We start from the raw sequence: 57,671 nt of genomic DNA, 5'->3' as shown, positions 1-57,671 counted from the left end.
TGTGAGCGGCGTCACATTTCCACGAGTCGCACGCCGCAGGATCTCGGGGGAAGGTCGGGTGGTGCACGTGACTAGGCGATCGAAGAAGACGCGCAGTGGAATAGGGCTGGCTGCCGCCGCAACCCTCATGGCGACACTGGCTGCCTGTGGCGGCGGTGACGAGGGCGGCGTCCCGACCATCAACCTGTTCGGCGGCGCATCCGCCACGGGATTCCAGGACCTCATCGACGGCTGCAACGAGCAGGCCGAGGGCAAGTGGAAGATCGAGGGCAACCTCGTTCCCAGCGACGCGGATGGTCAGCGCGAGCAGATGGTCCGGCGCCTCGCCGCCGGCGACACCGGCATGGACCTGATCGGCATGGACGTCGTCTGGACCGCCGAGTTCGCCGAGGCCGGCTGGATCCTCCCGCTGACCGACGCGCAGCGCGCCGAGGCGTCCGAGGGCACGCTCGCCGTGCCGCTCGAGACGGCGACGTGGAAGGACAAGCTCTACGCGATTCCGAAGCACACCAACGCCCAGCTGATGTGGTACCGCAAGTCGCTCGTCGACAAGGTGGGCAACGGCGAGCCGCCGAAGACGTGGGACGAGATGTTCGACATGGCCGAGAAGCTCAAGGCCGAGGGCGACCCGTACGAGATCGGCTTCACCGGAGCGCGCTACGAGGGCCTGGTCGTCGGGTTCAACACGATCCTCTCCTCCTTCGGCGGCACGATCGTCAACGAGGACAGCACCGAGACCACGATCGACGACAAGACCGTGCAGGCGCTGGACCTGCTGAACAAGCTCGCGACGTCGGGCCTGGCGAACGCGTCGCTCTCGAACTCGCAGGAGCCCGAGGTCTTCGCCCAGCTCCAGAACGGCGCCTCCGCCTTCAGCCTCAACTGGCCGTACGTCCTCAGTGCCATGCGCGAGGCCAGCCCCAAGATCGCCGAGGACCTCGCGTTCGCGCCGTTCCCGGCCACGGTCGAGGGCCAGCCGTCCAAGGTCACGGTCGGCGGCATGAACTTCGCCATCAGCAAGTTCAGCGAGCACCCGGAGGAGTCGTTCGAGGCGGCCATGTGCCTGCGCTCGCCCGAGAACCAGCTCAAGCACTCGCTGACGGCCGGTGAGCCGCCCGTCATCGAGTCGGTGTTCGAGGAGGCGGAGTTCAAGGAGGCCTACCCGCAGGGCCAGGTGCTCCTGGACTCGCTCGAGGCGGCCAGCTCGCGTCCGATCTCGCCGGTCTACCAGAACATCTCGACGATCATCTCCTCCACACTCTCGCCCCCGTCGAGCATCGACGGTGAGAACACGGCCGAGGAGCTCGACACGGCGATCAACGACGCCATTGTGGGGAAGGGGATCCTGCCATGACCACGACCGCACCGGTCGAGTCCCGCACGGACGACGAGAGCGCCGAGATCGCCCGACAGCGCTACAGCGAGGGCAAGAAGGCCGAGCGCCGGCTGGGCCTGATGCTCGTGGCGCCCGCCGTGTTCCTCATGGTGGCCGTCACGGCGTACCCGATCGGGTACGCCATCTGGCTGTCGCTGTTCCGCGCCGACCTGCGCACCCCTGACGACAACGAGTTCGTCGGTCTGGACAACTACGTCACGGTCCTCACCAGCGACATCTGGTGGAGCGCCTTCGGCTTCACCCTGCTGCTGACCGTGGTGAGCGTCGTCTTCGAGCTGATCCTCGGCATGGGACTGGCCATCGTGATGCACCGGACGATCGTCGGACGCGGACTCATCCGCACCTCGGCGCTGGTCCCGTACGCGATCGTCACGGTCGTCGCGGCGTTCAGCTGGCGGTTCGCCTGGAGCCAGGACATCGGCTGGCTGGCCGGGGACAACGCACCCCTGACCGGCCACTGGTCCTCGTTCTGGATCATCGTGCTGGCCGAGGTCTGGAAGACCATCCCCTTCATGGCCCTGCTGCTGATGGCCGGCCTGGCGCTCGTGCCCGAGGACCTGCTCAAGGCGGCCTCGATCGACGGCGCCTCCCCGTGGCAGCGCTTCTGGAAGGTGACGGTGCCGCTCATCAAGCCGTCGATCCTGGTCGCGGTGCTGTTCCGCACGCTGGACGCCTTCCGCGTCTTCGACAACATCTACGTGCTGACCAGCGGCGCGAACGACACCTCCAGCGTGTCGATCGTGGCGTACAACAACCTCATCCGAGGGCTCAACCTGGGCATCGGCTCCACGATGTCGGTGCTGATCTTCATCACGATCGCGATCATCGCGTTCATCTTCGTGAAGCTGTTCGGCGCCGCGGCGCCGGGCTCCGATGAAGGGAGGCGGTGACCATGAGCGAGCGCCAGCGAGCGAACGTCCAAGCACCGAATGACGGCGCCGCCGTACTGTGCCTTTCCACGGAGGTGGCGTCATGAGTACCGCGGTCGAGACACCGAAGCGCAAGGCAATCTGGTGGGGCGTCAACGCGATCGTCCTCATCTACGCGTTCATCCCGGTCCTGTGGATCATCTCGCTGTCGGTCAAGCCCGACGCGATCCTCAACGACGGCAGCTTCTTCCCGAGCCAGTACACCGGGGAGCACTACGAGGCGATCTTCCAGAACGACAGCTTCACCCGAGCCCTGATCAACTCGATCGGCATCTGCCTCATCTCGACGTTCATCGCGATCGTCGTGGGCACGATGGCGGCCTACGCCGTGGCTCGCCTGGACTTCCCGGGCAAGAAGTTCGTCGTGGGCGCGTCGCTGATGATCGCGATGTTCCCCCAGATCGCGCTGGTCACGCCGCTGTTCAAGATCCTGACGGGCATCGGGCTGTTCGACACCTGGCTCGGCCTGATCATCCCCTACATCACGTTCGCCCTGCCGCTGGCGATCTACACCCTGAGCGCCTTCTTCCGCGAGATCCCCTGGGAGCTGGAGAAGGCGGCCAAGATGGACGGCGCCACGCCCTACCAGGCGTTCCGCAAGGTGATCGCACCGCTGGCGATGCCCGGCGTCTTCACCACGGCCATCCTGGTCTTCATCTCCTGCTGGAACGACTTCCTGTTCGCCATCTCGCTGACCTCCAGTGAGCGCTCGCGCACCGTGCCGGCGGCCCTGAGCTACTTCACCGGCGCCACGACGTTCGAGAAGCCCACCCAGGCGATCGCCGCAGCTGCGGTGGTCATCACCATCCCGATCGTCATCTTCGTCCTCTTCTTCCAGCGCCGGATCGTTGCCGGCCTCACCAGCGGCGCCGTCAAGGGCTGAAAGGAATCATCATGGCTGAAATCGTCCTGGACCACGTGGTCAAGCGGTACCCCGACGGAGCCCTCGCGGTGGAGGACTTCAACCTCGAGATCGCCGACGGCGAGTTCATCATCCTGGTGGGCCCGTCCGGCTGCGGTAAGTCCACCACCCTGAACATGATCGCGGGGCTGGAGGACATCACCACCGGCGACCTCAAGATCGACGGCACGGTCGTCAACGACAAGGCGCCGAAGGACCGCGACATCGCGATGGTGTTCCAGTCCTACGCGCTGTACCCGCACATGACCGTCTACGAGAACATGGCGTTCCCGCTGACCCTCGCCGGCGTGGACAAGTCCACGATCAAGGAGAAGGTCGCCGAGGCCGCGAAGATGCTCGAGCTGGAGCAGCACCTGGACCGCAAGCCGTCCAACCTGTCGGGCGGCCAGCGCCAACGCGTCGCCATGGGCCGCGCCATCGTGCGGAGCCCGAAGGCCTTCCTCATGGACGAGCCGCTGTCGAACCTCGACGCCAAGCTGCGCGTGCAGATGCGCACCCAGGTCGCGCGGATCCAGAAGACCCTGGGCACCACCACGGTCTACGTCACGCACGACCAGACCGAGGCCATGACGCTGGGTGACCGGGTCGTGGTCATGCGCGCCGGCAAGATCCAGCAGGTGGGCTCGCCGACCGACCTCTACGACAACCCGAACAACCTGTTCGTCGCGGGCTTCATCGGCAGCCCGTCGATGAACTTCCTGCCGGCCACGATCGAGGGCGAGTCGCTGTCGACCTCCATCGGCGACCTGCCGGTCCCCGACGCCTACCGCGAGGCTCTGCGGTCGGGCAGCGCGAGCCGTGACGTCATCGTGGGCATCCGGCCCGAGCACTTCGAGGACGCCTCGCTGGTGTCCTCCGACGTGCCCGGCGCGCGGGTGGAGGTGAACGTCGACCTCGTGGAGCAGATGGGATCGGACGTCTACGCCTACTTCACGGTGCAGGGCGGGGCGGCGAACGCCGACCTCGACGACCTGGCCAAGGACACCGGCCAGGACATGGCGGGCGACGGCACGCAGGTCAACGCCCGGCTCAGCGCCGAGTCGAAGGTCGCGGGCGGCCAGAGCGCCGAGCTGTACGTCGACTCCAGCAAGATCCAGGTGTTCGATGCCCAGTCCGGCGAGAACATCGCCCACTGAGACCCGGGGCGGGCGCGGCGCAGGTCAGCGAGACTTGCGCCGCCGCCGCTTGCCCGCGGCGACCTGCTTCATGATCTCGCGGTCCCACGCGTGCTCGCGGATCAGCCGGTATCGCTCCCCCGAGACGCGCATGTAGGCGTCGCCCTCGGTCTCGTCCTCGCCCTTGAGGCCGGCCTCGTCGACCAGCTCGAGCACCGGCAGGAACTCCTCGTCCATCCAGCGCTGCGCCATGGTCTTCTTGTCCATCAGCTGGGCCTCGGCCTGCATCGTGCGAGCGGCCCACGCCTCGACCATCTCGGCCAGCACGCCGTAGCCGTGCGGCTTGGTCACGCGGACCTTGTCGCGCACTCCCGGGGGCAGCGGGACGCGCTGCAGGAAGACCTTGCGCCAGTGCTTCAGCTCGAGGTCCTCACGACGGCCGATGTCGCGCGGCTCCAGCAGGGTCTGCACCTCGGTGACCTCGGCCTCGATGAGACGCAGCCGCAGGGCGCGAGCCACCGACACGCGGTGGTGGCCGTCGCGCACGAAGTAGTAGTCGCCCAGCTTGTAGACGTCGATCGGCGGGATCTCCTCGCCGATCCGGCTGGCGCGCGCGATCCGCTCCCAGCGCGCCCGGCTCTTGTCCGAGGTGGGCCGGAACCGCCGGTCGAAGTCGCGCACCTTGTCGACCGAGCCGATGATCGCGTCGAGCGGGATCAGGTGCAGCCCGATCTTGCGCTCGCCGCGGCGGCCGAGCGCGTCGACCACCTCGTCGAAGGAGAGCGCACGGGTGCCCTCGCCGCCCTCGCCGCGCAGGCGAGCGGCCAGGGCGGAGAGCGTCTGCAGGCGCCGAGCCCGCATGAAGTCGCTCTCGGCGTCGATCCGGTGAGAGCCGGACTCAGCCATGACCGCCCACCGGGTCGAGCGCCGACTCGATCTCGAGCAGCTTGTAGGGCACGACGTTGCGGATCGTGGTGCCGCCCACGACCCGGTCGGGCTGGGGCTGGCCGAACGGGTGGATGTGACCGTGCAGGTGCCACGTGGGCCGCAGGGTCTCGATCACCTCGTGGAGCGCCTCGAAGCCGTGGTGGGGCGGGTCGTCGCCGTCACCGAGGCCGCGCGGCGGCGAGTGGGTGAGCAGCACGTCGACCCCTCCCCCACGTTTGGCGGCGATCTTCATGAGGCGCTTGGCGCGCTTGGCGAACTCGTCCTGGGTGTACTGGTTCGGGCCGTCGTTGTAGCGGATGCTGCCGCCGAGGCCCGCGATGCGCAGTCCGGCCACGTCGACCACCGACTCGTCGGCGTTCACGCCGCCGAGGGGGCGCGGATCCTCCTGGGGCAGACCGTTGCTGGTCAGCCAGCCGCGGAAGCCCGAGAGAGGCGCCTCCACCGCGGGGTCGTGGTTGCCCGGGACGAAGACCACCGGCACGTCGAGCATCGAGGACAGGAACTCCAGGTAGTCCCACGGCAGGTCGCCCGCGCCGAGCACGACGTCCGGGCGCAGCCGACGGACGCCGGCGTCGTGGATCACCGGCGAGATCTCGTCAGCGACCACGAGCACGCGCACCATGCCTCAACCGTACCGGGGAACATGGTGAGCCACGTCACATCGCGGGACTCTTCCTACTCCTCCGCGGCGGCCCAGCGGGCCTTGTCGGCCGCGATCTTGCGGCCGAGGAAGAACGCACCCAGCCACAGGGCGGCGAACATCAGCCCGATGAAGAACATGATCGGCACCAGGAACCCCGTGAGGATCGTGGCCACCTGGATCCCGTGGCCGACCCAGTAGGCCCACGGGTGCCGCAGCAGACCTGCCACGACGACGCACAGCACGGCCAGCCCGCCGCCGATCAGCGACGCCAGCGGCGCCGAGACGTCCTCGACCGCGATCATCACCGGGATGGACAGGCCCAGGATGATCGCCTGGAGCGACAGCATCGCCGCGCACATGTGCCTCACTGCGACTCACCGCCACGCAGCAGCGTCCGGGCCTCGCCCACGGTGACGACCGAGCCCGTGACGATCACGCCGCCGGAGCCGATCGAGTCGCCGAAGTCCTCGCCGGACGCGTCGGCGAGCCCGATGGCCCGCTCGAGCGCGTCGTCGAGCCGGGGCACGACGGTGATCCGCTCGGGGCCGAAGACCCCGCTCGCGACCTCGGCGAGGTCGGCGGCGGCGAGCGACCGCTCGGTGCTGTTCTGCGTGCAGACGAGGTGGGCCACGACGGGCTCGAGCTCGCGCAGGATCTCCTCGGCGTCCTTGTCGGCCATGACGCCGACGACGCCGATGAGCGGGCTGAACGCGAACTCCTCGCTGATCGACTCGACCATCGCCCGCACCCCGTGCGGGTTGTGCGCGGCGTCCAGCACGACGGTGGGACTGCGGCGCACGACCTCGAGCCGTCCCGGGGAGGTGACGGCGCCGAAGCCCGCCCGGATCAGGTCGGGATCGAGCTCGGCGTCACCGGTGAAGACCTCGACGGCGGCCACCGCCAGAGCGGCGTTGCGGGCCTGGAACGCGCCGTGCAGCGGCAGCAGGATGTCCTCGTACCGGCCCTTGACGCCCTGGATCGTGAGCACCTGGCCACCGACCGCGGCCGTGCGGGACTCGACGCCGAAGTCGGCACCCTCGAGCACGAGCATCGAGCCGACCTCGTTCGCGCGGCCCATGATGACCTCGAGGACCTCCTCGGGCTGCGAGGCGAGCACGGTGCGCGAGCCGGGCTTGATGATCCCCGCCTTCTCCACCGCGATGTCGGCGGGCGTGTCGCCCAGGAAGGACGCGTGGTCGACGTCGATCGGCGTGATCACGGCGACCGAGGCGTCGGCGACGCTGGTGGCGTCCCACGCGCCGCCCATGCCGACTTCAACGACGGCGACGTCGACGGGGGCGTCGGCGAACGCCGCGTAGCCCATCGCCACGAGCATCTCGAAGAAGCTCAAGGGGTGCGGCTGGCCCTGGTCGACGAGGTCGGCGTAGATCGCCACGTCGGCGTACGCGTCGACGAAGAGCTCGTCCGAGAGCGGCTCGCCGTCGACGCAGATCCGCTCGTTCATGCGCTGCAGGTGCGGGCTCGTGAAGCGACCCGTGCGCAGGTCGAGGGCGCGCAGCAGGGCGTCGATCATGCGGCTCGTCGAGGTCTTGCCGTTGGTCCCGGTCAGCTGGATCACCGGCTGGGCGCGCTGCGGGTCACCCATCAGCTCGCAGATGGCGCGGATCCGGTCGAGCGACGGCTCGAGCCGCGTCTCGGGCCAGCGGGACAGCAGGGCGAGCTCGACATCGGGGTAGGTGGGCCTCATCGTCCCCAGTATCCCAGCCCGGGCATCGCGCGGCGTCACAGGCGTTTGTCGCGTCACGCCTGGGGCTGGAGCGCCCGCTGTGGCGGGTGGGCGGAACCGATTCGAGAATCGGGGTCTTCACCCATGGTCAGGGGCCACAGCACGGTCACAGACTGAACGCATGAACCGTCAGATCGCGGGCTGGATCACTCATCGCTGGGTCAAGTGGGTCGTGCTGGTCGTCATGCTCGTCATCCTCGGCGGCCTCGGCTCGTTCGGCGCCAAGCTCACGAGCGTGCAGGACAACGACATCGCCTCGTGGCTGCCCGACGAGGCCGAGTCGACGCAGGTGATCCAGCAAGCGGGCTCGTTCTACGACGAGAACATGGCGCCCGCGATCGTGCTGCTGACGTCGGAGGAGCCGCTGACGCCGGCCGACCTGGCCGCCGCCCAGGAGGCCGCCACCGCGATCGGCGCCCTCGAGGACGTGCCGGTCGGCGAGGTCGCGGGGCCGATCCCCAGCGAGGACGGCGTGGCCGCGCAGCTCATCGTGCCCATCACCCTCGACGAGGAGGGCTGGGAGGAACTGCCCGACTGGATCGACGACGTGACCGAGGCCGCCGAGGACGCGGTCGAGGGCACCGACCTGCGCGTCGACGTGGGCGGTCCGGCCGCGCTCGGCGCCGACCAGGCCGAGGCGTTCGCCGGCATCGACGGCATCCTGCTCGCGGCCGCCGTGGGCGTCGTCGTCGTGATGCTGCTGCTGACCTACCGCAGCCCGATCCTGTGGCTGATCCCGCTGTTCTGCGGCCTGATGAGCGTCTTCGCCTCCCAGGGCCTGGTCTACCTGCTGGCCAAGTACGGCGGGCTGACGGTGAACGGCCAGAGCGCCGGCATCCTCAGCGTCCTCGTGCTCGGCGCGGGCATCGACTACGCGCTGCTGATCGTGGCGCGGTACCGCGAGGAGCTGCGTCGCTACGAGGACCGCCACGAGGCGATGGCGCACGCCCTTCACCGGGCCGCGCCCGCCGTGCTCGCCAGCGGCAGCACCGTGATCATCGGCCTGCTGTGCCTGCTCTTCGCGCAGATGAACTCCACCGCGGGCCTCGGCCCGGTGGGCGCCGCCGGCATCGCGGTGGCCCTGCTCGCGATGCTGGTGCTGCTGCCCGCCCTGTTGGTGATCTTCGGCCGCTGGGTGTTCTGGCCGTTCGTCCCCCACTTCGGTGACCCCGAGCGCACCGACACCGGTTTCTGGGCGAAGGTCGGCACGCGGATCGCCCGGGCGCCCCGCGCGGTCTGGGTCGTCACCAGCCTGATCCTCGTGGCCCTGTCGTTCGGCATCGTGAAGCTCGACGCCACGGGCCTGAGCAACGCCGAGGCGTTCACCACCACCCAGCCCTCGGTGGTCGCCGAGGAGCGCATCGCCGAGCACTTCCCGGCAGGTGCGGGCGATCCGCTCCAGATCATCACGAACGCCGACCAGGCCGCGGAGGTCCGCGAGGTCGTGGCCGGGGTGGAGAACGTCGATCCCGCCACGGTCACCGAGCCGCAGGTCCAGGACGACATCGCGTACTTCGAGGCGACCCTGAGCGTCCCGAGCGACTCCGACGAGGCCAAGACCGCCGTGGAGGACACGCGCACGGCGCTCGACGACGTGGAGGGTGCTGACGCGCTCGTCGGCGGCAACACCGCCCTCAACCTCGACGTCCAGGAGGCGTCGTCGGCCGACAACCGGCTGATCATCCCGATCATCCTGCTCGTCGTGCTGCTGGTCCTCATGCTCCTGCTGAGGTCCATCGCCGCGCCGTTGATCCTGCTGCTGACGGTCGTGCTGTCGTTCGCGGCGGCCATGGGCATCAGCGCACTGGTGTTCCACTACGTGTTCGACTTCGCCGGCGCCGACTCCTCGTTCCCGCTCTTCGCGTTCGTGTTCCTCGTGGCGCTGGGCATCGACTACAACATCTTCCTGATGACCCGCGTCCGCGAGGAGGCGCTGCTGCACGGCACGCGCCGAGGCGCCTTGATCGGGCTGGCGGCCACCGGCGGCGTGATCACCTCGGCGGGCTTCGTGCTGGCCGGCACGTTCGCCGCCCTGGCGACGCTGCCGATCGTGTTCCTGGCCGAGCTCGGCTTCGCGGTCGCGATCGGCGTCCTGCTTGACACGATCATCGTCCGGTCGGTGCTGGTCACGGCGCTGAACCTCGACATCGGCAAGTCGATCTGGTGGCCCAGCCGGCTCGGCCGCACCGACGGCTCCGCACCGCCGGAGCCTCAGGTCGAGGAGAAGTCGCCCGCGAGCATCGCGTAGACGCCGGTGTCGGCCCAGGCGCCCTTGAACCACATGTCCTGACGGAAGAACGCCTCCTCGCGCATGCCCAGGCGGCGACACAGGGCCACTGAGGCGTCGTTGCGTGGGTCGAGCTCGGCGACGACCCGGTGCAGGCGCATGTCCTCGAACGCGAGTCGGAGCAGCGCTCGGGCGCCCTCCTCGGCGAAGCCCTGCCCCTGGAAGTCCGGGTGGAGGCCCCATCCGATCTCGGCGGTGAGGTGGTCGACGCTGCGCAGGCTCAGGTAGAGGTGCCCGATCATGCGCCCGTCGGTGCGGCGCTCGACGGGGATCTCCAGGTAGTCGCCCTCGCGCTCCAGCGCGGTGTGCGACGACCACTCCGCCACCTTGTCCGCCATCTCCTCGCGGGTGCGCGGCTCGAACAGCATGAAGCGCGCGACGTCCTCGCGGCCCTGGTACGCGTGGAAGGCGTCGACGTCGTCCAGGGTGATCGGCCGCAGCCGCAGCCGCTCGGTCTCGATCGGCTCGGTGAAGCGGAAGGGCCGGAGGTGCGAGCGGACTTCGGGCACCTCGAGCATGCGCCGGGCCAGCGGGGCCAGGCGGTCGCCGAGGGCCCGGGCCTCCTCGCGCGTGAACCAGCGGGCCTCCGCGATCTCTGCCGCCGCCGTGACCTCGCCGTCGAGGCGCAGCGCGAACACGTCGGCCACGAGGTGGTGTCCGGGCTCGTTGGCGGCGTCGGCCTCGAACCGGCCCCACGCCGTGAGGTCGTCCGGGGCGACCTCGACGAGCAGCTCCTCGGCCAGCTCGCGCACGAGCGCCGGCACCGCACCCTCGCCCGGCTCGGGCTTGCCGCCGGGCTGCATGAACACCTCCGAGCCGCGCTTGCGGACCATGAGGATTCGGTCCTGCGCGTCGGTGGTGAACGCCGCGACCACGTGGATCGTCGGCCTCTCGTCCTCGCTCATCTGATCGCCTCCGGTCCCCATCCTGCTCGACCGCCGGCCGGAGCCGACCACCCGACCGGCCCGGGGGGCGCCTGCTCCACGTTGGCTAGGTTGACACTCGGGCGGCGGCAGCGCTGCCCGCGACCCGGACCGAGGGAAGGATCGACCGATGGACGACGCGAACCTCTCCGGGTGGGGACCCGCGCTGCTGTCGACGGATCCCGAGGTCATGGCGAGCTATTCGCGGGACCAGTCGCGGTTCACCGAGCACGCGATGCCGGTGGCCGTCCTCGCGCCCAGGAGCACCGAGGAGGTCGCCGAGGTCCTGCGCGAGGCGGCTCGGCGCGGGCTGGCGGTGGTGACTCGCGGCGCCGGCACGGGCCTCAGTGGCGGGGCCAACGCCCAGCGCGGTTCCATCCTGCTCTCGACCCACCGGCTCGACTCCATCGTCTCCATCGACCCCGACGAGCAGGTCGCGGTGGTCCAGCCGGGCGTCATCACCGGCCACCTGCGTGCGGCGGTGCTGGAGCACGGCCTCTTCTACCCGCCGGATCCCGGCAGCGTCGACAGCTGCACCATCGGCGGGAACGGCGCCACGAACGCCCGCGGCCTGTGCTGCGGCCAGTACGGCGGCACCCCCGACTTCGTCCGTGGGCTGGAGGGGGGGCTGGCCGACGGCTCAGTGATGCGGACCGGGCGGCGGACCGCGAAGGGCGTCGCCGGCTACGACCTCACCTCGCTGCTGGTGGGCTCCGAGGGCACGCTCGGCGTCATCACCGAGATCACGGTGCGGCTGGTCCCGCGGCCCGCGCCGCCCACGACCATGCTGGCCACCTTCGGCACGCTCGCCGCGGCCGGCACGGCGGTCCAGCAGCTGACGCGGGCGGGCACGCGGCTGTCGCTGCTGGAGATCATGGACCGGACCACCCTGAGCGCCATCGAGTCGATGAGCCCGCTCGGCTTCGACACCGGCACCGCCGCCATCCTGCTCGCCCAGAGCGACGATCCCGACAGTGCCTCGCAGGTGACCCTCGCGGCCGACCTCTGCCGGGCCTCAGGGGCCGAGGACGTGGCCGTCAGCGACGACGGCCGCGAGGGCGACCTGCTCCTGCAGGCACGACGGCTCGCGCTGCCGGCCCTGGAGCGGCTCGGCGACTGGCTGCTGGACGACGTCTGCGTGCCCCGGTCCCGCATCGTCGACCTCATCACCTCCGTGGAGGACATCGCCGCGCGTGAGGGCCTGGTGATCGGCGTCTTCGGCCATGCCGGGGACGGCAACATGCATCCCACGATCATCTACGACGAGGGCCGGCCCGACCGTCGCGTCGCCGCGCTGCGTGCCTTCGACCAGATCACCGCTCGCGCACTCGAGCTGGGCGGGACGATCACCGGCGAGCACGGGGTCGGAGCCCTCAAGCGGGGGTGGCTCGGCACCGAGCTCGATGCCTCCGCGGTACGCGCCCACCGCCTCGTCAAGCAGGCGTTCGATCCCCGCGACGTCCTCAACCCCGGAATCGCGATCCCCGGTCCGTAGAGCCCGAGCGACGGGCCGTGCTCCCGCGGCGGATGTCACCGGCGAAGCCACGTAGAATCGACGCTCGTGACCACTGCACAGAACCGCGTTCCGGAGAAGCCCGTCCTCGAAGGCCTCGAGGAGAAGTGGGTGGACGTATGGGCCGAGCAGGGCACGTACGCGTTCGACCGCACCAAGACGCGCGACGAGGTGTACTCGATCGACACCCCGCCGCCCACCGTCTCGGGCTCGCTGCACGTGGGTCACGTCTTCAGCTACACCCACACCGACCTGATGGCGCGCTACAAGCGCATGCGCGGCCTCGAGGTGTTCTACCCGATGGGCTGGGACGACAACGGCCTGCCCACCGAGCGCCGCGTGCAGAACTACTACGGCGTGCGCTGCGATCCCTCGCTGCCGTACGACCCCGACTTCACTCCCCCGGCCAAGCCCGACCCGAAGAAGCAGATCCCGATCAGCCGGCGCAACTTCATCGAGCTGTGCAACGAGCTGGTCGTGCGCGACGAGCAGGTCTTCGAGAAGCTGTGGCGCACGCTCGGCCTCTCGGTGGACTGGTCGCAGACGTACACGACGATCGGCCACGACGCGCAGGTCACCAGCCAGCGCGCGTTCCTGCGCAACCTGTCGCGCGGCGAGGCCTACAGCCAGGACGCGCCGACGATGTGGGACGTCACCTACCAGACCGCGGTCGCGCAGGCCGAGCTCGAGGCACGTGACTACCCCGGCCACTACTACCGCGTCGCCTACCACCTCGCGGACGGCCAGAAGGTGTTCATCGAGACCACCCGTCCCGAGCTGACCCCGGCCGCCGTGGCGCTCATCGCGCACCCCGACGACGAGCGCTACCAGCACCTGTTCGGCACCACCGCCCACTCGCCGATCTTCGGCGTCGAGGTGCCCGTCCTGGCGCACACGCTGGCCGACCCGGAGAAGGGCTCGGGCATCGTCCACTGCTGCACCTTCGGCGATCTCACCGACGTCCAGTGGTGGCGCGAGTTCGACCTGCCCAACCGCACCGTGATCGGCCGCGACGGCCGCATCCTGCGCGAGGTGCCCGATTGGATCGCCGGCGGTCCGGGCGAGAGCGTCTACGCCGAGCTCGCCGGGAAGACCACCTTCAGCGCCCGTGAGGCCATCACGGCCGCCCTCGCGGAGTCGGGCGACCTCGACGGCGAGCCCACGCCCACGCAGCGCATGGCGAACTTCTACGAGCGCGGCGACAAGCCGCTCGAGATCGTCTCGACCCGCCAGTGGTACATCAAGAACGGCGGCCGTGACGCCGAGCTGCGCCAGCACCTGGTCGGCCTCGGCGACGACATCGACTGGCACCCCGGCTACATGCAGTCGCGCTACACGAACTGGATCGAGGGCCTCAACGGCGACTGGCTGGTCAGCCGTCAGCGGTTCTTCGGCATCCCGTTCCCCGTCTGGTACCTCCTCGACGAGGACGGCGAGCCCGACCACGACAACCCGATCCTCGCGCCGGAGTACGACCTGCCGGTGGACCGCGCCTCGCAGGCCCCGGCGGGCTTCGACGAGTCCCAGCGCGGCAAGCCGGGCGGCTTCATCGCCGATCCCGACGTGCTCGACACGTGGGCCACGTCGTCGCTCAGCCCCCAGTTGGTGTGCGGCTGGGAGCGCGACCTCGACCTGTTCGAGCGCACGTTCCCGATGGACCTGCGCCCGCAGGGCCACGACATCATCCGCACGTGGCTCTTCTCCACCGTGGTGCGCTCCAACCAGGAGTTCGGCACCGTTCCGTGGAAGCACGCCGCCCTCTCGGGCTTCGTGGTCGATCCCGACCGCAAGAAGATGAGCAAGTCCAAGGGCAACGTCGTCGTCCCGGACGAGATCCTCGAGAAGTTCGGCGCCGACGCCGTGCGCTGGCGTGCCGCGGGCGCTCGCCCGGGCGCGGACTCGCCGTTCGACGAGACCCAGATGAAGGTCGGGCGTCGCCTCGCGATGAAGGTCCTGAACGCCAGCAAGTTCGTCGTCGCCCCGGTCGAGCAGTACGGCCTCGGCGCCGACGCCTCCCTGCTCGACCCGACGCTGGTCACCGAGCCGCTCGACCGGGCGCTGCTCACCGGCCTGCGCAATGTCGTGGAGACCGCCACCGCGCACTTCGAGGCCTACGACTACGCCTCGGCGCTCGAGGTCACCGAGAAGTTCTTCTGGGACTTCTGCGACGACTACCTCGAGCTCGTGAAGGAGCGCGCCCGCGCCGAGGACGCCTCGGGCACCTCGGCGAAGGCCACCTTCGTGCTGGCGCTCTCGGTGCAGCTGCGCCTGCTCGCGCCGTTCCTGCCCTACGTCACCGAAGAGGTCTGGTCGTGGTGGCAGGAGGGGTCGATCCACCGCTCCGCGTGGCCGACCGCCGACGACCTCGCGATCGAGGCCTTCGACGCTCGTCTGCTCGCGCTCGCGGGTGAGGCGCTGGCCGGCATCCGTGGCGCGAAGTCCACGGCGAAGGTCAGCCAGCGCACCGAGGTGACGCAGGTGGAGATCTCCGGTGACGCCGCCACGCTCGACCTCCTCGCGTCGGCGCTGCCCGACGTGCGGGCGGCCGGGCGGGTCGTCGGCGAGGTCGTCACCACCGCGGGCGAGGGCGCGCTGAAGGTCGACGCCACGCTCGCGGAGTCCTGACCCCGTAAACTCCCAGCGAAAGCCACAGAGTTCCACAGCTCGGGAGGTCACGTGTACGCCGCTGAACGTCAGGTGCTGCTGGCCGAGCGCCTCACCCGCGACGGGCGGCTCTCGGTGAACGAGGTGGCGGCGGAGCTGTCGGTGTCCACCGAGACGATCCGCCGCGACCTCGACGTGCTCGAGCGCGCCGGGACCGCCACGCGGGTGCACGGCGGTGCGGTGCTGTCCACGGCGTACGCGCGCATCGAGGCCAGCCTCGCCCAGCGCACGGGCGAGCGGCCCGAGCTGAAGTCGCGCATCGCGGCGGCCGCCCTCGATTTCCTGCCGGGCACCGGTGGCAGCATCCTGCTGGACGGCGGCAGCACGGTGGCGCACCTGGCCGACGTCCTGCCGGCCGACCGCCACCTGACGGTGCTGACCCACAGCGTCGCCATCGCCCACCTGCTGCTCGGCCACGACGGGATCGCCCTCCACACGCTCGGAGGCCGTGTCCGCGAGGTCACCGGCGTGGCCGTGGGCCAGACCACGGTGGAGGCCCTGCGTGGCACGCGCGCCGACGTGGCGTTCATCGGCACGAACGGGATCGCCGCCGACCACGGCTTCAGCACCCCCGACTCGGAGGAGGCCGCCGTCAAGCGCGCGCTCTTCGGATCTGCCCGCACGCGGGTGGTGCTCGCCGACTCCACGAAGTTCGGCCCGCACCGGGTGTTCTCCTTCGCCGACCTCGGAGACGCCTCCGCCGTGGTCACCGACGACGGCATCACCGGACGTGACCGCGCGATGCTCGAGGACGTCGGCGTCGAGGTCGTCGTCGCCTGAGGGTTACTCGACGGGCTGGGTAGCGAAGTCGATGCCGGAGTTCTGCAGCCGGTTGACCAAGGCGGCGCCCATCGCGACGGCGGTGGTGGTCTGGCCCGAGACCTCGGGCAGGTCGTCGTAGGCCAGCGACATGGCCGACTCCGCGAGCATCTTGGCGGTCTCGGTGTAGCCCGGGTCGCCGCCGCGCACCGTGGTGACGAGCTTGGTGTCGCCGCTCGTCCCGACGAGCGTGAGCGTGAACCACGACTTCGCACGCTGCTCCTCGGTGGGGCCGTCGCCGGCCGCCTTGAGCTTGACCAGCAGGGCGCGCACCGGCGGGATCAGGGCGCCCACCGCCACCGCGCCGAGAACGGGAGCGGCCAGCGCCATCATCCGCCGGGTCCTGAAGTGGGCGTGGTGCTCGTACGTGAACTCCGGGCCGTAGCGCTCGAGCGCCCGGGCCGACCTCAGCACGATCTGCGGGTCGATCGTCGGCAGCGGCACCCCGAACCCCTTGACGGGCGGCTCGGCGCGACCGACGCGGCCTCCACCACGCACCCTGCGGCCCGTGGGCCGGCCCTCGTGGGCGCGACGCTGCTTGGCGGCGGCCTTCGAGCCGCGGAACTGGCCGATCTGACCCAGCGCCGAGTGGTAGGTGCCGGCCGAGAACGAGGCCTTCGCGCGGATGTAGCCCTTGATCGTGATGGGGGCGTCGGCGGGGAGCTGCTGCACCGTGTGGAAGACGCCCAGGTCGTACGGGATCGAGTCGAAGCCACAGGAGTGCACCAGCCGGGCCCCGGTGGCCACCGCGGTCTCGTGGTACTTGAGGTACATCTCGTCGACGAACTGCGGCTCGCCCGTCAGGTCGACGTAGTCGATGCCGGCCTCCGCGGCGGCCTTGACCGCCGGCTCGCCGTGCTCGAGGTAGGGCCCGACCGTGCTGATGAGGACCCGCGTGCCGGAGGCCATCGTCGCCATCGAGGCGTCGTCGGCCAGGTCGGCGACGACGATCGCGGGCGCCTCACGACCCGTGGCCGCGATGCGCGCCGCCACCTGCTCGAGCTTCGCGCGCGAGCGGCCCGCGATCGCCCACGTGGCGTCGGCGGGCAGGTGGACGGCGAGGTAGTCGGCGGTGAGACCGCCGGTGAACCCGGTGGCTCCGAAGAGCGTGAGATCGACCATGGGTCGACGCTATACCGGGGTCAGCTCGCCTTCTTGTCGGCCTCGTCGTGGGTGAGCACCCGCGGCGGCGTGTGGTGGCGCACGGTGTCGGCCGTGACGATCACCTTCGCGACGTCCTCGCGGCTGGGGATCTCGTACATGACGTCCTGCAGGGCGTCCTCGACGATGGAGCGCAGGCCTCGCGCGCCGGTGTCGCGCTCGAGGGCCAGGTCGGCCATCGCCTCGCACGCGTCCTCGGTGAACTCCAGCTCGACGTCGTCGATGGCGAACAGCCGGATGTACTGCTTCGTGAGCGCGTTGCGCGGCTCGGTGAGGATCGAGATGAGGGCCGGCTTGTCGAGCTTGTTGACCGCGGCGATGACCGGCAGGCGGCCGATGAACTCGGGGATCAGGCCGAACTTCAGCAGGTCGGTGGGCACGACCTTCGACAGCTTCTGCAGGTCGTTCTCCTCGACCACCGGCGCGATGTCGGAGTTGAAGCCCAGGGTCTTCTTGCCGCTGCGCTGCTCGATGATCTGGTCGAGTCCGGCGAAGGCGCCACCGACGATGAACAGCACGTTGGTGGTGTCGATCTGGATGAACTCCTGGTGCGGGTGCTTGCGACCACCCTGGGGCGGCACCGAGGCGGTGGTGCCCTCGAGGATCTTCAGCAACGCCTGCTGCACGCCCTCGCCCGACACGTCGCGGGTGATGGAGGGGTTCTCGCTCTTGCGGCTGATCTTGTCGATCTCGTCGATGTAGATGATGCCCGTCTCGGCCTTCTTGACGTCGTAGTCGGCGGCCTGGATGAGCTTGAGGAGGATGTTCTCGACGTCCTCGCCGACGTAGCCGGCCTCGGTGAGGGCCGTGGCGTCGGCGATGGCGAACGGGACGTTCAGCATGCGCGCCAGCGTCTGGGCGAGGTAGGTCTTGCCGCAGCCCGTGGGGCCGACCATGAGGATGTTCGACTTGGCCAGCTCGACCGTCTCGTCCTTGTTGATCCGGCCCGAGGCCTGCGCCTGCACGCGCTTGTAGTGGTTGTAGACCGCCACGGCGAGCGACTTCTTCGCGCCCTCCTGGCCCACGACGTAGGTGTTGAGGAACTCGTAGATCTCGGCCGGCTTCGGCAGCTCGCCGAGGCTGACCTCGGCGCCCTCGGCCAGCTCCTCCTCGATGATCTCGTTGCACAGGTCGATGCACTCGTCGCAGATGTAGACGCCGGGTCCGGCGATCAGCTTCTTGACCTGCTTCTGGCTCTTCCCACAGAAGGAGCACTTCAGCAGGTCGGCGGTCTCACCAATGCGTGCCATGCGAGTTGTTTCCTGTCGTTTCCTGGCGGTCCCCCCACGATGCCACACGGAGGCCTCGTGGGGGACCCGTCAACGGCGGTTCGGTCCGGTCGTGTCGCTCAGACCGGGACCTTGAGGGTGTCGAGCACCTGGTCGATGATTCCGTACTCGACGGCACCGGCGGCGGTGAGGATCTTGTCGCGCTCGACGTCGCGGCTGACCTCCTCGGCCGTCTTGTTGGAGGCCTCGGCGAGCATCTTCTCGAGCAGCTCGCGCATCCGGATGATCTCGTTGGCCTGGATCTCCAGGTCGGAGATCTGGCCGCCCGTGCCCTCGGTGTAGGGCTGGTGGATGAGGATCCGGCTGTTCGGCAGCGCGAAGCGCTTGCCGGGCGTACCCGCGGCCAGCAGCACCGCGGCAGCCGAGGCGGCCTGACCCAGGCAGAACGTCTGCACGTCGGGCTTGATGTAGCGCATCGTGTCGTAGATCGCCGTCAGCGCGGTGAACGAGCCGCCGGGGCTGTTGATGTAGATGCTGATGTCGCGATCGGGGTCCATCGACTGCAGGCACAGCAACTGGGCCGTGACCGCGTTGGCGACGTCGTCGCTGATCGGGGTGCCGAGGAAGATGATGCGGTCCTCGAACAGCTTCGTGTAGGGGTCGATGCGGCGGAAGCCGTACGACGTGCGCTCTTCCCACTGCGGCATGTAGTAGCTCATCGCACGTCTCCTGCCGTGTTGACGATCTCGTCGATCAATCCGTACTCCTTGGCCTGCGCGGGCGTGAACCAGCGGTCGCGGTCGGCGTCGGCCTCGATCTGCTCGACGCTCTGGCCGGTGTGCTGGGCCTGCAGCTGGTTGAGCTGCTTCTTCAGCAGGATGGACTGCTCGGCCTGGATCTTGACGTCGGACGCGGAGCCGCCGATGCCGCCCGAGGGCTGGTGCATCATGATCCGCGTGTGGGGCAGCGCGTAGCGCTTGCCCGCGGTGCCGGCGGCGAGCAGGAACTGGCCCATCGAGGCGGCCAGGCCCATGCCGACGGTGACGATGTCGTTGGAGATGAACTGCATCGTGTCGTACATCGCCATGCCCGCGTCGACGGAGCCGCCGGGGCTGTTGATGTAGAAGTAGATGTCGGCCTCGGGGTCCTCGGCGTTGAGCAGCAGCAGCTGCGCGCAGATCGCGTTCGCGTTCTGGTCGCGGACCTCCGAGCCGAGGAAGACGATGCGTTCCTTCAGCAGTCGGTTGTAGATGTGCCCGTCGAGATCGGAGGGACCCGCCTCGACGGCCATCTGGGGGCTCATGGGTGCGTTCACGTCATTGACCCTAGACCGCGGAACCGACGCAGACACGCGCCCGGCCCCCATGTTCGCCATCGGCGTACAGGGTCAGTGGGCCACGTGCGCGTCGACCTCGGCCGAGATGGCCGCGAGCGTGCGGTCCATGCCGACGAGGAGCTCGTCGTCGTGACTCTGGATCCCTCCGAGCGCCAGCGTGGCCACGACCCGGCTGAGCAGGCTGCGCCGGCCCCCGGCCAGGTCGCGGCGCAGGGTCAGGCGCGTGCCCCCGTCCTCGGGGTCGAGGCGGTAGCTCCACCGCGCGGCCGGGCCGTAGACCTGGAACGCCAGGCGCTGGGGGCGCACCACGTCGACGTAGCGGCTCACGGTGGGCCAGACGAACGCCTTGCGCCGGTTCAGGTTGAGCGAGACCTGGTTGTGGCTCAGCCGCCGGGGGTAGAAGAGCTGGAGCCACGTCTCGGGGCTCCAGCGCCTCATCCTGCGCTGGTCCTTCAGCACGTCCCAGACCTTCTCCGGCGGAGCGGCGACGAGCAGGGACGTCTCGGGGGGCGGGACTCCCCCGCTCAGGCTTTTCCCACCAGGTCACTGCTCTCGGCCGCGGCCTTGATGCGCTCGAGCGTCTGACGGATGCCCGCCTCGAGCTCCTCCTCGAAGTTCTCGGTGCCGCCCAGCACGCGGCGCGTGAGGAAGTTCGACAGCGACGAGACACCGTGCGGCGCGTGACGGCTCTCGGTGAGGCGCGTGCCCGTGGCGGTGGCCTCGAGGTCGTACGACCAGATCGTGCCGTTCTCGGCGATCTTGAACGCGAACCGCTTCCCGGGGACGAACTCCTTGACCTTCGAGCGCGTGGGCCAGAAGAGCGGGCCGCGCCGGTTCACGTTGATCGTGGTGGTGCCCACGCCGACGGGTCCCTTGCCGCGGACGATCATCTTGCGGCACTGCGGGCTCCAGCGGGGCATGTGGGCCGGGTTGCTCACCAGCTCCCACACCCGCTCGGGGGGTGCCTCGATGTCGATGGTCGCCGAGATCTCGTCGCGGTTGGCCATGCTGCTCTCCTTCGTCGCGGTCACTGCTCGGCGAGCCTAGTGGACCGTGACACCAGAACTGTCACATGGGGGTGATCCGGCTCACAGTGTGAGCCGACTCAGGACTCGAGCGCCCGCGTACGCCGCGGGCGCGCGGTCACCCACGTGACCAGCCAGTCCGCGATCCGCGGATGGTTGAGCAACGCCTGGTGGTGGGTCGAGGGCAGGTACTCGAGCCGGGCGTGCTCCACGACCGGCCCGCTCCGGCCGATGCCCGCCGAGGAGGAGAAGTGCACGATCAGGTCTCCCAGCACCGTGCTGAGGAGGTGACGCTGCGTGGCCCCGACCGTGGCGGCCACGAAGTGGTACTCCGCGTGCGCCAGCGGCGCGGCGGCGATCCGGTCGAGGCCCCAGCGGGCGGTGAGGTCCTGACCCTCCCACTCGTCGGCGGTGATGTAGCCGTGGCGCAGGTCGACGATGCCGGCCGAGCGGGAGTCCAGGATGGCGCCGAACGGCGTGGACTGCGGCCAGATCCTCAGGATGCGCGAGCCGAGGTGCGCGGCCTTCTCCAGGTTCGCGCCGGCGTGCGGCGTCCCGAGGCACACGACGTCGCTCACGCGGTGGGCCCACTGGTGCCCGGCCACGGTGGCGCGGTTGGTGGCGGCGCGCACGACCAGGCCGCCCATCGAGTGGCCCACGAGGGTGATGCGGTGCACCGCCACCGGCCAGGCCTCGACCAGCTGCTCCAGCAGCTCGTCGAGGTGCTGGCCGTTCTCCGAGACGTGCAGGCCCGTGTTGTAGCGCAGGAGCACCGGGGTGGCGTCGGTGTCGGCGGCGACGCGGTCGGCGTACGTCGGGCGCTCGCGGCTGCTGCGCGACCACGACTCCTCGTTCTCGCACAGGCCGTGCACGAGGACGACGAGGTGGCCCGTGGCGTCGGGGTAGGCCTGCCGCAGCTTCCACGGCGTGGCAGGGATGTCCGTGCCGTCGTGGCGCAGCGACATCGTGATGGCCTGCGGATCCCCCAGCAGCCGCAGCTCGTCGCCGACGAGCCCGTTGACGGCGGATCGCACCTGGCGCCCGAGCCGGGAGTCGTCGACCGGCGCGCCGACGCCGCGCGCGGCCAGGGCGCGGGCCGCCCCGCCGGAGAGGCGCAGGGCACCCGAGATGCCACCGTAGATCGAGCCCGCGACCGCGTCGTGCACGGACTCGGGCACCCGGCTCCCGACCAGTCGCGTCGCCCGGAAGGCCCGGCGGGCGATTGCGCCGTGGACCTCGCGCACCGTGCCGAGGACGAGCCGGTCGCCGTACTCGAGGGCCAGCGCGGCGACATCGGTGGTGCGCGCCGTGGTGGACATGGACCCCATGGTGCCGTACGCCCTCGCATCGCAGGCGCGCGATCTCGTCCCGTGAACGCAGCCGCCCCCGCGAGCCGGAGCTCGCGGGGGCGGTGTCGCGCCGTGGGAGGAGGACCTCAGAAGATCCAGCCGCAGTTCGAGGCGAAGGACTTGCCGGCGACGAGGTCGTTGAAGAATCCGACGGCCTGGCCGCTGCCCTCGTAGCCGGAGGCCACGTGGGTGGGCGCGAACAGGGTGCTGTACGAGATCTTCGAGCCCTTGGCGCACCAGTCCTTGGAGGCCTGCTTCACCGTCGCGTTCGGGATGACGTCGTCGGCCCAGGAGGACGTGACCTTGAACGGGACGCCGATCTTCTTCGAGCCGAGCTTCAGCTGGCCCAGGCGGCTCGCGATGTCGGCCCGCGACAGGTAGGACGTGATCGTCTTGCCCTCCTTGGTCAGCGTCTTGGTGTCCAGCCACCCGCTGGGCAGGCTCTCGGGCAGGCAGCCGTAGGCGGTGTCCGCGCCGTCGAGCAGCTTCTGGCCCGCCTCGTTGGTCAGGGCGCGGATGCCCAGCTCGGGGTAGGTGACGTCGAGCATCTTGACCGCGAACAGCATGAACGTCTGGTAGGCGCTGTGCTCGATGTTCCTCGCGACCGCACCGAGGTCGACCGTGGGCGCCGTGGCGTGGCCGCCCTTGATCCTCAGCTCGGGCGCGTAGGTCGGGGCCAGCTCGAGGGCGCCCGCCGTGGCGCCGCCGCCCTCGGAGAAGCCCTGGAGGAAGACCGGAGCGGTCTTGGAGAAGCCGAGGTTCTGCGCGGCCCGCACCACGTCGAGCGCGTTCTGGCCCAGCGCGATGTTGTTCGCGTACGGGTGCGTGCCCGGTGTGCCGAGGCCCTCGTAGTCGGTCATCGCGACGGCGTAGCCGGCGTCGTAGAACTGCTTGAGCCAGTTCCCGTCGTACAGCTGGGCCGTCTCGATCAGCTTGCTGGGGGCGCATTTGTCGTTGAGACCCTGGGTGCCGGGGCTCAGCGAGATGATCGGACGCTCACCGCCCTTGGTCCAAGCTGCCTTCGGGACGATGACCGTGCCCGTGACGGCGGTCTTGGCTCCGCGGGCACCGGTCGAGACGTACTGGACCTTCGTGACCGTGGCATCGGCCCGGTTCAGACCCAGGTTGTCGAAGGCGTAGGTGCCGGGTGCCTGCTTGAGGATGGCGCCGGGGGCGCCGGCGATGCTGGCCGGCGGCGTGTAGACGTCATCGGCGGCGTGCGCGGGCGAGGACATCGTCGAAACGGCGAGCGCGACGACGGCGGTCGCCGCGAGGCTCGCGGTACGGGGGCGTGGGAACTTCACATTGTCTCCTGGGGTCCGGTCGCTGGGACGACGTGTAACTGTCAGTTACGTGTAACTAGAAGTTACAGTCCCGTGTGAGGTGGCTCACGTCAAGACCCTGTTCTCTGGTTGGACGGCCCGGCGAGAACGTCTGGAGACAAAGAGAGCCGGCACCCCAGCGGGGTACCGGCTCTCGGGCGGTGGGACGAGCCCACCGGAGATCACTGCGAGTCGGACTCGGGCTCGGTCTCGTCCTCGGGGCCACCCACGGTGCCGTCGGCGCGCAGGTTGGCCAGGTCGACGACGTTGCCGGACTTGTCCGTGACCTTCGCCGACTCCACGAGCGCGGCGAGCGCCTTGCCGCGCAGCACCTCGCTGATCATCTCGGGCACGTGGTTGTGCTCCATGATGTGCTGGATGTAGGAGTTCGGGTCCTCACCGGACTGCTGGGCACGACGCATGATGTGCTGGCTCAGCTCGTCGTTGTCGAGCGGGTACTCGTTCTCCTCGACCAGCTGGTCCAGGACGAACTGCGCCACGATCGACTCGCGCACGTCGCGCTCGAGCTCGGACTCGAACTCCTCGACGGTCTTGCCGTCCTCCTGATCCGTGAGGTAGTCCTCCAGCGTCAGGCCGGCCATCGCGAGCTGCTGGTCCATCTGCTGGCGGCGGTTGGTCAGCTCGCCCTCGGCGAGGCCCTCGGGCATCGGGGCGTCGATCTTGCTGACGAGCTCCTCGAGGACGAGGTCGCGGGCCTCGGCGGCCTGCTCGATCCGCTTGCCGCGGGTCAGGCGCTCGACGAGGTCGGCGCGGAACTCGTCCATCGTGTCGAAGTCCGACGCCATCTGGGCGAACTCGTCGTCGAGCTCGGGCAGGTCGGTCTGGCGCACGTCCTGCAGCGTGACGGTGACGTCCACCTCCTCGCCGGCGAGGTCGCCGCCGACCAGCGTGGTGGAGAAGGTCGCCGACTCGCCCTTCGACAGGCCGGTGACGGCCTCGTCGAGGCCGTCGAGCATGGTGGCCTTGCCGATGACGTAGGGCAGGCCCTCGGCCTGGGCCTCGTCGATGAGCGAGCCGTCCTTGCGAGCGGCCGACAGGTCGATCGTGATCGAGTCGCCCTCGGCGGCCGGGCGGTCGACCTCGCTGAAGGTGGCGAAGCGCTCGCGCAGCTGGTCGAGCTGCTCGTTGACGTCGTCGTCGCCGACCTCGATGTCCTCGACCGTCACGGCGATCTCGGAGGCGTCGGGGATCTCGAGCTGCGGGCGCACGTCGAGCTCGGCGGTGACCTCGATGGTCTCGCCGTCCTCGAACTTCGTCAGGTCGATCTCGGGCTGGCCGAGCGGCGTGGTCTTGGTCTCCTGCAGAGCCTGCGCGTACCAGCCCTGGAGGGCCGAGTTCAGGGCCTCGTCGAGGACGGCGCCGCGGCCGACGCGCTGGTCGATGATCGCCGAGGGAACCTTGCCCTTGCGGAATCCGGGGACCTGGATCTGTGCACCGATGGTCTTGTAGGCCTTGTCGAGGTTCGGCTTGAACTCCTCGAACGGCACCTCGATGGTCAGCTTGACCCGGGTGGGGCTCAGCGATTCGGTGCTGCTCTTCACGTGATGACTCCTGCGTCGTTGGGCTCGTGGCAAGCCCACGGAGTCCTCACGCAGGCCAGCGTCCAGTCTACGGGGCCCCCGTGGTGGCGGGTCAAACGGGCTGCCGCCGAGCGGCCTACACTGATCCGTGCCCACGGGATGTGGCGCAGCTTGGTAGCGCACCTGCTTTGGGAGCAGGGGGCCGCAGGTTCAAATCCTGTCATCCCGACCACGTCCCGGCCACGAGACGAGCCCGGCCGAACTCGGTGCGGGCACCTAGGCTGTCTGCATGACGACCGAAGCGGTGACCGGACGGGTCGTCCACGCCCGCGTGGTCGACGAGCCGCTCGACGTGGCCGAGCACCTGGCCGCCGTCACCGGACGCGCGACCGGCGCCACCGACGTGTTCGTCGGCACGATCCGCGACCACGACCCCGACGCCGCCGGCACCGTCGCGCAGCTGGAGTACGAGGCGCACCCCGACGCCGAGGGGATGATGGCCGCCCTGGCGGGCCAGGTCGCGCTCAGCACCGGAGCGACGGTCGCCGTCTCGCACCGCTTCGGCTCGCTCTCCGTCGGCGACGTCGCCGTCGTGATCGCCAGCGCGGCCCCCCACCGCCGCGAGGCGCTGGAAGCCACTCGCGCCCTGATCGAGCTGATCAAGACCGAGGTCCCGATCTGGAAGCGCCAGACCGACACGCAGGGCCGCTCGGACTGGGTGGGCCTGTGACCCTCGTCGACGGCTTCGGCCGCGTGCACCGCGACCTGCGGATCTCCCTCACCGACAAGTGCTCGCTGCGCTGCACCTACTGCATGCCCGCCGAGGGCGTGCCGTGGATCGAGCGCGACAGCATCCTCACCACCGACGAGCTGGAGCGGATCGCGCGAATCTGCGTCGGTCTCGGCGTCACCAGCATCCGGCTGACCGGCGGCGAGCCCCTCGTGCGCAAGGACGCCGTCGAGGTCGTCCGGCGCCTGGCGGCGCTGGGCCCCGAGGTCTCGATGACCACCAACGGACTGCGCCTGGCCGAGCTCGCCCAGCCCCTGCGCGAGGCCGGTCTCGCTCGCCTCAACATCTCGATCGACACGCTCGACCGCGAGCGCTTCGCCCAGCTCACCCGCCGCGACCGGCTGGACGACGTCCTGGCGGGCATCGAGGCGGCGCGGGTCGCCGGCTTCACGCCGCTCAAGCTCAACGCCGTCGCGATGCGCGGCGTGAACGAGGACGAGCTCGTCGACCTGGTCGAGTACGCCGTCGGCCAGGGCGCGCAGCTGCGGTTCATCGAGCAGATGCCGCTCGACGCGGGTCACACGTGGGACCGCGCCGCGATGCTCACCGGGGACGAGATCCTCGAGCGCCTCCGTACGCGCTACGAGCTGGAGTCGATCCCCGGCCGCGGCTCCTCCCCCGCCGACACGTGGCTGCTCGACGGCGGTCCCGGCTCGGTCGGCGTCATCGCCTCGGTGACCGCGCCGTTCTGCGCCGCCTGCGACCGCATCCGGATCACCGCCGACGGCCACGTGCGCAACTGCCTCTTCGCGCGCGACGAGTCCGACCTCGTGAAGGTCCTGCGCGGCGGCGGCAGCGACGAGGACCTGGTGCGGATCATCAGCGGCTCGATCGCCGCCAAGCGCGCCGGCCACGGGATCGACTCCCCGACCTTCGTGCAGCCCGACCGCCCGATGAGCGCCATCGGCGGCTGAGCGGCGCGGCTCAGCCTCCCGCGTAGGGCGGCAGCACGTCGACGGTGCCACCGGCAGGGACGGGCGCCGACCGGTCGGTCGTGCGCGTGCCCTCCACCAGCACCGAGCACCGCGTCAGCACCGGACCGAGGTCCTCGAACCTCGCGGCCAACGCGTCAAGGACGTCGCCGATCGTGGCGGCCTCCACCGTCGTCTCCGACGTGCCGGCCGCCTCGCGGGCGGCGGCGAAGAGTCGCACTCTCACGGGCTCCATGCAGCCAAACTAGCGTCCACGCGGGCTCGCCACGATCCGACGAACGGGTAGCGTCGACCCGGTGGACCCCTCCAGCCTTCCCGAGCTCCTGGCCGCGCGCGTGCGCGGCCGCGCTCCGGCCTGCGGAGCCACCCGCGTCATCGCGATCGACGGCCGCAGCGGAGCCGGCAAGACGGCACTCGCCCTGGACCTCGCCGACCGGATCGGCGCGCCAATCCTGCACCTCGAGCGTCTCTACCCCGGCTGGCACGGCCTGTCCCGGACCCCCGCCATCGTCCGTGCCCTCCTGGCCGACCTGGCGATCGGCGAGATCGGCCGCGCCCGGCAGTGGGACTGGGAGGCCGACGCGCCGGGCCGGTGGCTCACCGTGCGACCGACGAACGACCTCATCATCGAGGGCGTGGGGGCCGGCGCCACCGCGCTGCGGCCGTTCCTCAGCCATCTCGTGTGGCTCGAGGCGCCCGAGGTGGAGCGGCGCCGGCGGGCCCTCACCCGCGACGGCGACACCTACGCCCCGTGGTGGGACGTGTGGGCCGCCCAGGAGGAGCAGTACATCGCCACCGACCACACGCCGGAGGCAGCCGACCTGATCGTGTCGACGGGGTCCTGACTCCTCGCGCGGTTGTGGCATCATGGAGGCGGCGCCTCGGCGCCACGCGGACGTAACTCAATGGCTAGAGTCCCTGCCTTCCAAGCAGGATGTTGCGAGTTCGAATCTCGTCGTCCGCTCCACGCACCGGCGCCTCAGTCGCGCCGGCCCCGCCCGCGAGCGACGAGGGTCCGCCCCACGGTCACCACGATCCAGGCCGCGCCGAACACCACGAAGACCCAGCCCTTGTCGGGGTCGCTCGTGCTGGTCAGGATGAAGACCCCCATCAGCACGACGCCCGCCGCCGTGGCGAGCAGCGGCCACTGGTCGGCGAGTCCGCGGGGCGAGTCGTCCATGCCTCGGACTCTACGACGGCCGCAGCGCCGAGGTCAGGCGGGAAGCCGGTGCAGGATGAGCACCGCGCGGTCGTCCTCGCCGGGCTCGGTCTGGTCGAGGATCCGGCGGGGCGCGCCGTCCATGCCGTGACTGATCGCGATCTTCGCCGCACCGCGCAGCCACTCGATGCCCACCGCGAGGTCGAGCGTGCGGGTCTCGACGACGCCGTCGGTGTAGAACATCAGCGCCTCGCCGGGCGCGAGGACGCCGGTGGCGCCGCGGAACTCGGGGTGGTCGATGATGCCGAGCGCCAGACCGCGCGCACCCGAGACGACCCACCGGTCCTCGTCGGGCTTCCAGTGCATCGCCGGCGGGTGCCCGGCGTTCAGGACCTCGTAGCCGCCGGTCTCGAGGTTCACCAGCACGTGCACCGCCGTGGCGAAGCCTTCGTCCCACGACTGACGCAGCAGGTAGTCGTTGCCCGCGGCGAACAGCCCCAGCGGTGGCAGCGAGCCGATCAGCCCGCCGAGCGCTCCGGCCAGCTGGAGCGACTGGGTGCCGGCGGAGACGCCCTTGCCGCAGACGTCGACGAGCACCATCTCGAGGTACTTCTCGTCCTTGGACAGGTTGGCGACGAGGAAGTCGCCGGCGAACTTGGCCGATCCGGCCGACTCCATCGCGGACTCGCTGACCCAGCCCTCGGGCAGCCTCGGGACGGTGCCCTGGGCCTGCAGGCGGTCGCGCAGCTCCATCAGCATGGCCTCGCCGAGCGCGGCGGGCAGGCCCGAGCGGGTGCGGGACGCGCTGTAGAGCAGGATCGCGGCGGCGAGGTAGACCGCGAGCAGGGACGCGGGCCGGGCGGCGTTCCAGCCGCTGTCGAGCGTGTAGACCAGCGACGAGACCGTGGCGGCGAACAGCACGATGCCCGTCAGGGAGGCCTGCGGCCACCACTGGAGGAGCATCCCGCCCACCAGCAGCGGGAGGATGAACATCGTGACCGGCATGATCGCGTACCAGGTCAGGCTGATGATGAACATGACCACGGTGACCAGCAGCAGGGCGGCCAGAACCGCCATCTGGCCGTCCTTGGAGCCCGAGCGCCACTCACGGGCGTTGGACGACAGGTAGCGACCGACGGGGTCGCGTCTCGCCCCTCGCGCCGTACTCACGGACTGACCCTATCGGCGTCTCTGGCAGCGCGGGCACCAGAACAGGTTTCTCGCCGCGACGACCTCGGTGCGCACCTTCGTCCCGCAGACGTGACACGGCTGTCCGGCGCGGCGGTAGACGTAGACCTCGCCGCCGTGATCGTCCACGCGCGGCGGGCGTCCCATGGCCTCGGGCTCGTGCTCGGCGCGCACCGTGTCGATGCGTCCGGTGCGCACCCCCTCCCCCATCAAGCCGACGAGATCGGACCACAGCGTGAGGAACGTCACCGGCCGCAGGTCGCGTCCCGGGGTCCTCGGATCGATGCGGTGCCGGAAGAGCACCTCGGCGCGGTAGACATTTCCGACTCCCGCGATGATGCGCTGGTCCATGAGGAGCGTCGCGATCGGTGCGCGGGACCGCGCCACCATCGCGGCGGCCCTCTCCACGTCGGCGTCGGGGTCGAGCGGGTCCTCGCCCAGCCGCGCCAGCACGGCCTCCACCTCGTCGGGGGTCAGCGCCTCGCAGGCCGTCGGGCCGCGCAGGTCGGCGCTGACCCGGTCGGAGGCGATGCGCCAGCGCACCTGCCCCACGACCGGAGGCGCGGGATCGTCGACGAGGTTGAACGACCCGTACAGCCCGAGGTGCACGTGCACCTGCTCCTCGGTGCCCGCGAAGGCGACGAACAGGTGCTTGCCGTGGGCCGTGGCCTCGACCAGTTCACGGCCGTCGAACACCGCGGCGGACTCGAACCGGCCCTGAGGGCTGGACGAACGGACGCGCTTGCCGCCGAACGTGCCGGTCAGGTCGAGCGCGAGCCGGTGGAGGGTGTGTCCCTCAGGCAAGAGTGCCCTTCTCCTCGTACTCGGCCAGCAGGTCGATCCGACGCTGGTGGCGGTCGGCCTCGCTCCACGGCGTGGCGAGGAACGCCTCGACGATCGACTCGACCTCCTCGACCGAGTGCATGCGCGCGCCGATGCCCATGACCTGGGCGTTGTTGTGCTGACGGGCGAGCTGAGCCGTCTCGACGCTCCACGTCAGCGCGCAGCGGATGCCAGGCACCTTGTTCGCGGCGATCTGCTCACCGTTGCCCGAGCCGCCGATGACGATGCCGAGCGAGCCCGGGTCGTCGACAACGCCCTGGGCCGCGTCGATGCAGAAGGGCGGGTAGTCGTCGAGCTCGTCGTAGGCATGGGCGCCGTGGTCGATCGGCTCGTGGCCGTTCTCCCGCAGCCAGGTGACGAGGTGGGTCTTGAGTTCGTAGCCGGCGTGATCGGCACCGAGGTGGACGCGCATGCGGCCATTCTCGCAGGTGGGATCAGCCGCGGACCATCGGCGTGTGGGCCATCTCGTGGACCCAGGCCGAGAACGCCCGGGCCGACGCGTCGCCCTCGAACTCGCCCAGCACGTGCACCTTGAGCTGGCGGCGGCGCGCGGCCAGGGGGTCCTCGCGCAGCATCTGCGCGAGCACCTTCGGCAGATCCGTGAGCTCGCGGTCGACCATGTAGCCGCCGGCGGCCACGGGCACGGCGTCGGCGAACTCGTCGAGGTCGTGGACCATGCTCACCATCAGGTAGGGCTTGCCCGAGGCGAGCCAGTCCGAGACGACGCTGGAGACGTCCGAGACGAGGGCGTCGGCGTGGTTCATGCACTCGGCCACCGACCAGCCCCGCACGGCCTCCTCGCCCCACACGTGGCGGCCGGGAGTGGCGAGATCCTCGTGGTCGGCGGCGAGGATCGCGTTGAGCTCCTCCAGCCGCCCGGCCCAGTACGCGTCGCGCAGGAACACGGGGTGCGGGCGGAAGATCACGTCGGTGCCGGCGACGAGCAGCGCCCGCAGGATGCGGTCGGCGATCCGCATCGACGAGAAGTCGGTCATCTTGCCGTTGCCGGTCCAGGTGGGCGCGTAGAGCACGGTCGGCCGGGCGACCTCGGTGCCGGGCGTTTCGGCCGGCAGCACGTCACCGGACTGGGGCCGGCCCAGCAGGACGAACCGCTCACGCGGGATCTCCACGCCGTGGCGGGCGTAGCGGTCGATCGCGGCCTCGCCCGACGCCACCAGGACGTCGTAGCGCAGGTGGCGCGTGTGGTGGCTCCCGGCCTTGTCCGAGTCACCGTGGCCGAGCCACACGTGGCGCACCGAGCGGATGCCCATGAGCTTGAGGTGGCCCGGCGCGTTGTGGACGTAGAAGAAGGTGGTGACGCTCGGCACCGTGAGGACGCGCATGTCGCCCAGCACGTCGGAGCCAGCGGAGATCCAGGGCATGGACGGACGGATGGCGGCCCGCAGCTCGGCGCAGTAGTGGCTGCGGAGGCCGACGATGACGCCCCGGTCGCCCGAGGCCAGCAGGTGCGGCTCCCACATGCCCACGTGGATCGGGCCGCCGCCGTAGCCGCCGTAGCCGAGAACGAAGCGCGGCTCGTAGGCCTTCAGCGCGCGGCGCAGCGTCAGGCGGGCCCGCCAGAGCACGACCTTGTCGGCGATGACCGGAGCGGCCGCCGCCGCGAGCAGGAGCACGGCGAAGCCCACGGCCAGTGACGGGGCGAACGCGACGGCCAGCGCCGTCACCGCGCCGAGCCACCGCACGGCGATGACGAAGGGGCCACGGTCGGCCGGATCGGGAGCGGGGCAGACCTTCGGCTCGGGGACGCCGGGCAGACCGTGGACGTGGGGCGGCGTGGCCGGGCGGAGCATCGCCGCGCGGACGACCAGGACGCCGATCACGGCCGCGACGACGCCGGCGACCATCGGGAGGTCGAGGAGCCACCGGATCAGGAGCGCGAGCGCGGCGACCGCGACCAGGGCGGCCGTCGACCACACGAAGACGCCGTTGCGGCTGGAGACGTCGGTGCGGAACCGGTGCCGCATGCGGTGCTCGCGGCGATCGAGGTGCCCTCGCACCCGCTCCAGCAATGTCGACATCGGATCCAACCTAGCGGTTCGGATCCGCGGGCCCGAGGAGCGCCGCGTGATCTCGATGCACCGGGAGCTCGCTGCGCTCGCCCCGGCACTCGATCACCGGGCGGCTGAGCTCGGTGATCGAGTGACCGGCGAGCGGAGCGAGACGGTCGTATCGAGATCACGCTCCGCGAACGGACGGATCAGTCGAAGATCGGATCGCGCGTGCGCGTCCGCTTGAGCTCGAAGAAGCCGTCGTAGGACGCCAGCGCGCGGGCGCCGTCGAACACGGTGCCGGCCTGCTCGCCCTTCGGGGCGGGCGAGACGACGGGGCCGAAGAAGGCCGTGTCGCCGATCGAGATGACCGGCGTGCCGACCTCCTCGCCGACACGCGAGATCCCGTCGGTGTGCGAGGCGCGCACGGCGTCGTCGAGCGACGTGTCGTCGGCGGCGTCGGCGAGCTCGAGGGGCAGGCCGGCCTCGGCGAGCGACTCCTCGTAGAGCGCACGATCGAAGTCGCGGCCCTCGACGTGGTGGCGGGTGCCGAGCGCGGTGTACAGGTCGCGCAGCACCTCGGTGCCGTGCTGCTGCTCGGCGGCGATGCACAGCCGCACCGGACCCCAGCCGCGCTCGATCATCTCCTTGTACTCGTCCGGCACGTCCTTGTCCTCGTTGAGGACGGACAGGCTCATCACGTGGAAGGACGTCCGCACCGGGCGGACCTGCTCGACCTCGAGCATCCAGCGGGAGGTCATCCAGGCCCAGGGGCAGAGGGGGTCGAACCAGAGGTCGACGGTCTCGGTGGTGGTCATGTCCGGTCCAACACCGGATGACCCGCGCGCATTTCCTCCACGAGCGCCGCGACGACCGCGTCGAGCTCGCCGCCGTTCTGCGCGGCCACCGCCCGCTGGCGCTGGTAGGAGGCGCCGCCGGCCCTCATGATCTCGCGGATCCCCTGAAGCTCCTCGGCGCAGTCGAGGTCCTCGGCCACCGGCTCGAGCTCGACGAGCAGCCGCTCGAGGTCGTCGGTGACGAGCTCCTCGCGGGCCTCGCGGTCGAGGATGAGGATCGCGTCCATGCCGTAGCGGGCGGCCCGCCACTTGTTCTCCTGCACGAACCACGACGGGATCGACGGCAGCTCACGGCCGGCGTCGAGCTCGCGCGAGTGGTGCTCGACCAGGCAGTGCGTGAGCGCCGCGATGCTGGCCAGCTCCGACATCGAGGGGATGCCGTCGCAGATGCGCATCTCCAGGGTGCCGAACTTCGGCGAGGGGCGGATGTCCCAGCGGATCTCGTCGAACACGTCGATCACACCGGTGTGCATCATGTCGTCGACGTACTGCTCGAGCTCGTGCCAGTGGTCGAACTGGAAGGGCAGTCCCGCCGTGGGCAGCTGCTGGAACATCAGGGCGCGGTTCGAGGCGTAGCCGGTGTCCTGGCCGCCCCAGAACGGGCTCGAGGCGCTGAGCGCGAGGAAGTGGCCGTAGTGCGTGAGCATCGCCCGGCTGATCGGCAGCACCTTGTCGCGGTCCTCGATGCCCACGTGGACGTGGACGCCGTAGATCAGCATCTGGCGCCCCCACCACTGGGTGCGGTCGATCAAGGTGGCGTAGCGCTCCTTGTCGGTGACCTTCTGCTGGGTCCAGCGCGCGAACGGGTGCGTGCCGGCGCACATCAGCTCGACCCGCAGCGGATCGGTGACCTGGCGCAGCCGCTCGATGTTGCGGCCCAGGTCGTCGGTGGCCTCGCGGACGGTGTGGCACACCCCCGTGACGACCTCGACCGTGTTGAGCAGCAGCTCCTGCTTGATGTGCGGGTGCTCCTCGCCGTAGGCGGGCGCCACCGCGTCGAGGACCGTCTGCGCCACCTGGCGGAGGTCACCGGAGTCCTGGTCGACCAGCGCCAGCTCCCACTCGATGCCGATCGTCGAGCGCTCGGAAGCCGCGAACGGGATGTGCATTCCCCCATCCTGCCCGACCCGCCGGAGCATGCCGCGACGAAAGGCGCTCGTGTGACCCAGATCGTGCAGACGCTGCCTGTGACATCTGTGGGTGGCGGGTGAAAGAGTGGGCGCATGCCCGGTACCAACCTCACCCGTGAAGAAGCCCGCCAGCGCGCAGCCGTCGTCTCGGACGCGTCCTACGACGTGGCGCTCGACCTGACCCTCGAGGGCGAGCGCTTCGGCTCGGTCACCACCCTGACCTTCGCCGCGCAGCCCGGCGCCTCCACCTTCGTCGACCTGGTGGACGGCGAGCTGACCTCGGTCACCCTCAACGGCCGCGAGCTGGACCTGTCGGCCTACGCAGACAGCCGCATCGCGATCGACGGTCTCGAGGCGCAGAACGAGCTCGTGGTCACGGGCACGTGCCTCTACTCGCACTCGGGCGAGGGCCTGCACCGCTTCGTCGACCCCACCGACGACCGCGTCTACCTCTACACGCAGTTCGAGGTGCCCGACGCCCGCCGCGTGTTCGCCACGTTCGAGCAGCCCGACCTCAAGGCGCAGTTCACGTTCCACGTCACGGCGCCCGCGCACTGGAAGGTCGTCTCAAACTCCCCCACGCCCGAGCCGATCACGCTCGACGGCGGCAGTGCGGTGTGGCACTTCGAGCCCACCAAGACGATGAGCACCTACATCACGGCGCTCGTCGCCGGCGAGTACCACGAGGTGCGCGACTCCTACGCCGGTGCGTACGACGAGATCCCCCTCGGCGTCTTCTGCCGCCAGTCGCTCGTGCCGTTCCTCGACGCCGACGACATCTTCGGCATCACCAAGCAGGGCTTCGAGTTCTTCGAGGGCGCCTTCCAGATGGGCTACCCGTTCGGCAAGTACGACCAGCTCTTCGTGCCGGAGTACAACATGGGCGCGATGGAGAACGCGGGCGCCGTCACCTTCCGCGACGAGATGATCTTCCGCAGCCGCCAGACGGTCTCGGCCTACGAGCAGCGCGCCAACACGATCCTGCACGAGATGGCCCACATGTGGTTCGGCGACCTCGTGACGATGAAGTGGTGGGACGACCTGTGGCTGAACGAGTCGTTCGCCGAGTTCGCGGCGCACCACTCCTCGGTCAAGGCCACCCGGTTCACCGACGCGTGGACCGGCTTCACCAACAGCCGCAAGAACTGGGCCTACCGCCAGGACCAGCTGCCCACCACGCACCCGATCGCGGCGGACAACTACGACTTGCACGCGGTCGAGGCGAACTTCGACGGCATCACCTACGCCAAGGGCGCCTCCGCCCTGAAGCAGCTGGTCGCCTGGGTCGGCGAGGACGACTTCTTCGCGGGGCTGCGCGCCTACTTCACGAAGCACGCGTACGGGAACACCGAGCTCCAGGACCTGCTCGTCGAGCTGTCCGAGGCGTCGGGCCGCGAGCTCGACAGCTGGGCCGCCGAGTGGCTCCAGACCTCGGGCGTCAACACGCTGCGCGCCGACTTCGACGTCGACGACGAGGGTCGCTTCACGCGCTTCGACGTGGTGCAGACGGCCACCGAGGAGTACCCCACGCTGCGCCGTCACCGCATCGCGATCGGCCTGTACGACCGCGGTGACGACGGCCGCCTTGTGCGGACCGAGCGCATCGAGACCGACGTCCGCGACGAGCGCACCACGATCACCGAACTCGTCGACCAGCGCCGTCCCGACCTCATCCTGCTGAACGACGACGACCTGACGTACGCCAAGATTCGCCTCGACGAGGGCTCCTTCGAGACCCTCCTCGCCGGCATCGCCACGTTCGCCGACTCGCTGCCGCGGGCCCTGTGCTGGGGCTCGGCGTGGGACATGACGCGCGACGCCGAACTGCCGTCGGCGCGCTTCGTCGACCTCGTGCTGGCGGGCGTCGGCACCGAGTCCGACCTCACCGCCGTGTCGTCGCTGCTGCGCCAGGGGCACTCGGCGATCAACCTGTTCACCTCCGACGAGAACCGTCCCGCGCTCGCGCGGCACTGGGAGCAGGGCGTGGCCGAGCTGCTGTCCTCCGCCGAAGCGGGCAGCGACCACCAGCTGGCGTTCGCGCGGGCGCTGGCGTCGGCGGCGACCTCTGCGGATCTCCTGCGCCAGGTGCTGGGCGGGTCGGTCGAGGGACTCGAGCTCGATGCCGACCTGCGGTGGACGTACATCCGCGGCCTCGCGCGTCTGGGAGACGCCGACGAGGCCGAGATCGACGCCGAGTTGGCGCGCGACGACACGAACCAGGGCCGCGAGAACGCGGCCGGTGCGCGTGCCCGCCGCCCCGACGCCGAGGCGAAGGCGGAAGCGTGGCGCAAGGTCGTGGAGGACGCCTCCACGCCCAACGAGACGCGCCGCCAGATCGCCGAGGGATTCCAGGTGCCCGGCCAGGCCGAGCTGCTCGAGCCCTACGTCGACCGCTACCTGAAGATGGCCGACACCGTCATCGACGAGATGGGCGTGTGGATCGGGCAGAACGCGCTGATCCACCTGTTCCCGCTGGCCAACCCGTCGCAGGACGCGCTCGCCAAGGTCGACGCCTGGCTGGAGAGCACGCAGGCGCCCGCCGCCGCGCGTCGCTACGTGCTCGAGGGTCGCGACGACCTGCGCCGCGCCCTCGCGGCCCGCGCCGTCAACTGACGGGAACGGCGGTCGAGGGATCGCGAGGAACGAGCGGTTGTATCGAGACCATGGGTGATCTCGATACGCCCCCGCAAGCGGGAGGTGCCCCCACGTCTCGCTTCGCTCGCCGGCACTCGATCACCGGGCCCGTCACCCGGTGATCGAGTAGCTCGGCGAGGAACGAGCCGGCATATCGAGATCACGCCCGCTGCCCGGTGATCGAGTAGCCCGGCGAGGAACGAGCCGGCGTATCGAGATCACGCCCGCTGCCCGGTGATCGAGTAGCACGCGAGCGCAGCGAGCGGCGTATCGAGATCACGCCTCAGAGGGTCACGTCCTCCAGCATCTCGGTCACCAGCGCCGCCACGGGCGAGCGCTCCGAACGGGTCAGCGTGACGTGCGAGAACAGCGGGTGGCCCTTGAGCTTCTCGACCACGGCGACGATGCCGTCGTAGCGACCCACCCGCAAGTTGTCGCGCTGCGCGACGTCGTGAGTCAGCACCACCTTGGAGTTGGCGCCGATGCGCGAGAGCACCGTCAGCAGCACGTTCCGCTCGAGCGACTGGGCCTCGTCGACGATGACGAACGCGTCGTGCAGCGAGCGCCCCCGGATGTGCGTCAGCGGCAGCACCTCGAGCATCTGGCGGTCGATGATCTCCTCGACCACGTGCGGTGAGGCGACGGCGCCGAGCGTGTCGAACACGGCCTGCGCCCACGGCCCCATCTTCTCGTCGGAGCTGCCGGGCAGGTAGCCGAGCTCCTGCCCGCCCACGGCGTAGAGCGGCCGGAACACGATGACCTTCTGGTGCTGCTGGCGCTCCATCACCGCCTCGAGGCCCGCACAGATCGCCAGGGCCGACTTGCCGGTGCCGGCGCGACCACCGAGCGACACGATCCCCACCTCCGGATCGAGCAGCAGGTCGAGTGCCACGCGCTGCTCGGCCGAGCGACCGTGGAGCCCGAAGGCGTCGCGGTCGCCACGGACGAGGCGCACCTGCTTGTCGGGCGTGACCCGGCCGAGCGCGCTGCCCTTGTCCGACAGCAGCACCATCCCGGTGTGGCACGGCAGGTCACGAGCCGACTCGAGGTCGATCGTGCCGTGCTCGTAGAGGTCGTCGAGGTCGGCGCTCTCGACGTCGATCTCGGTCATCCCCGTCCAGCCGGTCTCCAGGGCCCACTCGGCGCGGTACTCCTCGGCGGTCAGGCCGACGGCCGAGGCCTTCACGCGCATCGGGAGGTCCTTGGACACCAGGACCACGTCGTGGCCCTCGTTCGCGAGATTGCGGGCGACCGAAAGGATCCGGGTGTCGTTGTCGGCCAGGCGGAACCCGGACGGCAGCGAGCCGGCGTCGGTGTGATTCAGCTCGACCCGCAGGGTGCCGCCCTCGTCGCCGATCGACATCGGGACGTCGATCGTGCCGTGCTGGACGCGCAGGTCGTCGAGGAAGCGCAGGGCGTTGCGGGCGAAGTACCCGAGCTCGGGATGGGCGCGCTTGGCCTCCAGCTCCGTGATCACCACGATCGGGATGACCACCTCGTGCTCGCCGAAGCGCTGCATCGCGGCCGGGTCGGCCAGCAGGACGCTCGTGTCGAGGACGTAGGTGCGGTGATCGGGGCGGAGGGTCACGCTCTTCGAAGCAGCCACGGCAATCTCCTCGAGAGCCATGCGCGCGCCCGGCGCCCAGCCCTCACTAGTGGGTGGGGGCCTGAGCCTGTCGGGGGACGAAGGGCTCGGGATCGAGCTTGGGCACACACCGAAAGTACGACTGGAGGTCGTCGATTCCGGGAAGGCTCACCGCGTGTCTACGTGACGATCGCGTGAACGACCGGGGTCGCGCGTCAGGTGCCGAAGCGGCGCTCGCGCCCGGCGTAGGAACGCATCGCGCGCAGGAAGTCCACGCGCCGGAAGGCGGGCCACATCGCGTCGCAGAAGTAGAACTCCGAGTGCACGCTCTGCCACAGCAGGAAGCCGCTCAGGCGCTGCTCGCCCGACGTGCGGATCACCAGGTCGGGATCGGGCTGGCCCTTCGTGTAGAGGTGCTCGGCGATGTGGTCGACCTCGAGGGTGGAGGCCACCTCCTGCAGGCTCTTGCCCGCGGCGGCCTGCTCCAGCAGCAGCGAGCGCATCGCGTCGGTCAGCTCCTGGCGACCGCCGTAGCCCACGCACACGTTGACCGAGAGGCTCGAGTCCTGGTCGGCCGTCAGGTCGGCGGCGCGCTTCATCCGCGAGGCCGACTCGGCCGGCAGCATGTCGAGGTTGCCGATCAGGCGGATCCGGTAACCCAGGGCGGCGAGGTCCTCCACGAGTCGCTCGATCACGACCAGCAGAGCCGCGAGCTCGTCGGCCGGGCGGCGCAGGTTGTCGGTCGACAGCAGCCACAGGGTGACGATCTCGACGCCGAGCTCGTCGCACCAGCCCAGGAACTCGGTGATCTTGTCGGCGCCGGCCTGGTAGCCGAGGTCGACGCGGGCACCCGCACCCTTGGCCCAGCGGCGGTTGCCGTCGACGATCGCACCGACGTGGCGCGGGAGGTTGGCGGGATCGAGCCCCTTGGCGAGCCGACGTTCGTACGCGCCGTAGAGGAGATCGCTGACCGGCATGCGGCCAGAGTACGCGGCTCCCTTGCGACGGTGGGACGACCGTCACGCGTTCGTCCGACTCGCCTGCTTCCCCGCAGGGACTAGAATCGGCGCATGGCGGCCCCCCAGCAGGATTCCCTCGCGGACGAGGTCAGCGACCGACTCCGAGGAACCGTCGAGGAGATCAAGCCGAAGCTGCGTGGCTGGCTCCACGCCGCGACCGCTCCCCTCGCCCTGATCTCGTTCCTCGTGCTGCTCGTGCTGGCCGACAGCCGCGCCGCACGCCTCGGCGCCGCGGTGTTCATGCTGAGCGCGCTGCTGCTCTTCGGGGTCAGCGCCGTCTACCACACGGTGCCGTGGCGCGAGCGGGCCAAGCAGACCCTGCGGCGCCTCGACCACTCCAACATCTTCGTGATGATCGCGGGGTCGTACACGCCGTTCTCCCTGCTGCTGCTGGACCGCAAGGACATGCTCACGCTGCTCTCGCTCGTGTGGGGCGGCGCCCTGCTCGGCGTGCTGTTCAAGATCTTCTGGATGTCAGCCCCGCGCTGGGTGTACGTCCCGCTCTACATGGCCCTCGGCTGGGCCGCTCTGATCTATCTGCCCGACTTCTACGCGGCCGCGTCCACCGTGGTGTTCGTGATGCTCTGCGTCGGCGGCCTGCTCTACACGCTCGGCGCGCTCGTCTACGCGTTCCAGTGGCCGAACCCCAGCCCGCGCTGGTTCGGCTACCACGAGGTCTTCCACGTCTTCACGATCGCGGCGTTCATCGTGCACTACATCGGCGTCAGCTTCCTGGTCTACGGCCAGTCCTGACGTCGCCCCCACCCCACTTTTGTGACGCCGTTCGGCACGCTCGGTCACCGGCGGGCGAACCGCGTCACAGAAGTAGGGGCGCAGGACAGCCTCACCGGGGCGGCAGCGCCTCCGGGTCGTTGACCGGCAGAGCGCAGACGAAGTCGCGGCACACGTAGGCGGTCGGCTTCCCGTCGATCGCCTCACGCCCCTCGAACAGCGGCACCGAGGATCCTTCGCGGGTGGCCACCACCACGGCGCCCGGGGCGAGCAGGCCGAGCGCGGCGCGGTGCATCGGGCCGCCGACCTCGCCGACGACGGCCACCTCGGCGGGACCGTCCAGCAGGGCCTCCCCCGCGGCCAGCGTCCAGCCGGCGAAGCGCGGCGCGCCCGTGGCCAGGGCCGCGGCCGACTCCACGCACGAGGTCGCGGCGGCGCGGATCTCGTGGTCGCCGGTGACCGCGGCGAGCGCGAGCAGGCCGTGCGCGAGCGCCGAGGACCCCGAGGGGTGGGCGTTGTCCGCTGCGTCGCGCGGACGCACCACGAGCGTCTCGGTGTCGTCGGCGGTGTCGTACCAGCCGCCGTCCTCGGCGCGGAAGTGCGCGATAGCGCGGTCGGCGACGTGCCGGGCGCGGTCGAGCCAGCGGTCGTCGTCCGTGGCGCCGAGGACCGCGACGAACGCCTCGATCACCGCGCCGTGGTCCTCCAGGACGGCGGCGTGGCCGGAGCGCACGCCGCCCAGCGAAGTGCGGACGAAGCCGGGCTCGACGTGGAGATCCCACAGCAGCGTGGCGGCCTTCGTGGCAGCCTCTACGAGCTCGGGGCGCTCGAGCAGGATCCCGGTCTCGGCCAGGGCCGTGATGGCGTAGGCGTTCCACGCCGAGACGACCTTGTCGTCGCGGGCGGGCCGGGTGCGCTCGGCGCGCACCTCTAGGAGGCGCTCGCGCACGCGGGCCCAGCGCTCGGGGTCGTCGGGGTCCTGCAGCAGCTGGAGGGTCGACAGGCCTCGCTCGAACGTGCCGCCACCGGTGACCGACAGCAGCTGGACCGCCCACGCCGCGTCGCCCGTGCCGAGCGCCTTCATCAGCTGGTGGGGGTTCCAGACGTAGTAGGTGCCCTCGTGGCCGTCGCTGTCGGCGTCGAGCGCCGACGCGAAGCCGCCCTGGTCGGTGCGCAGCTCGCGCAGCATGAAGTCGGCGGTCTCGTGGCAGACGCGCTCGGCCAGCGCCACAGCGGCACCGTCCTCGCCGCGGGCCCGCAGCGCGCGGAACCAGTGGAGGTAGGCGCGCAGCAGCAGCGCGTTGTCGTAGAGCATCTTCTCGAAGTGCGGCACGCGCCAGTTCCGGTCGACGCTGTAGCGCGCGAAGCCGCCGCCGAGCTGGTCGTACATGCCGCCGCGCGCCATCGCCTCGAACGTGCGGCCGACGGCGGTCCACACCTGGTCGTCGCCGCTGCGGGTGTGCTGGCGGAGCAGGAACTCCAGCACCATCGACGGCGGGAACTTGGGCGCGGCACCGAAGCCGCCGGCCTCCGCGTCGAACTGGCGCAGCAGCGCCGTGGCCGCCTCGTCCAGGTCGGCTGCGCTCAGCGCGTCACCGGCGAGGGCGTCCTCGGCGCCGAGGAAGTCGAGGACCTGCCCTGCGGACTCCATGACCTCGCCGCGCCGGTTCTCCCACGCGTCGGCGAGCGCCTGCAGCACCTGGCTGAACGCCGGGTGCCCGGCGGTGGGCTCGGGCGGGAAGTAGGTGCCGGCGAAGAACGGCTCGCCGCTCGGAGTCAGGATGCACGTCATCGGCCACCCGCCCTGGCCCGTCATGGCCTGCGTGGCGCGCATGTAGACGGCGTCGATGTCGGGCCGCTCCTCGCGATCGACCTTCACGTTGACGAAGTGCTCGTTCATGTACGCGGCGGTCGCGGGATCCTCGAACGACTCGTGCGCCATCACGTGGCACCAGTGGCAGGCGGCGTACCCGACGCTCAGCAGGATCGGCCGGTCGAGCCGCTCAGCCTCCGCCAGCGCCTCGGGCCCCCACTCCCACCAGTCGACGGGGTTGTCGGCGTGCTGCAGGAGGTACGGCGACTGGGACTGAGCGAGTCGATTGGCCATTTCGTCACGCTACCGGCGACTGCGAAGAGTCGCTCGACGCTGTTGCCGGTAAGGCCGCGAAACCCGCTGATCGAGTAGCTCGCGAGCGCCAGCGAGCGGCGTATCGAGATCACTTCAACGGGCCCTCAGCCCCTAGCAAGTGTGGTCCAGCTCGGCTGGTGGCCCTAACGGGTCCGCGACGTCCGCGGTCGTTTTCGGCGACATCATCCATCAGAAGGTGCTGCCGCTCTGGGTGGTGAGGGCGAGCCGTGGAGACAGTCCTGCGCCGGGCCAACTCCGACCTGAGGCGCGAGAAGCTGTCGAGCAGGGCGCGGGAGCTGCCGGCAGGCGCCGTGGTTCCACGAAGAGCTCGGCGAACCTTGGGAGGTCGTCGCCCAATACCTCGGCGACAGCTCACGACGGTCCTCAACCACTACGTCCGCGCGGGCGAGGATGCCCTCCGCGACTCCGTCAGCCAACTCGCAACTCGGTAGCTATTCACCGAGATCAGTTCGAGCGCTTCTACGACATCGGAGTCATCACTCAGTCCGAAGCGCCTATACAGGCTGTCAAGGGTCGATCACGCCGACGCCTGATCACTCGAGCGCCAGAACGAATCAACGGGATGCCCGCTTCTGCATCAGAGGTCGCCACTAACGTTCATGGCAACGACAAGGAGCTCCTGAATGGCGAAGTACTCGGTGACGCAGTCCGCTGTCACGCAATTGCTGGCTGACGTGAAGAGCGATCGCATCGCCATCCCCGAACTTCAGCGCCCGTTCGTCTGGGACAGCATCAAGGTTCGCGACTTAATGGACTCGCTCTACAAGGGGTATCCGGTCGGTTATCTGATCACGTGGCAGTCGGTCGGCGCCAAGCTCAAGGGCGGGCAGGTGGCCGCGCACCAGCAGATCCTCATTGACGGACAGCAGCGGATCACCGCGCTCCGTGCCGCGGTTGCCGGACTCAAGGTGATCAACAAGAAGTACAAGGCCGTCCGAATCACCATCGCCTTCAATCCGATCACCGAGGAGTTCGCAACGCTGACTCCGGTCATCGACAAGAACCCGCAATGGATCTCAGATATCAGCAACTATTTCAACGCCGAGTCGCCACTCTCGTTCGCTCGCGAATACTTGGAGCGGAACCCGGGTGTCGACGCGAAGGCGTTCGAGTCAAACCTTGCCCGGCTCGAGGGCATCAAGAACGCCCAGATCGGCATCATCGGCCTGGCCGATGATCTCGACGTTGAAACGGTCTCGGAAATCTTCATCCGAATAAACTCCAAGGGCGTCCCGCTCAGCAGCGCCGACTTCGCCATGAGCAAGATCGCGACCTACGGGGACCGCGGCCGCAACCTCCGAAAGCTCGTAGACTACTTCTGCCACCTCGCCGTCGCACCACATGCGTACGCCGACATCGAGGGCAACGACCACGAGTTCTCCGCCAGCCCGTATCTCAAGGCGATCGGCTGGCTAAAGGACGAGGCGGAGGACCTTTACGACCCGGAGTACAGCGACGTCATCCGCGTCGCAGGCCTCGTGGGATTCAGCCGCGGCAAGGCATCGAGCATTGTGAGCGAACTGTCTGGGCGCGACCCAGAGACACGGAAGGTCGACGAAGAGCGCATCCCTGTTGCGTACGACAGACTCGAGAGCGCGCTGCTTCAGATCGTGAACAACTACCACTTCGACAACTTCTTGATGCTCATTAAGTCCGCGGGCTTCATCACGCCGGGCATGGTCAACTCCAAGAACGCTCTCAACTTCGCCTACGCCCTCTACCTCCGCCTGCGCGAGCACAAGGACATGAGCGAAGGCGAGCGGAAGCAGATCGTTAAGCGATGGTTCGTGATGTCAATGCTCACCGGCCGCCACTCGGGCAGCTTCGAGTCCACGTGGGAGCAAGACATCAGGCGTATCGGCGAGCAAGGACCCGCGAACTACCTCAAGCAGGTCGAGGAGTCAGAACTGTCCGACGCCTTCTGGGCGGTCGCATTGCCCGCTTCGCTGGAGACCACGAGCACCGTCAGCCCGTTCTTCCAGACCTTCCTTGCAGCTCAGGTCACCACCAACGCTCGCGGGTTCTTGTCCAAGGGCATCACCATCGCTGCGATGCATCAGCAATCCGGCGACATCCACCACATCGTGCCCAAGGACTACCTGCAGAAGCACGGCTACCCCGACCGCGGGGATTACAACCAGGTCGCGAACTTCGTCCTCACCGAAACGTCGATCAACATCAGCATCAGCAACAAGCCCCCGACCGTTTACATGGCCGAGATCGGCGCCCAGATCGAGTCCGGCAAGCTGACGCTCGGCGAGATCACGGACGTCAATGACCTGACCCGGAATCTTGAGGAGAACGCCATCCCGTCGAGGCTCGCCAGCGTCGAGGCCGGGACATACAAGGAGTTCTTGATCGAGCGGCGGAAGCTTATGGCCGCCACGATCCGCGCCTACTACCAAGCACTCTGACGGACCGCAGAGTCTCTTGAGTCGCTATCGGCGCCGTGGCCACTATCGGCGTAGTCCGAATGGCACGCGCCACTACGTTCGCGCTTACTCCGTGGACCGGGGATCGTCCTACCGACCGCAAACACCCCGCTCTGCGCGTGTCCGACCTTCGGATCGGAGCAGTTCGCCACCCTCGTTTGGGCAACTCCGATGCCGAGCGAACTGAACGCGACCTGCCCGATCTGCGAAGCCCGTGTCTCTACTTCGGGAAGAGCCAAGCGGGCTCGAAGGTGCGGTTCGAGGCGTTGGGGAAAACCGTGGCCGAAACACCCTTGGCTCGACCTTCCGGCCTACGCACGGGGCAGGCATCGAAAGGAGGTCGCTTCCGCTCGGGTCAATGCCGAGGGGCCGGTGTCAGCTGCCCGGAGGATCGAGATCGCTGGCAGCGACGGCGCCGCGTGCGGATGCCTGTTACTCGTGGTCGGAATCTTCCTCATCACCCGCGTTATCAACTGGTGGCGCCTGCTCTTGGTCGGTGATCCAGGCAACGGCGGAGCCTTGGGCTCCTCTGCGGCAACTGCGGATGTCGTTGCATTGCTCATCGCGGCGGAGCGCTTGTTGACCGCGGCGTCACGCCGCCGAGCGCTGGAGCGCGCGTTGGATATCGCGGTACCGAGCACCACTCGGCGGAATATCCGCTCACGGACTGACTCGTCGAGCATCGATCCAATCGGCAGCAACAGCGCCACCCGGGACCTGCTCCGTCGCACGATTCGCTGCGGATTTGGAGGGCAACCTCGTTCTCGAGCTCGTGGCGGCGGTCCGCGCCCGGGCAAAGTGGTCTCGTCTGTTATCGGGCACGGGGTTGTCCTGCCGGCCCAGGCTCGCCTCGTGTCCCACCACAACTGGGCGAGGTCTCGTTCCGGTCACACTAGTGTCCCGAGACTCTCGGGCCGGATCGATTACTCAATGTGGCCCAAGCCGCAGGGAGCCTCTTACAAGCCGAGTTCTGTCGAAAGCGCGTTGGCGGCCAGGGACGTCGCGGACGCCGGCCACGACACAGGCATCAGCCCACCACGAGCTGCATCAACTTCGAGTAGCTGTCGGCGACGTCATACTTCACCTGGCCTTCGAACTTCTTGTTGACGTCCGCGAAGAACTTCCGGGCACACGCGATCTTTGCTTCCTCGACACCCTTGAGCTGGAGCGTCGACAAAGAACCCTTCGTCTCGGCGACGAAGTACACGTGCTTGACCGATCCCTCGGTGAACGCGATCGCCCAGTCCGGGTTGTAGTTGCCGACGGGGGTCGGGATGAAAAAGCCGCGCGGGAGCTTGGCGTACACCTCGACCTCGGTGCTCGTATCCAATTCCGTTACGAAGTCACGCTCGACCTTCGAGTCCGTGACGACGTAGTCGTACACGTGCTTCTTGAGCTTCTCACCAGCCTTGGCGAAGTCCTGGGCGCTCTGGTTCTCCGTGAAGATGGCGGTGTCGAAGCGGTCCTCGAGCGTGTCGTACGCGAGGTGCTCAACGATGACCGTGGCCTTCTGCTCGTTGATCAGGCGTGCGGCTTCGGTGATGAACTGCTCCGGGTTGAGTCGGAACTTGGCGAAGGTGTTCGGGTTGATCCGGCCAAGGATCGCAGCGGCGGTGCGCCGGGTGAGCTGGGTCTTATCAGTGATCTCCCCGAGCAGGTCGTACGGCACCTGAGACCCCGCGGACACGGTCTCGGTCTGCGTTGACGTCTTGGAGAGGTCGAATCCCGCACCGCTGGCCAAGTCGTCTGCGTCTAGCGACGCTCGCTGCTGGCCGGCCTGAATGACGTACTGCATGGCGGCGACGTTCAAGTGGGTGTCGAGAGATGCCACGCACTTGCCAATCAGCTCAGCCGAGTCGAACTCGACCTGGTAGACGGCCTTGTGGTTGATCCGGTTCCAGAGTTCCTGGAACTCCTTCTTCTTGAAGTTCGCCTCGTTGAGCGGGATCTTCTTCGGTTTGCGAGCGTCTGGAGGGACGGGCAGGTCGAGGTACAGTGCGTCGACCAAGGGCCAGACGAAGTCGATGACGGGCTTCAGGACATCGGACGTCGGCTGTGCGAGGGTCCCGTTCTCCTTGGCCTCGATGTAGGTGTCGGAGACTGTGTCGTCATCGTTGATGTAGTCGTTCTTGACCAGGTACTTGTAGAGCGCCTGCGCGAGCGCTTCCTCGACGATCGACTCGCCGTCCGCGGTGTGGATCGTCTTGCCGGTGAAGAACTTGACGCTGGCCTTGCGCGGCCGCGCCGCGAGGGACTCAGCGATCTCCTTCTGCAGCCCAGCGACGAAGTCGGTGTAGGACTCGTCGGTCACGACGGTGAGTTCGTTGATGTCGTGGACCGTGACGGGGTTGTCCATGCGCTCGCCATGCTGGTCCACCGCCAGCCGCAGACCACGGCCGATCTCTTGCCGGCGAGAGATGGTGTTGTCGCTCTTCTTGAGCATGCCCATCACGAACACGTTGGGGTTGTCCCAGCCCTCGCGCAGAGCCGAGTGCGAGAACAGGAACCGCACGGGCTCCTCGAAGGACAGGAGGCGTTCCTTGTTCTTGAGGATCAGGTCGTATGCCGCGACGTCCTTGGACTGTCCCTTCTCGTCGCCGGTCTTGTGCACGTCGCCGTCGACGAGGCGCTTGCTCTTCTTGTCGATCGAGAAGTAGCCCTGGTGCACCTCGCGGGCTTTGTCCCGGTTGAGGTACTTCTTGTAGGCCGCTGTTGCTCCGTCGAGATCCAGCTCACCGAGCACCTCCTCGACGAGAGCGGCGTACTCCTCCTCGAACAGTCGGGCGTAGTCGCCCAGCGTGTCTTCACGGTCGTAGTCGCGGTACTTGGCGACCTCATCGATGAAGAAGAGCGAGAGGACCTTGATGTCCTGGCTGAAGAGTTCACGTTCCTTGTCGATGTGCGCGCGGATCACCTCGCGAATCTGGATACGCCGCTTGGTATCCTCGGTGACGTCGCGGTCAGCGAGCTGTCCAGCGACAACGACGTCGCCGTTGCTCAGCGTGATGCTGTCGTCGATGGCACTGACGTCAGTCACCGCGAGATCTTTGTAGGCCTCGATGCCGTTCGCAAGGTCGTGAAGCCGAGTGCCCTTGGTAACGCGCCTCAGCTGCCGCTTGATCGACCCACCCTTGGTCTGGATCTCCAGCTCGACACGGGCAGTCGGCGGCTGGCTCTTCTTCACCTCGATCGCGTCGAGGTAAAGGTAGGCCGTCGACCCAGCGAGCCCCTTGACCGTGATGCCACGCACCGCGATCTTCTTGACGAGCTTCTGGTTGTACGCGTCAAGCGCGTCGAGCCGGTGGACCTTGGTGTGCTCGACCTTGTGGGTCGCGGAGTAGCGCAGCACCATCAAGGCGTTGAACCGCGACAGCGCCTCCAGCGACTTCGGGGCCCCGATTTTCTGGGGCTCGTCGATGATGACGATCGGCCTGTTCGCGCTAATCACATCGATCGGCTTGCGGGACTGGAAGTCGTCGAGCACGTCATAGATGCGCCGGTTGTCCTTGCCCGTCGCGTTGAAGGCCTGGATGTTGATGATCATGACCTGTACGCCAGCGTCGGAGCTGAATCGCTCGAGCTCATGCAACTGCGAGGAGTTGTAGATGAACGATCGCGGCTTCGTGCCGTAGGTCTGCTGGAAGTGCTCGGCCGTGACGTCGAAAGACTTCTTCACACCCTCACGGATCGCCACGGACGGCACGACGATGATGAACTTCGACCACCCGTAGCGCTTGTTCAACTCCATGATCGTCTTGATGTAGACGTAGGTCTTGCCAGTGCCGGTCTCCATCTCGATGTCGAGGTTGGGTGCACCAGGCGCGGCCTTGCTGTCGGCTACCTTCGACGCCAGCGGCAGGTTGCGAGACTTCTGAACTTGGTGAAGGTTGGCGAGCAGCTGAGCCGCGGACAGCTCGATCTCAGCGTTGCGCAGGCCAGAGTCGGGAGTCGTGCTGGTCTCGAACAGGGCCGGCGCGGCAGTCGGGTTCACCTTGCCAGGGTCGATCTTGTACGACAGTCCGGTACGTCGAGGCTGGCCCGAAAACACCTCGACTACTGAGTCGACTGCGTCGGTCTGGTACGGCTGGATCTTGAACTGAAGTTTCATCTAGTTCAGATCGCCTTCACATCGGTCGCGGGCGAGAGCTCTTTGAAGATCTGCTCCGCATTGATCCGAGCGTCGTCAGACGCGAATCCCGAGTCACGGAATACCGCACGCAACGGCTCACGCTTCGCCAGCGCACGGACGACCTCAGGAGTCACGTCCTCGCTGAAACATGCGACGAGCGCGTCGTCGTCAACGAAGAAGACCTCGCTTCCCTCAATCCTCTCGATCGAGATTGGCACGGTCACCTCCAGGCCCCAGTCCAACAAGACCTGGAAAAGCAGGTCCTCAGCGGTTCGGCCTGGCTTGACGCTGTCCTCCAGTCCGGCCAGCTCCTGCTGCTCGGTCGCGTCGGGGGTGCGGAGGACGTCCGACATGTTGGTCGTGTCGACCTTCAGGACCCGGAAGCCAGTATCCATCATCGGCGCCTGCCCTCGTACCTTCGTACTTGCCAAGAGGAGACGCTGCTTGCCGATCTCGGCGACGGTGGAGGGCCGCCCCAGCGAGGCAAGGAACTTGATGGCGTTGGTGGTGACCTGCTTTGCCGCACCCTTGGCCGTCTTGAGGGTCTCGTTCAGCTCCTCGGCGACCTGAATTCCGATGAACTGAGCACTGTTCCCCGACGTAAGGTTCAGCTCCCAGACGGCGTGAAGCGCGGACCCGGATCCAGAGAACATGTCCAGGACAACGTCGCCGTCCGAGACTCCGACGGCTCGATAGATATCCCGCAGGAGGAGTTCGTCCTTCGGGTTCGTGAACACCTTTTCGCCGAAGAGCGAGGCCAATCGCTTCGAGGCGGCACGGCCATCCACGTAGCGGATGCTCGTGAGACTCTGCGTCTCAGTGTTCGCCAGGTACGTCTTGTTCTTAGGAACACTCGAGTGATCTGGACCGAAGTGAACTCGACCCTCCGCCACACGTCGCGTCATTTCGTCCTCCGGGTACCGCCACCCTGATGCCGGCATCTTGCAGATGCCTCCCGTCGACGGATGCGGCAGGTCGTACACGTACTGGCCATCGTTCGGTCCTGAAATATCGCTCGCGAAGTAGACGCCGCGCTCGTCCATGCAGTTGTAGTGCTTGCTCCCGGATACCGGATCGCTGTCCGTGAAACCTTGGTACCACTGCTTGGCAGCGGCGTTGATCGCCGCCCAGTCGGTTCCGTGAGTCTTCTTGAAGCCTTCGAACGCGGCGTAAATCTTCTCCAGGCCAGCCTTGCGCTCGGTCCAGTCGCCGGGATTCGCGGCCTTGTTCTTGACGAAGAAGACGATGTACTCGTGCTGCATCGAGATGTAGCTCTGGTCGTTTTTGCTGCTGTTCTTGAGCACAATTTCGCCGACGTATGCGTCGGTCCCGAAGACCTCTGTCCCAAGGTTGATGAGGTTCGCGTGCTCGTTCTCGTCGATTGAGACCACCAGTACGCCGTCATCGGCCAGGAGGTTCCTAGCGAGCTTCAGTCGCGGGAACATCATGCTCAGCCAGTCAGAGTGGAACCGCCCGTTCGCGCTGGTGTTGGAGACGAGCGGTACGCCGTCGTCGGTGACTTGTCCCGACCGGCGCAGCTCTTCAGCCCTGCTGGCGGCAAAGGTGTCGGCGTACACGAAGTCATTGCCAGTGTTGTACGGCGGATCGATGTAGATGAGCTTGATGCGCCCCAGGTAGGACTCCTGCAGCAACTTGAGGCCTTCGAGGTTGTCACCCTCGATAAAGAGATTCTTGGTCGTGTCGAAGTCAACCGACTCGTCTCGAACCGGCCGGAGCGTCTTAGCGATCGGCGCGTTGGCTGCGAACCAGGCCGCACGCTTCCCCGGCCAGTCGAGCTGGTACCGCTCCTGCGGGCCCTCCACCACGTGATCCGAAAGCTCCTGTCGGAGCAGATCGAAGTCGACCGCGCTGACGGCGTTCCCCTCCGCGTCGACCGACTCTGTGATGACGCCCGGGAACAATTCAGCGATCTTGGCGACGTTGCTCGCCGTCAGGTCGGGCGACGTCATTCGAAGTTTCTCCACGGTGTTCCTCAGTTCCTGTTGCCCGCGGCGGGGCCTTCGGTGGCACTCGTCAGATCCACGAGTGCGGCTTGCTTGGTCTTCAAGGTTCGGCGCAGCTCGACCTTGCGGTTGAGTTGCGGTTCGTTCCGGAGCTTGCGCTCCAAGGCGGCGATCTCACGCTCGAGTGACCGAACGGTCGTAAGTCTGCCGACGACGTCCGACACATTTTCGCCAGCGCGCCCCGCGACGGGCGTCAGCGGCTCAAGAAGTGCCGTGTACATGCCCATCAAGTCGATGGCCGTTGGGAGCGGGACTCGGTCGCCTGAGGCCGGTTGCCAGGCGGTGCTGAAGTAGGGGCCCAGCTTGGGGGCACCGGTGCCGAGTTGCTTGTGGGCCGCGACCATGCGGATGGATCCGTCGCCGTCCTCCCCCCGGCTGATCTCAAAGATGATCGGCGTACGGACTGCCTTGTCGATCGCCGCGAGGACGCCCTCCGCGACGTCCTCCTCCTTCGCTTCGATCTCGAAGACCTGGATCTCCGGAACCTCGGCGCTGCCCGGGAGCTTGATCGTGGACTCGGCAAGCTTGTAGGCCCAGGTGATCCGCCGTACGTCGGAGACGAATCGGTCCTTCACCGTTGATCCGAGGCTGGCGTTCTCGTAGAACTTGGTCTTCGGCACGACCCGTCCGAACTGGGACGCTTTGGGCCACCGATAGAGAAGCGCCGTCATGCGCTCCCCTGCTCTGGATCGACGACTGCCAGGAAGGCGATCAGCTCGAAGTCCTCGACGCCTCCAATGGCCTGGCTCAGAGCTGTGGTTGGGCCGTCGGTGAAGAGGCTGTCGAGGTCGCGTTCGTCCGTGACCTCGATCATCGAGCGGATGGCCGCGGTGAGCAGAGCGGAGTACTTGCCCATCTCGGCGCCTTCGCCGGTTGCCGCGTTGAAGACTCGTGTGACCGCACCTACTGGTTCGTCGTACGGGCGACAGCCGGCACGGATCACGTCGAGCAGATGCTTCACCTCGGTGTGGTCGGCTATCACGCTGCCGGCTTCGTCCAGGTAGACGAGATAGTGAGGGTGGAGGCGGTTGCCGCGATCGATCGTCTCGTCGGCGTCCACGTTGCGGAGCGCAAAGATGACGCCCGGCTTGAGTCCCTTTGCCCGGTCAGACGGGATCACGGCGTGGAGGCCCTTCGGGAGGGTGTCGAGCGCACCGTGCTCGCTGATGTACCCGAGCAGGTCCATCCGGAAGTCGTTGAGACCCAGGTCAGTGATGGAAACGCCTGCGCGGACGTCCTCGAGCTCGATGACCTCGTCCTGGAGCTTGCGGAGCTGTTCCTTGCGGTATGCAGCGTCGGCACTTGCCGGGTCGAGGATATTGTCATCCCCAACGCCAGCAAGGTCCGCGATGACCATGCGGTTCTCGACTCGCTCCTTGAGATTGATGTACTCGTCGAGCGAGAGATCGGGCCAGAAGTTGACCAGCTGGATTTGCGCGTTCGTCGATCCGATGCGGTCGATGCGTCCGAAGCGCTGGATGATCCGGACCGGGTTCCAGTGGATGTCGTAGTTGACCAGGTAGTCGCAGTCCTGGAGGTTCTGACCTTCGCTGATGACGTCGGTCCCGATGAGAACGTCGATTTCGGCGGTCTCCTTCGGCATCGTGAGGTGCCGTTGCTTCGACCGAGGCGAGAACAGCGTCAGGACCTGCTGGAAGTCGTGGCCCGGGCCAAGGGTGGTCTTGGCGGCGTGTGCCCCGCCGGTAATGATCGCGCTCTCCAGACCGGCGTTGGCGAGAGACGGTGAAAGCTCTCGGAAGAGGTACCGGGCCGTGTCGGCGAAGGCAGAGAAGATCAGCACCTTGCGGTTTTCAGTATTGATCGGATTGGCGGCCTTGTTCTCAACCAGCTGCCTGAGCTCCTGGAGCTTGACGTCATGATCCGGGGTGACCTTCTCCATCTCCTCCAGTAGCTCACGGAGGGTTTCGCGGTCGTTCCACAGGTCTCGCTGCCACGCCTCGACGTCGATGTCGGCCAGATCGATCTTGATGTTCTCACCAAAGGTCAGGGCCTCAACGTTGGCGTCGTCCTCGACGTCCAGATCAAGCTTGGCGAAGTCCACATCCAACTCTGCCATCGCGCCAGCACGCGCCTCGAGTCGGCCCAGTGTCTTATCGACGGCGCCCTCGATCTTGCCGAGAGTGAGCCTGAACGCCTCGACCGAGCTCTCGAGCCGCTTGAGCAGGTTAACCGTCATCAGTTGTTTCAAACCTTGCTCACGGCCGACCTGACCGAGGTTGGACCGTGCGGTGCCGCCCTTTACGTTGTAGAGGTCCTCGTACTTGCCGATCCTGCTCGGGAAGACGTAGGCCAAAGGCGTGTAAACCGCGAGATTCAGTGCCTGAATCTGCTCGAAGATCTCGTTAAAGGTCGCAATACCTGCCAGATCAGTGAGCGGTGCGCGAATCGAGACTGGTGGAAGCCGCTCAGGGAAGGCTCCGATCTCCGTGGTGTCATAGAAGGCTTGGATGTGCTTCCGCGACCGCGCGATGGTCACCGAGTCCAACAGCTCGAAGAAGTCGAAATCGAGCATCTTCAGGATTCGGTCAGTTGTTCGCTCCCCTGGGTCGAGCTTCGACCACTCATTGAAGACTTTTTGAGCGTCTCGGAAGACCATCTCGACGCTGCTCGAAAGTTTGAGGCGCTCGGAGAGGTTCTCGGACTCTCCCTCGTAGGCGAGCTGAAGTTGGTTCTTCAGATCGTTGAACCGGTTGTTGACCGGCGTGGCAGAAAGCATCAGGACCTTGGTCTTCACGCCTTCACGAATGACTTGGCGCATGAGTCGTTGGTAGCGCGACTCCTTCTCTTCGGCGTAGTCGGCATTTCGGAAGTTGTGCGACTCATCAATCACCACGAGGTCGTAGTTGCCCCAATTGAGCCGGTCGAGTCGAATCCCTAGTGACTCTCCGCGAGTGCGAGAGAGGTCGGTGTGTGCGAGCACGTCGTAGTTGAACCGGTCGCTGGCGAAGATGTTGGTCGTCAGGTTGGCGTTGTAGTTGGTCCAGTTTTCCGAGAGCTTCTTCGGGGCGAGAACAAGGACGGACTTGTTGCGCAGCTCGTAGTACTTGATGACGGCTAGCGCCGTAAAGGTCTTACCGAGTCCAACGCTGTCAGCGAGGATGCAGCCGTTGTAGGTCTCCAGCTTGTTGATGATGCCCGTGGCGGCATCCCGCTGGAAGTTGTAGAGGCTCTGCCATACCTGAGTCTCCTGATAGCCCGTCCGGTCGTTCGGAAGCACATCGTCGCTGATGTCGTCCAGGAACTCGGCGAACAGGTTGTAGAGAATCAGGAAGTAGATCCGGGCCGGCGAGTTCTCGGCATACACGCTGGCGATGTGTTCGACGACCGCTTCGGTCACGTCCTCGAGTTGCGTCGGGTTGTTCCAAATCTGGTCGAAGAGGGCGACGTACTGCGACGTCATTGGGGCGTCGTCGATGCGGTGCACCATGTTCGAGACCGCGTTGCCCCGTTCGTAGCCGAGGTCCGCAGTCGTGAAACCCTGGAGCGGCATGTAGGCGGCCTTATCGTCCACCACCGCAAACTGCTGCATCGGATTTCCGGTCGAGTTTGATCGGAAACGGACCTTTCTCCGGACCCAGTCCGCGCATTCCTTGGCTATCGCGCGTTGGGTCAGCTTGTTACGAAGCCGAATCTCGAACTCGGAGCCGTAGAGGCTCGACTCGCCACTGCCAGCGGCGGGGATGAAAAACTCCCTGCGTTCCTTGCGCAACTTGTCGGCGACCCTGTCCGTGACGAACGAAGGCGAGGTGAAGATGAACTCCAAATCCCCCACTTGCTCGAGTTCCTTGCGCAAGGCCTCGAAGGCAAAGATCGAGAAGGTGGAAGCGGCGATCCTCACCTTCGAGCCCGGTGAGATCTCCCCCTTGAGGTCGTCACCGAGAAGTTCACTAACGTTGTCGATGATCCTCATCGCTCGGCTCCCTGGTCCGTGGTGTCAGCAGCACCCTCGCCACGAACCCAGGCGTCGACTTCGGTGATCTTGAATTTCCATAGCCGGCCAACCCGATGGGCAGGCATGGCCTTGTTGGCGATCCAGCCGTAGATGCTGTCCTTGGTCACGCCGAGGTGCTCGGCGATCATGTCAGCAGACACCCAAGGTTCAGTCATGTGAGCAGGCTAGCCCGATGGGACCCGGTCTTTGCCAGTTTCAGCGGAACTAGGCGTCGACACGCATGTACAGGGACGATCTTGATGGTCGCCTCCGCTACTCGGGAGGACTGTCGGCGTCCCAGACTCGCGCATAGAAGTCCGACACGAGCGGCCATACCCGGCTCCGTCCGTCTTCGACTGACGTGATCTCGTCGGCGTGGTCCCCCATAACGACGAACTCGTGCGGGATGAGCCGACCTGCCACATCTCGCCGATCTTCTGGGTCCACGAACCGCAGTCCCACGGACGCGCCCACGCGATGACAGAGCGCGGACTCATCTGAGTGGCCGGCAAAGACGCGGTCGTACTCCGATAGCGGATCGGTCAATCCGCCGTCGAGAAGGAAGCGAAAACCCCACGTGCGACCTCGGGTGGCCCAGATGAGCCATCCGCATCCGTCGGCTTCGGCGTCAAGGCTCACTTGAGGCTCCGAATGAACAGCTTGTCCGTGACGGCCTGGGCTAGGTCCAACTTGAACTGGGTCAGCATCGCCGTTAGGTAATCGTGCTTCTCGCGCGCGGTCGCGTTGATCTCACGCAATCGCGACTCGCTCATCCTGGCCGCGGCGATCAACGCAGGCAGCGCGACCCTGGCCAACCGGCCGACTCTCGGAACTCTGGCCACGAGCTGGTCAACGTTCAGGAGCTTCCCGCCCAGCAGAGCAAGTGCCAAGACCTCGGCTCCATCGGCCAGCGAGTCAAGGACCTTCCGCGGAATCTCCATGCGCTCGCTCCACTGGACTCGCCGCTCGAGGGGAAGCACGGACGCCACCGGCAGTATCAAATCGAGTCCGACCTGCTGGGTCACATCGATGTCCACGGGCGCGGAGTCGGCGGGCGATAGTTCGAACTTGGCCGAGGACAGGAGCATGAAGTCCTCACCGATGGACAGTGCGCCAGGCGTCTCCACCACGCCCTGAATCGCTTCGCGCAGTCTGTCGACGTCATCGTTGGCTTTGCGGATGACGAGGTCGCGGAACGTCTGGACGTTCCAGTCGGGGAGGAGGTCGGCCTTCGAGAGCGCCAACACCCAAATCCTGGGGAATTCCGTTAGACAATCTTCGTCCGCCAGGAGGTCTTCCTTGAGCCGCAGTACCCCCTGGCGGAAGTTGGCCAGGAGCGACGTCAGGTACCGCTCCTCCTGGCCTTCGTAGTCCAGGAGTTTCTGACCGTCGACCAAGAACAGAGCGACGTCGGAACGCAACAGCGATCTGAACGTGTCGATGCGTCGGTTCGCTTCCTCCTCACTCGACGGCGATTCCTCGAACCACTCCCCCGGATAGTCGTGCCACGCAAGCCGCAGCGTGTCGAAGGCGCGCTTCTTCGAAGCGGGGTTGTCGCCATTCTTGAGCTTCACCGAGAGGTAGTACGTCGTGGACTCGAATCGAGTCGCGAGCGGTGCTTTCGTGTCGTCCCTCATGCCGAGGTAGTTCTGGAGGAGTCGGTTGCCTTGACCTGTTTCATCAGCGACCAAGTCCCAGAGGTCGTTCGATTTCACGCCGGCCTGTGCAGGTCCGTAGAACGACGAGACTAAGACGGTCTTTCCGGAGCCGCTCTCACCGAATACTGCTATGTGCTGCTCACGGACCCGAGGGTATTTCGCCATGGCGGGAACGTACCTCAAGCCCTCGTGGCGCACAGGCGATTGATCGAGCGGTCACGGCGCGTTCGAAGCTTCCATGGCGGTCAGGCAGCGCTATTTCCGAGCCCCGACGTCAGCGCCACTCGACTTCGTGATGTGGAGAGCGTTCGGAAGCTGAACTCATCCGAGAGCTCGAATCCCCAGAGTGGCTCTTTGCGCCTACTCGCCGATCGCGAGTCAGAAGAGCGGCGGCACTCTGAAGCCCCGGGGCCCCGCCGAACGTCATGTGTCACCCCGACCTTTGACGCCGTGGCCGGCCGGTAGACCGACGAACGGTCGGAGGCGGGCAAAGCCCTCACGTAGAGCCCACGCAGTACCGGCCTACTCCCACGAACCAAATCGCCGAGGGTCGCTGCGCAAAGGCGCAGATCACTTGTAGGTGCGGCTTCTGCGGACTGCGGATCTCCTGGTCTGATCCCCTTGCTGCTTCAGTTCAACGTCAATGGCCACGGCCGCCGCGATGATGAGTGAGACCAACGGCTCGTCCATGGTGTCGTGGATTTGAATGACGTAATTGTCGGCCTTGGTGAAACGTTCCTTCGCCCACCCTGCCCACGTCTTGGAGATCCGCGCGATCTCCATCCCCGAAGGATCCTGGACGTTGAAATCCCAAGCCTTGTGGGTCTCAGCGTTAATCGTCGCGAGCCGGTGACCCGCCGCGGACTCAAGTCCAAAACGGGCGTGCCCGACTTCGTCCAGTCCCTCAACCGATGAGTTCAACCGCCCCTGAACACCTTCGAGTGCCGCGCCAGTGACCACGCCTGCCATTCCGCCCCATCCAGCAAGCAACGTGGACGCGTTCGTGACTCCGGTGTGCACCACAGTCGCAAACGCGCCCTTCACGCCGTACGACTCGTGCACGATGTGGCCGAAGGGACCTTTCGGACCTTCGACCACCAGTTTCGCCTTCCCTGCGAACCAACCCATCTGAGGCCGTGTCAACGCGAGGAGTACACGTCCCTGTCTGTCGATCAGTTGAAACCGGTGCGCCCTGTTGAACTCCGTGCGTCCACGCCACTTGTCATCGACTGTCTGGGAGAATGAGCGACGCTCTTCCTGGACTGCCCCCAGCCGATTGCCCTCGTGGTCGAAAATCGGGTACTCAAGGCGGGAACCGATGATCTTTGCCTTCTGGTTGACGACAAGAACTCGCGCTGTGAGCAGCGTCCCGCTCCCAGCGCGGCTTTCTGCCGCGTCGCTTTCATCGCTCCGGCGCTTGATCGTCTCGCTCGGTTGACCTGTCTGTGTCGTGCTTGGCGACATTGCTGCTGCGTCAGCGTCTACGGGGAGATTTGGCGATCCGGTCGATTGCTCCAGCACCGCCGCGGCCGGACCTGATCCGGCGTCTGAATCGTCGAGCCCTTGAATACCGCGAGCCA

At 67.9% G+C, this 57,671-nt stretch carries 46 protein-coding genes and 2 tRNA genes (1 of these 48 cut by a window edge); 16 read left to right on the top strand and 32 right to left on the bottom strand.

From position 1 onward, the window contains the following. Positions 1–127: 127 nt before the first annotated feature. The 4 genes from H1W00_RS07055 (at position 128) to H1W00_RS07040 (ending at position 4,383) form a co-directional block, all read left to right on the top strand. The gene (locus H1W00_RS07055) at positions 128–1,354 is read left to right on the top strand and encodes an ABC transporter substrate-binding protein (protein WP_181754932.1); all 1,227 of its coding nucleotides are present in this window, start codon (positions 128–130) and stop codon (positions 1,352–1,354) included. Then, entirely contained in the window at positions 1,351–2,286 is a 936-nt protein-coding gene (locus tag H1W00_RS07050) for a carbohydrate ABC transporter permease (RefSeq protein ID WP_181754930.1), read from the top strand. Before H1W00_RS07055 ends, H1W00_RS07050 begins: the two co-directional genes overlap by 4 nt. A gap of 82 nt (positions 2,287–2,368) precedes the next feature. Then, positions 2,369–3,208: a carbohydrate ABC transporter permease gene (locus H1W00_RS07045; protein WP_078701265.1), complete on the top strand. Its 840-nt coding sequence runs from the start codon at positions 2,369–2,371 to the stop codon at positions 3,206–3,208. Between the two features lie 11 nt (positions 3,209–3,219). Beyond that, on the top strand, positions 3,220–4,383 hold the full coding sequence (locus H1W00_RS07040) for an ABC transporter ATP-binding protein (RefSeq protein WP_181754928.1): 1,164 nt from the start codon (positions 3,220–3,222) through the stop codon (positions 4,381–4,383). Between the two features lie 24 nt (positions 4,384–4,407). On the opposite strand, the gene H1W00_RS07035 is transcribed toward H1W00_RS07040, so the two are convergent. Genes H1W00_RS07035 through H1W00_RS07020 form a run of 4 tightly spaced genes read right to left on the bottom strand, consistent with a single transcriptional unit; the run spans position 4,408 to position 7,661 of the window. Beyond that, on the bottom strand, positions 4,408–5,268 hold the full coding sequence (locus H1W00_RS07035; protein ID WP_181754925.1) for a ParB N-terminal domain-containing protein: 861 nt from the start codon (positions 5,266–5,268) through the stop codon (positions 4,408–4,410). Continuing rightward, positions 5,261–5,932: a metallophosphoesterase family protein gene (locus tag H1W00_RS07030; RefSeq protein ID WP_181754923.1), complete on the bottom strand. Its 672-nt coding sequence runs from the start codon at positions 5,930–5,932 to the stop codon at positions 5,261–5,263. Before H1W00_RS07030 ends, H1W00_RS07035 begins: the two co-directional genes overlap by 8 nt. 53 nt (positions 5,933–5,985) lie before the next feature. Next, the gene (locus tag H1W00_RS07025) at positions 5,986–6,312 is read right to left on the bottom strand and encodes a DUF4233 domain-containing protein (protein WP_181756198.1); all 327 of its coding nucleotides are present in this window, start codon (positions 6,310–6,312) and stop codon (positions 5,986–5,988) included. A gap of 5 nt (positions 6,313–6,317) precedes the next feature. Continuing rightward, positions 6,318–7,661 (bottom strand): bifunctional folylpolyglutamate synthase/dihydrofolate synthase, encoded by a 1,344-nt coding sequence (locus H1W00_RS07020; RefSeq protein ID WP_181754921.1) that lies wholly within the window; start codon positions 7,659–7,661, stop codon positions 6,318–6,320. A gap of 160 nt (positions 7,662–7,821) precedes the next feature. Between H1W00_RS07020 and H1W00_RS07015 the strand changes: the two genes are divergently transcribed. Next, entirely contained in the window at positions 7,822–9,948 is a 2,127-nt protein-coding gene (locus tag H1W00_RS07015) for an MMPL family transporter (RefSeq protein ID WP_181754919.1), read from the top strand. On the opposite strand, the gene H1W00_RS07010 is transcribed toward H1W00_RS07015, so the two are convergent. Then, positions 9,912–10,892, bottom strand: coding sequence for a GNAT family N-acetyltransferase (locus tag H1W00_RS07010; protein ID WP_181754918.1), 981 nt, complete (start codon positions 10,890–10,892; stop codon positions 9,912–9,914). The two genes, H1W00_RS07015 and H1W00_RS07010, sit on opposite strands and share 37 nt — an antisense overlap. Before the next feature lie 148 nt (positions 10,893–11,040). Here H1W00_RS07010 and H1W00_RS07005 point away from each other — a divergent pair, with 148 nt between their 5' ends. The 3 genes from H1W00_RS07005 to H1W00_RS06995 all read left to right on the top strand — a co-directional run bounded on the left by H1W00_RS07005 (position 11,041) and on the right by H1W00_RS06995 (position 15,867). Continuing rightward, a complete protein-coding gene (locus H1W00_RS07005) occupies positions 11,041–12,405 on the top strand; it encodes an FAD-binding oxidoreductase (protein WP_181754916.1) in 1,365 nt (454 codons plus the stop codon). A 66-nt stretch (positions 12,406–12,471) separates the two neighbouring features. Then, complete coding sequence (gene valS, locus H1W00_RS07000; protein WP_181754913.1) at positions 12,472–15,048, top strand: valine--tRNA ligase; 2,577 nt, start codon at positions 12,472–12,474, stop codon at positions 15,046–15,048. A 51-nt stretch (positions 15,049–15,099) separates the two neighbouring features. Continuing rightward, positions 15,100–15,867: a DeoR family transcriptional regulator gene (locus H1W00_RS06995; RefSeq protein ID WP_181754911.1), complete on the top strand. Its 768-nt coding sequence runs from the start codon at positions 15,100–15,102 to the stop codon at positions 15,865–15,867. Between the two features lie 3 nt (positions 15,868–15,870). On the opposite strand, the gene H1W00_RS06990 is transcribed toward H1W00_RS06995, so the two are convergent. From H1W00_RS06990 to tig, 9 genes are all read right to left on the bottom strand, one after another. Further along, positions 15,871–17,028: a saccharopine dehydrogenase family protein gene (locus H1W00_RS06990; protein WP_181754909.1), complete on the bottom strand. Its 1,158-nt coding sequence runs from the start codon at positions 17,026–17,028 to the stop codon at positions 15,871–15,873. A 20-nt stretch (positions 17,029–17,048) separates the two neighbouring features. Further along, a complete protein-coding gene (gene clpX / locus H1W00_RS06985; RefSeq protein WP_181754908.1) occupies positions 17,049–18,317 on the bottom strand; it encodes an ATP-dependent Clp protease ATP-binding subunit ClpX in 1,269 nt (422 codons plus the stop codon). A 98-nt stretch (positions 18,318–18,415) separates the two neighbouring features. Further along, complete coding sequence (locus H1W00_RS06980) at positions 18,416–19,015, bottom strand: ATP-dependent Clp protease proteolytic subunit (protein WP_181754906.1); 600 nt, start codon at positions 19,013–19,015, stop codon at positions 18,416–18,418. After that, a complete protein-coding gene (locus H1W00_RS06975) occupies positions 19,012–19,587 on the bottom strand; it encodes an ATP-dependent Clp protease proteolytic subunit (protein ID WP_078698878.1) in 576 nt (191 codons plus the stop codon). Before H1W00_RS06975 ends, H1W00_RS06980 begins: the two co-directional genes overlap by 4 nt. A 96-nt stretch (positions 19,588–19,683) precedes the next feature. Then, on the bottom strand, positions 19,684–20,127 hold the full coding sequence (locus H1W00_RS06970) for an SRPBCC family protein (protein ID WP_276568794.1): 444 nt from the start codon (positions 20,125–20,127) through the stop codon (positions 19,684–19,686). 29 nt (positions 20,128–20,156) lie between these two features. Beyond that, positions 20,157–20,639, bottom strand: coding sequence for an SRPBCC family protein (locus H1W00_RS06965; protein ID WP_181754902.1), 483 nt, complete (start codon positions 20,637–20,639; stop codon positions 20,157–20,159). A gap of 98 nt (positions 20,640–20,737) precedes the next feature. Beyond that, the gene (locus H1W00_RS06960; RefSeq protein ID WP_181754900.1) at positions 20,738–21,976 is read right to left on the bottom strand and encodes a lipase family alpha/beta hydrolase; all 1,239 of its coding nucleotides are present in this window, start codon (positions 21,974–21,976) and stop codon (positions 20,738–20,740) included. Positions 21,977–22,092: 116 nt separating this feature from the next. Beyond that, the gene (locus H1W00_RS16505) at positions 22,093–23,310 is read right to left on the bottom strand and encodes a lipase family protein (protein ID WP_181754898.1); all 1,218 of its coding nucleotides are present in this window, start codon (positions 23,308–23,310) and stop codon (positions 22,093–22,095) included. A 200-nt stretch (positions 23,311–23,510) separates the two neighbouring features. Further along, positions 23,511–24,890 carry a trigger factor gene (gene tig, locus H1W00_RS06950; protein WP_181754896.1) on the bottom strand — a complete coding sequence of 460 codons (1,380 nt, stop codon included), beginning with the start codon at positions 24,888–24,890 and terminating at the stop codon, positions 23,511–23,513. Positions 24,891–25,024: 134 nt separating this feature from the next. Between tig and H1W00_RS06945 the strand changes: the two genes are divergently transcribed. From H1W00_RS06945 to moaA, 3 genes are all read left to right on the top strand, one after another. After that, a tRNA-Pro gene (locus H1W00_RS06945) sits at positions 25,025–25,101 on the top strand. A gap of 57 nt (positions 25,102–25,158) precedes the next feature. Further along, on the top strand, positions 25,159–25,599 hold the full coding sequence (locus H1W00_RS06940) for a molybdenum cofactor biosynthesis protein MoaE (RefSeq protein ID WP_181754894.1): 441 nt from the start codon (positions 25,159–25,161) through the stop codon (positions 25,597–25,599). Further along, positions 25,596–26,573: a GTP 3',8-cyclase MoaA gene (moaA, locus tag H1W00_RS06935; protein WP_181754892.1), complete on the top strand. Its 978-nt coding sequence runs from the start codon at positions 25,596–25,598 to the stop codon at positions 26,571–26,573. Before H1W00_RS06940 ends, moaA begins: the two co-directional genes overlap by 4 nt. Before the next feature lie 10 nt (positions 26,574–26,583). Here moaA and H1W00_RS06930 read toward each other — a convergent pair whose 3' ends face one another. Then, positions 26,584–26,826, bottom strand: a complete 243-nt coding sequence (locus H1W00_RS06930) for a MoaD/ThiS family protein (protein WP_181754890.1) — start codon at positions 26,824–26,826, stop codon at positions 26,584–26,586. A gap of 61 nt (positions 26,827–26,887) precedes the next feature. Here H1W00_RS06930 and H1W00_RS06925 point away from each other — a divergent pair, with 61 nt between their 5' ends. After that, positions 26,888–27,436 carry a nucleoside/nucleotide kinase family protein gene (locus H1W00_RS06925; RefSeq protein WP_181754888.1) on the top strand — a complete coding sequence of 183 codons (549 nt, stop codon included), beginning with the start codon at positions 26,888–26,890 and terminating at the stop codon, positions 27,434–27,436. Positions 27,437–27,482: 46 nt separating this feature from the next. Next, a tRNA-Gly gene (locus H1W00_RS06920) sits at positions 27,483–27,558 on the top strand. Positions 27,559–27,570: 12 nt separating this feature from the next. On the opposite strand, the gene H1W00_RS06915 is transcribed toward H1W00_RS06920, so the two are convergent. The 7 genes from H1W00_RS06915 to H1W00_RS06885 form a co-directional block, all read right to left on the bottom strand. Then, positions 27,571–27,771, bottom strand: coding sequence for a hypothetical protein (locus H1W00_RS06915; protein WP_181754886.1), 201 nt, complete (start codon positions 27,769–27,771; stop codon positions 27,571–27,573). Between the two features lie 33 nt (positions 27,772–27,804). Next, complete coding sequence (locus H1W00_RS17025; protein ID WP_181754884.1) at positions 27,805–28,920, bottom strand: SpoIIE family protein phosphatase; 1,116 nt, start codon at positions 28,918–28,920, stop codon at positions 27,805–27,807. Positions 28,921–28,929: 9 nt separating this feature from the next. Further along, positions 28,930–29,742: an Fpg/Nei family DNA glycosylase gene (locus H1W00_RS06905; RefSeq protein WP_181754882.1), complete on the bottom strand. Its 813-nt coding sequence runs from the start codon at positions 29,740–29,742 to the stop codon at positions 28,930–28,932. Further along, on the bottom strand, positions 29,735–30,193 hold the full coding sequence (locus H1W00_RS06900; RefSeq protein WP_181754880.1) for a ribose-5-phosphate isomerase: 459 nt from the start codon (positions 30,191–30,193) through the stop codon (positions 29,735–29,737). The genes H1W00_RS06905 and H1W00_RS06900 overlap by 8 nt, the downstream gene beginning before the upstream one ends. A gap of 22 nt (positions 30,194–30,215) precedes the next feature. Next, complete coding sequence (locus H1W00_RS06895; RefSeq protein WP_181754878.1) at positions 30,216–31,820, bottom strand: CDP-glycerol glycerophosphotransferase family protein; 1,605 nt, start codon at positions 31,818–31,820, stop codon at positions 30,216–30,218. A gap of 179 nt (positions 31,821–31,999) precedes the next feature. Further along, the gene (locus H1W00_RS06890; protein ID WP_181754876.1) at positions 32,000–32,608 is read right to left on the bottom strand and encodes a mycothiol-dependent nitroreductase Rv2466c family protein; all 609 of its coding nucleotides are present in this window, start codon (positions 32,606–32,608) and stop codon (positions 32,000–32,002) included. After that, positions 32,605–33,756 (bottom strand): glutamate--cysteine ligase, encoded by a 1,152-nt coding sequence (locus H1W00_RS06885; RefSeq protein WP_181754874.1) that lies wholly within the window; start codon positions 33,754–33,756, stop codon positions 32,605–32,607. Before H1W00_RS06885 ends, H1W00_RS06890 begins: the two co-directional genes overlap by 4 nt. Positions 33,757–33,870: 114 nt before the next feature. Between H1W00_RS06885 and pepN the strand changes: the two genes are divergently transcribed. Next, positions 33,871–36,390, top strand: a complete 2,520-nt coding sequence (pepN, locus tag H1W00_RS06880; RefSeq protein ID WP_181754872.1) for an aminopeptidase N — start codon at positions 33,871–33,873, stop codon at positions 36,388–36,390. Between the two features lie 304 nt (positions 36,391–36,694). Here pepN and H1W00_RS06875 read toward each other — a convergent pair whose 3' ends face one another. Beyond that, entirely contained in the window at positions 36,695–38,017 is a 1,323-nt protein-coding gene (locus H1W00_RS06875) for a PhoH family protein (RefSeq protein ID WP_420826876.1), read from the bottom strand. A gap of 194 nt (positions 38,018–38,211) precedes the next feature. Further along, positions 38,212–38,973, bottom strand: a complete 762-nt coding sequence (locus tag H1W00_RS06870; RefSeq protein ID WP_181754868.1) for an isoprenyl transferase — start codon at positions 38,971–38,973, stop codon at positions 38,212–38,214. A gap of 93 nt (positions 38,974–39,066) precedes the next feature. Between H1W00_RS06870 and trhA the strand changes: the two genes are divergently transcribed. Next, entirely contained in the window at positions 39,067–39,768 is a 702-nt protein-coding gene (gene trhA, locus H1W00_RS06865; protein WP_181754866.1) for a PAQR family membrane homeostasis protein TrhA, read from the top strand. A gap of 91 nt (positions 39,769–39,859) precedes the next feature. On the opposite strand, the gene H1W00_RS06860 is transcribed toward trhA, so the two are convergent. Beyond that, positions 39,860–41,854 (bottom strand): thioredoxin domain-containing protein, encoded by a 1,995-nt coding sequence (locus H1W00_RS06860; RefSeq protein ID WP_181754864.1) that lies wholly within the window; start codon positions 41,852–41,854, stop codon positions 39,860–39,862. A gap of 665 nt (positions 41,855–42,519) precedes the next feature. On the opposite strand from H1W00_RS06860, the gene H1W00_RS06855 reads away from it, so the two are divergent. After that, on the top strand, positions 42,520–44,310 hold the full coding sequence (locus tag H1W00_RS06855) for a GmrSD restriction endonuclease domain-containing protein (protein WP_181754863.1): 1,791 nt from the start codon (positions 42,520–42,522) through the stop codon (positions 44,308–44,310). Between the two features lie 1,045 nt (positions 44,311–45,355). On the opposite strand, the gene H1W00_RS06850 is transcribed toward H1W00_RS06855, so the two are convergent. The 7 genes from H1W00_RS06850 to H1W00_RS17020 all read right to left on the bottom strand — a co-directional run. Beyond that, positions 45,356–48,319 (bottom strand): type III restriction-modification system endonuclease, encoded by a 2,964-nt coding sequence (locus H1W00_RS06850; RefSeq protein WP_338072847.1) that lies wholly within the window; start codon positions 48,317–48,319, stop codon positions 45,356–45,358. A gap of 122 nt (positions 48,320–48,441) precedes the next feature. Continuing rightward, the gene (locus H1W00_RS06845) at positions 48,442–50,427 is read right to left on the bottom strand and encodes a site-specific DNA-methyltransferase (protein ID WP_194956246.1); all 1,986 of its coding nucleotides are present in this window, start codon (positions 50,425–50,427) and stop codon (positions 48,442–48,444) included. A 23-nt stretch (positions 50,428–50,450) separates the two neighbouring features. Next, positions 50,451–51,152 (bottom strand): DUF4391 domain-containing protein, encoded by a 702-nt coding sequence (locus H1W00_RS06840; protein ID WP_181754857.1) that lies wholly within the window; start codon positions 51,150–51,152, stop codon positions 50,451–50,453. Next, entirely contained in the window at positions 51,149–54,412 is a 3,264-nt protein-coding gene (locus H1W00_RS06835; protein ID WP_181754855.1) for a helicase-related protein, read from the bottom strand. The genes H1W00_RS06840 and H1W00_RS06835 overlap by 4 nt, the downstream gene beginning before the upstream one ends. Continuing rightward, complete coding sequence (locus H1W00_RS06830) at positions 54,409–54,609, bottom strand: excisionase family DNA-binding protein (protein ID WP_181754853.1); 201 nt, start codon at positions 54,607–54,609, stop codon at positions 54,409–54,411. Before H1W00_RS06830 ends, H1W00_RS06835 begins: the two co-directional genes overlap by 4 nt. A 459-nt stretch (positions 54,610–55,068) precedes the next feature. Beyond that, on the bottom strand, positions 55,069–56,256 hold the full coding sequence (locus H1W00_RS06825) for a TRAFAC clade GTPase domain-containing protein (protein ID WP_181754851.1): 1,188 nt from the start codon (positions 56,254–56,256) through the stop codon (positions 55,069–55,071). Between the two features lie 405 nt (positions 56,257–56,661). Next, positions 56,662–57,671, bottom strand: partial view of a phospholipid scramblase-related protein gene (locus tag H1W00_RS17020; RefSeq protein WP_338072846.1) — the 3' portion only. It continues 4 nt past the right edge of the window; only the last 1,010 of its 1,014 coding nucleotides appear in the window; its start codon lies beyond the right edge, outside the window; it ends in the stop codon at positions 56,662–56,664.

Origin of the sequence: Aeromicrobium phoceense, assembly GCF_013868155.1 — a bacterium.
GTDB lineage: Bacteria > Actinomycetota > Actinomycetes > Propionibacteriales > Nocardioidaceae > Aeromicrobium > Aeromicrobium phoceense.
This window is presented reverse-complemented; position numbering and strand designations above follow the sequence as displayed.

Bases quoted from the DNA above. Each gene is read 5' to 3' on its own strand.
- H1W00_RS07055 (WP_181754932.1), top strand. From the start codon at position 128: ATGGCGACACTGGCTGCCTGTGGCGGCGGTGACGAGGGCGGCGTCCCG.
- H1W00_RS07050 (WP_181754930.1), top strand. From the start codon at position 1,351: ATGACCACGACCGCACCGGTCGAGTCCCGCACGGACGACGAGAGCGCC.
- H1W00_RS07045 (WP_078701265.1), top strand. From the start codon at position 2,369: ATGAGTACCGCGGTCGAGACACCGAAGCGCAAGGCAATCTGGTGGGGC.
- H1W00_RS07040 (WP_181754928.1), top strand. From the start codon at position 3,220: ATGGCTGAAATCGTCCTGGACCACGTGGTCAAGCGGTACCCCGACGGA.
- H1W00_RS07035 (WP_181754925.1), bottom strand. From the start codon at position 5,268: ATGGCTGAGTCCGGCTCTCACCGGATCGACGCCGAGAGCGACTTCATG.
- H1W00_RS07030 (WP_181754923.1), bottom strand. From the start codon at position 5,932: ATGGTGCGCGTGCTCGTGGTCGCTGACGAGATCTCGCCGGTGATCCAC.
- H1W00_RS07025 (WP_181756198.1), bottom strand. From the start codon at position 6,312: ATGTGCGCGGCGATGCTGTCGCTCCAGGCGATCATCCTGGGCCTGTCC.
- H1W00_RS07020 (WP_181754921.1), bottom strand. From the start codon at position 7,661: ATGAGGCCCACCTACCCCGATGTCGAGCTCGCCCTGCTGTCCCGCTGG.
- H1W00_RS07015 (WP_181754919.1), top strand. From the start codon at position 7,822: ATGAACCGTCAGATCGCGGGCTGGATCACTCATCGCTGGGTCAAGTGG.
- H1W00_RS07010 (WP_181754918.1), bottom strand. From the start codon at position 10,892: ATGAGCGAGGACGAGAGGCCGACGATCCACGTGGTCGCGGCGTTCACC.
- H1W00_RS07005 (WP_181754916.1), top strand. From the start codon at position 11,041: ATGGACGACGCGAACCTCTCCGGGTGGGGACCCGCGCTGCTGTCGACG.
- H1W00_RS06990 (WP_181754909.1), bottom strand. From the start codon at position 17,028: ATGGTCGATCTCACGCTCTTCGGAGCCACCGGGTTCACCGGCGGTCTC.
- clpX (WP_181754908.1), bottom strand. From the start codon at position 18,317: ATGGCACGCATTGGTGAGACCGCCGACCTGCTGAAGTGCTCCTTCTGT.
- H1W00_RS06980 (WP_181754906.1), bottom strand. From the start codon at position 19,015: ATGAGCTACTACATGCCGCAGTGGGAAGAGCGCACGTCGTACGGCTTC.
- H1W00_RS06975 (WP_078698878.1), bottom strand. From the start codon at position 19,587: ATGGCCGTCGAGGCGGGTCCCTCCGATCTCGACGGGCACATCTACAAC.
- H1W00_RS06965 (WP_181754902.1), bottom strand. From the start codon at position 20,639: ATGGCCAACCGCGACGAGATCTCGGCGACCATCGACATCGAGGCACCC.
- H1W00_RS06960 (WP_181754900.1), bottom strand. From the start codon at position 21,976: ATGTCCACCACGGCGCGCACCACCGATGTCGCCGCGCTGGCCCTCGAG.
- H1W00_RS06940 (WP_181754894.1), top strand. From the start codon at position 25,159: ATGACGACCGAAGCGGTGACCGGACGGGTCGTCCACGCCCGCGTGGTC.
- H1W00_RS06930 (WP_181754890.1), bottom strand. From the start codon at position 26,826: ATGGAGCCCGTGAGAGTGCGACTCTTCGCCGCCGCCCGCGAGGCGGCC.
- H1W00_RS06915 (WP_181754886.1), bottom strand. From the start codon at position 27,771: ATGGACGACTCGCCCCGCGGACTCGCCGACCAGTGGCCGCTGCTCGCC.
- H1W00_RS06900 (WP_181754880.1), bottom strand. From the start codon at position 30,193: ATGCGCGTCCACCTCGGTGCCGATCACGCCGGCTACGAACTCAAGACC.
- H1W00_RS06895 (WP_181754878.1), bottom strand. From the start codon at position 31,820: ATGTCGACATTGCTGGAGCGGGTGCGAGGGCACCTCGATCGCCGCGAG.
- H1W00_RS06890 (WP_181754876.1), bottom strand. From the start codon at position 32,608: ATGACCACCACCGAGACCGTCGACCTCTGGTTCGACCCCCTCTGCCCC.
- H1W00_RS06885 (WP_181754874.1), bottom strand. From the start codon at position 33,756: ATGCACATCCCGTTCGCGGCTTCCGAGCGCTCGACGATCGGCATCGAG.
- pepN (WP_181754872.1), top strand. From the start codon at position 33,871: ATGCCCGGTACCAACCTCACCCGTGAAGAAGCCCGCCAGCGCGCAGCC.
- H1W00_RS06870 (WP_181754868.1), bottom strand. From the start codon at position 38,973: ATGCCGGTCAGCGATCTCCTCTACGGCGCGTACGAACGTCGGCTCGCC.
- trhA (WP_181754866.1), top strand. From the start codon at position 39,067: ATGGCGGCCCCCCAGCAGGATTCCCTCGCGGACGAGGTCAGCGACCGA.
- H1W00_RS06860 (WP_181754864.1), bottom strand. From the start codon at position 41,854: ATGGCCAATCGACTCGCTCAGTCCCAGTCGCCGTACCTCCTGCAGCAC.
- H1W00_RS06855 (WP_181754863.1), top strand. From the start codon at position 42,520: ATGGCGAAGTACTCGGTGACGCAGTCCGCTGTCACGCAATTGCTGGCT.
- H1W00_RS06845 (WP_194956246.1), bottom strand. From the start codon at position 50,427: ATGACGTCGCCCGACCTGACGGCGAGCAACGTCGCCAAGATCGCTGAA.
- H1W00_RS06840 (WP_181754857.1), bottom strand. From the start codon at position 51,152: ATGACGGCGCTTCTCTATCGGTGGCCCAAAGCGTCCCAGTTCGGACGG.
- H1W00_RS06835 (WP_181754855.1), bottom strand. From the start codon at position 54,412: ATGAGGATCATCGACAACGTTAGTGAACTTCTCGGTGACGACCTCAAG.
- H1W00_RS06830 (WP_181754853.1), bottom strand. From the start codon at position 54,609: ATGACTGAACCTTGGGTGTCTGCTGACATGATCGCCGAGCACCTCGGC.
- H1W00_RS06825 (WP_181754851.1), bottom strand. From the start codon at position 56,256: ATGGCGAAATACCCTCGGGTCCGTGAGCAGCACATAGCAGTATTCGGT.